General features: G+C 42.0%; 50 protein-coding genes and 2 tRNA genes (2 of these 52 only partly in view). 20 read left to right on the top strand and 32 right to left on the bottom strand.

Going from position 1 to position 57,671, the window contains the following annotated elements; all coding sequences use genetic code 11:
- Together ACQ96U_RS06935 and ACQ96U_RS06930 are read right to left on the bottom strand one after the other, a co-directional pair.
- Positions 1–1,609, bottom strand: the 5' portion of a protein-coding gene (locus tag ACQ96U_RS06935; RefSeq protein WP_431720513.1) for an alkaline phosphatase family protein. Its footprint begins 353 nt before the window's first position; the window shows 1,609 of its 1,962 coding nt (coding positions 1–1,609); it begins with the start codon at positions 1,607–1,609; the stop codon falls past the left edge of the window.
- 147 nt (positions 1,610–1,756) lie between these two features.
- The gene (locus ACQ96U_RS06930) at positions 1,757–2,368 is read right to left on the bottom strand and encodes a trimeric intracellular cation channel family protein (RefSeq protein WP_431720512.1); all 612 of its coding nucleotides are present in this window, start codon (positions 2,366–2,368) and stop codon (positions 1,757–1,759) included.
- A 200-nt stretch (positions 2,369–2,568) separates the two neighbouring features.
- On the opposite strand from ACQ96U_RS06930, the gene ACQ96U_RS06925 reads away from it, so the two are divergent.
- Positions 2,569–3,360 carry a substrate-binding periplasmic protein gene (locus ACQ96U_RS06925; protein ID WP_431720511.1) on the top strand — a complete coding sequence of 264 codons (792 nt, stop codon included), beginning with the start codon at positions 2,569–2,571 and terminating at the stop codon, positions 3,358–3,360.
- A 38-nt stretch (positions 3,361–3,398) separates the two neighbouring features.
- On the opposite strand, the gene ACQ96U_RS06920 is transcribed toward ACQ96U_RS06925, so the two are convergent.
- The 7 genes from ACQ96U_RS06920 to ACQ96U_RS06890 form a co-directional block, all read right to left on the bottom strand.
- Positions 3,399–3,472: transfer RNA gene (locus ACQ96U_RS06920), tRNA-Cys, on the bottom strand.
- 10 nt (positions 3,473–3,482) lie between these two features.
- Positions 3,483–3,558 (bottom strand) — tRNA-Gly (locus ACQ96U_RS06915).
- Positions 3,559–3,661: 103 nt separating this feature from the next.
- Positions 3,662–4,219, bottom strand: a complete 558-nt coding sequence (gene pgsA, locus ACQ96U_RS06910) for a CDP-diacylglycerol--glycerol-3-phosphate 3-phosphatidyltransferase (RefSeq protein ID WP_431720510.1) — start codon at positions 4,217–4,219, stop codon at positions 3,662–3,664.
- A gap of 61 nt (positions 4,220–4,280) precedes the next feature.
- A complete protein-coding gene (gene uvrC, locus ACQ96U_RS06905) occupies positions 4,281–6,131 on the bottom strand; it encodes an excinuclease ABC subunit UvrC (RefSeq protein WP_431720509.1) in 1,851 nt (616 codons plus the stop codon).
- 228 nt (positions 6,132–6,359) lie between these two features.
- Positions 6,360–7,010 (bottom strand): UvrY/SirA/GacA family response regulator transcription factor, encoded by a 651-nt coding sequence (gene uvrY, locus ACQ96U_RS06900; RefSeq protein ID WP_431720508.1) that lies wholly within the window; start codon positions 7,008–7,010, stop codon positions 6,360–6,362.
- A 519-nt stretch (positions 7,011–7,529) separates the two neighbouring features.
- Complete coding sequence (locus tag ACQ96U_RS06895) at positions 7,530–8,456, bottom strand: electron transfer flavoprotein subunit alpha/FixB family protein (protein WP_431720507.1); 927 nt, start codon at positions 8,454–8,456, stop codon at positions 7,530–7,532.
- Positions 8,456–9,205, bottom strand: coding sequence for an electron transfer flavoprotein subunit beta/FixA family protein (locus tag ACQ96U_RS06890; RefSeq protein WP_431720605.1), 750 nt, complete (start codon positions 9,203–9,205; stop codon positions 8,456–8,458). Before ACQ96U_RS06890 ends, ACQ96U_RS06895 begins: the two co-directional genes overlap by 1 nt.
- 543 nt (positions 9,206–9,748) lie before the next feature.
- Here ACQ96U_RS06890 and ACQ96U_RS06885 point away from each other — a divergent pair.
- Positions 9,749–11,401, top strand: coding sequence for an electron transfer flavoprotein-ubiquinone oxidoreductase (locus tag ACQ96U_RS06885; RefSeq protein WP_431720506.1), 1,653 nt, complete (start codon positions 9,749–9,751; stop codon positions 11,399–11,401).
- Between the two features lie 77 nt (positions 11,402–11,478).
- Here the strand turns inward: ACQ96U_RS06885 and ACQ96U_RS06880 are convergent, their stop codons facing one another.
- Positions 11,479–12,918, bottom strand: a complete 1,440-nt coding sequence (locus ACQ96U_RS06880; RefSeq protein WP_431720505.1) for an aldehyde dehydrogenase family protein — start codon at positions 12,916–12,918, stop codon at positions 11,479–11,481.
- A 331-nt stretch (positions 12,919–13,249) separates the two neighbouring features.
- Here ACQ96U_RS06880 and ACQ96U_RS06875 point away from each other — a divergent pair, with 331 nt between their 5' ends.
- Positions 13,250–13,705, top strand: a complete 456-nt coding sequence (locus ACQ96U_RS06875) for a cyclic nucleotide-binding domain-containing protein (RefSeq protein WP_431720504.1) — start codon at positions 13,250–13,252, stop codon at positions 13,703–13,705.
- Positions 13,706–13,734: 29 nt separating this feature from the next.
- Positions 13,735–14,385: an HD domain-containing protein gene (locus ACQ96U_RS06870; RefSeq protein ID WP_431720503.1), complete on the top strand. Its 651-nt coding sequence runs from the start codon at positions 13,735–13,737 to the stop codon at positions 14,383–14,385.
- Between the two features lie 39 nt (positions 14,386–14,424).
- Here ACQ96U_RS06870 and ACQ96U_RS06865 read toward each other — a convergent pair whose 3' ends face one another.
- Positions 14,425–15,780, bottom strand: a complete 1,356-nt coding sequence (locus tag ACQ96U_RS06865) for an adenylate/guanylate cyclase domain-containing protein (protein ID WP_431720502.1) — start codon at positions 15,778–15,780, stop codon at positions 14,425–14,427.
- Between the two features lie 176 nt (positions 15,781–15,956).
- Here ACQ96U_RS06865 and ACQ96U_RS06860 point away from each other — a divergent pair, with 176 nt between their 5' ends.
- The 4 genes from ACQ96U_RS06860 (at position 15,957) to ACQ96U_RS06845 (ending at position 20,562) form a co-directional block, all read left to right on the top strand.
- Positions 15,957–17,225, top strand: coding sequence for an adenylate/guanylate cyclase domain-containing protein (locus ACQ96U_RS06860; protein WP_431720501.1), 1,269 nt, complete (start codon positions 15,957–15,959; stop codon positions 17,223–17,225).
- A 178-nt stretch (positions 17,226–17,403) separates the two neighbouring features.
- A complete protein-coding gene (locus ACQ96U_RS06855; protein WP_431720500.1) occupies positions 17,404–18,618 on the top strand; it encodes a glycosyltransferase family protein in 1,215 nt (404 codons plus the stop codon).
- Positions 18,618–19,787 (top strand): glycosyltransferase family protein, encoded by a 1,170-nt coding sequence (locus ACQ96U_RS06850; protein ID WP_431720499.1) that lies wholly within the window; start codon positions 18,618–18,620, stop codon positions 19,785–19,787. The genes ACQ96U_RS06855 and ACQ96U_RS06850 overlap by 1 nt, the downstream gene beginning before the upstream one ends.
- Positions 19,771–20,562 (top strand): hypothetical protein, encoded by a 792-nt coding sequence (locus ACQ96U_RS06845; RefSeq protein ID WP_431720498.1) that lies wholly within the window; start codon positions 19,771–19,773, stop codon positions 20,560–20,562. Before ACQ96U_RS06850 ends, ACQ96U_RS06845 begins: the two co-directional genes overlap by 17 nt.
- Before the next feature lie 18 nt (positions 20,563–20,580).
- On the opposite strand, the gene ACQ96U_RS06840 is transcribed toward ACQ96U_RS06845, so the two are convergent.
- Genes ACQ96U_RS06840 through ACQ96U_RS06830 form a run of 3 tightly spaced genes read right to left on the bottom strand, consistent with a single transcriptional unit; the run spans position 20,581 to position 23,623 of the window.
- Positions 20,581–21,216, bottom strand: coding sequence for a histidine phosphatase family protein (locus ACQ96U_RS06840; protein ID WP_431720497.1), 636 nt, complete (start codon positions 21,214–21,216; stop codon positions 20,581–20,583).
- Positions 21,216–22,403 (bottom strand): glycosyltransferase family 4 protein, encoded by a 1,188-nt coding sequence (locus ACQ96U_RS06835; protein WP_431720496.1) that lies wholly within the window; start codon positions 22,401–22,403, stop codon positions 21,216–21,218. The genes ACQ96U_RS06840 and ACQ96U_RS06835 overlap by 1 nt, the downstream gene beginning before the upstream one ends.
- Positions 22,400–23,623: a glycosyltransferase family 4 protein gene (locus ACQ96U_RS06830; RefSeq protein ID WP_431720495.1), complete on the bottom strand. Its 1,224-nt coding sequence runs from the start codon at positions 23,621–23,623 to the stop codon at positions 22,400–22,402. Before ACQ96U_RS06830 ends, ACQ96U_RS06835 begins: the two co-directional genes overlap by 4 nt.
- A gap of 387 nt (positions 23,624–24,010) precedes the next feature.
- Between ACQ96U_RS06830 and ACQ96U_RS06825 the strand changes: the two genes are divergently transcribed.
- Positions 24,011–26,545: an ABC transporter transmembrane domain-containing protein gene (locus ACQ96U_RS06825; RefSeq protein ID WP_431720494.1), complete on the top strand. Its 2,535-nt coding sequence runs from the start codon at positions 24,011–24,013 to the stop codon at positions 26,543–26,545.
- A gap of 445 nt (positions 26,546–26,990) precedes the next feature.
- Positions 26,991–27,746, top strand: coding sequence for a substrate-binding periplasmic protein (locus tag ACQ96U_RS06820; protein ID WP_431720493.1), 756 nt, complete (start codon positions 26,991–26,993; stop codon positions 27,744–27,746).
- 87 nt (positions 27,747–27,833) lie between these two features.
- Here the strand turns inward: ACQ96U_RS06820 and ACQ96U_RS06815 are convergent, their stop codons facing one another.
- Entirely contained in the window at positions 27,834–28,661 is an 828-nt protein-coding gene (locus tag ACQ96U_RS06815; RefSeq protein WP_431720492.1) for an SDR family oxidoreductase, read from the bottom strand.
- Between the two features lie 197 nt (positions 28,662–28,858).
- Here ACQ96U_RS06815 and ACQ96U_RS06810 point away from each other — a divergent pair, with 197 nt between their 5' ends.
- Complete coding sequence (locus ACQ96U_RS06810) at positions 28,859–29,236, top strand: aegerolysin family protein (protein ID WP_431720491.1); 378 nt, start codon at positions 28,859–28,861, stop codon at positions 29,234–29,236.
- A gap of 104 nt (positions 29,237–29,340) precedes the next feature.
- Here the strand turns inward: ACQ96U_RS06810 and ACQ96U_RS06805 are convergent, their stop codons facing one another.
- From ACQ96U_RS06805 to ACQ96U_RS06795, 3 genes are all read right to left on the bottom strand, one after another.
- Positions 29,341–29,568, bottom strand: a complete 228-nt coding sequence (locus tag ACQ96U_RS06805; protein ID WP_431720490.1) for a hypothetical protein — start codon at positions 29,566–29,568, stop codon at positions 29,341–29,343.
- Between the two features lie 770 nt (positions 29,569–30,338).
- The gene (locus tag ACQ96U_RS06800) at positions 30,339–30,722 is read right to left on the bottom strand and encodes a hypothetical protein (protein WP_431720489.1); all 384 of its coding nucleotides are present in this window, start codon (positions 30,720–30,722) and stop codon (positions 30,339–30,341) included.
- A 478-nt stretch (positions 30,723–31,200) separates the two neighbouring features.
- Positions 31,201–31,536, bottom strand: a complete 336-nt coding sequence (locus ACQ96U_RS06795; RefSeq protein WP_431720488.1) for a hypothetical protein — start codon at positions 31,534–31,536, stop codon at positions 31,201–31,203.
- A 65-nt stretch (positions 31,537–31,601) separates the two neighbouring features.
- Here ACQ96U_RS06795 and ACQ96U_RS06790 point away from each other — a divergent pair, with 65 nt between their 5' ends.
- The 6 genes from ACQ96U_RS06790 (at position 31,602) to ACQ96U_RS06765 (ending at position 35,806) form a co-directional block, all read left to right on the top strand.
- Positions 31,602–31,964, top strand: a complete 363-nt coding sequence (locus ACQ96U_RS06790; RefSeq protein ID WP_431720487.1) for an ankyrin repeat domain-containing protein — start codon at positions 31,602–31,604, stop codon at positions 31,962–31,964.
- 189 nt (positions 31,965–32,153) lie between these two features.
- A complete protein-coding gene (locus ACQ96U_RS06785) occupies positions 32,154–32,396 on the top strand; it encodes a DUF4123 domain-containing protein (RefSeq protein WP_431720486.1) in 243 nt (80 codons plus the stop codon).
- Positions 32,397–32,505: 109 nt separating this feature from the next.
- A complete protein-coding gene (locus ACQ96U_RS06780; RefSeq protein WP_431720485.1) occupies positions 32,506–32,751 on the top strand; it encodes a transposase in 246 nt (81 codons plus the stop codon).
- A 55-nt stretch (positions 32,752–32,806) separates the two neighbouring features.
- Entirely contained in the window at positions 32,807–34,417 is a 1,611-nt protein-coding gene (locus tag ACQ96U_RS06775; protein ID WP_431720484.1) for a methyl-accepting chemotaxis protein, read from the top strand.
- Positions 34,414–35,205 (top strand): substrate-binding periplasmic protein, encoded by a 792-nt coding sequence (locus tag ACQ96U_RS06770; protein ID WP_431720483.1) that lies wholly within the window; start codon positions 34,414–34,416, stop codon positions 35,203–35,205. Before ACQ96U_RS06775 ends, ACQ96U_RS06770 begins: the two co-directional genes overlap by 4 nt.
- 151 nt (positions 35,206–35,356) lie before the next feature.
- The gene (locus tag ACQ96U_RS06765) at positions 35,357–35,806 is read left to right on the top strand and encodes a hypothetical protein (RefSeq protein WP_431720482.1); all 450 of its coding nucleotides are present in this window, start codon (positions 35,357–35,359) and stop codon (positions 35,804–35,806) included.
- Positions 35,807–35,960: 154 nt separating this feature from the next.
- Here ACQ96U_RS06765 and ACQ96U_RS06760 read toward each other — a convergent pair whose 3' ends face one another.
- The 3 genes from ACQ96U_RS06760 to ACQ96U_RS06750 form a co-directional block, all read right to left on the bottom strand.
- A complete protein-coding gene (locus ACQ96U_RS06760) occupies positions 35,961–36,380 on the bottom strand; it encodes a tail fiber domain-containing protein (RefSeq protein ID WP_431720481.1) in 420 nt (139 codons plus the stop codon).
- 35 nt (positions 36,381–36,415) lie between these two features.
- A complete protein-coding gene (locus ACQ96U_RS06755) occupies positions 36,416–36,856 on the bottom strand; it encodes a tail fiber domain-containing protein (RefSeq protein WP_431720480.1) in 441 nt (146 codons plus the stop codon).
- A 258-nt stretch (positions 36,857–37,114) separates the two neighbouring features.
- Positions 37,115–38,647, bottom strand: coding sequence for an alkaline phosphatase (locus tag ACQ96U_RS06750; RefSeq protein WP_431720479.1), 1,533 nt, complete (start codon positions 38,645–38,647; stop codon positions 37,115–37,117).
- Between the two features lie 342 nt (positions 38,648–38,989).
- Between ACQ96U_RS06750 and ACQ96U_RS06745 the strand changes: the two genes are divergently transcribed.
- Positions 38,990–40,105, top strand: coding sequence for an efflux RND transporter periplasmic adaptor subunit (locus tag ACQ96U_RS06745; protein ID WP_431720478.1), 1,116 nt, complete (start codon positions 38,990–38,992; stop codon positions 40,103–40,105).
- A gap of 7 nt (positions 40,106–40,112) precedes the next feature.
- Positions 40,113–43,214, top strand: a complete 3,102-nt coding sequence (locus ACQ96U_RS06740; RefSeq protein WP_431720477.1) for an efflux RND transporter permease subunit — start codon at positions 40,113–40,115, stop codon at positions 43,212–43,214.
- Between the two features lie 44 nt (positions 43,215–43,258).
- Here ACQ96U_RS06740 and ACQ96U_RS06735 read toward each other — a convergent pair whose 3' ends face one another.
- Genes ACQ96U_RS06735 through ACQ96U_RS06720 form a run of 4 tightly spaced genes read right to left on the bottom strand, consistent with a single transcriptional unit; the run spans position 43,259 to position 47,205 of the window.
- Positions 43,259–44,143 carry a mechanosensitive ion channel family protein gene (locus ACQ96U_RS06735; RefSeq protein WP_431720476.1) on the bottom strand — a complete coding sequence of 295 codons (885 nt, stop codon included), beginning with the start codon at positions 44,141–44,143 and terminating at the stop codon, positions 43,259–43,261.
- Positions 44,144–44,173: 30 nt separating this feature from the next.
- Entirely contained in the window at positions 44,174–45,505 is a 1,332-nt protein-coding gene (gene mgtE / locus ACQ96U_RS06730; protein ID WP_431720475.1) for a magnesium transporter, read from the bottom strand.
- The gene (locus ACQ96U_RS06725) at positions 45,492–46,349 is read right to left on the bottom strand and encodes a magnesium transporter MgtE N-terminal domain-containing protein (protein ID WP_431720474.1); all 858 of its coding nucleotides are present in this window, start codon (positions 46,347–46,349) and stop codon (positions 45,492–45,494) included. Before ACQ96U_RS06725 ends, mgtE begins: the two co-directional genes overlap by 14 nt.
- Positions 46,339–47,205, bottom strand: coding sequence for a mechanosensitive ion channel family protein (locus ACQ96U_RS06720; protein ID WP_431720473.1), 867 nt, complete (start codon positions 47,203–47,205; stop codon positions 46,339–46,341). The genes ACQ96U_RS06725 and ACQ96U_RS06720 overlap by 11 nt, the downstream gene beginning before the upstream one ends.
- 284 nt (positions 47,206–47,489) lie before the next feature.
- Here ACQ96U_RS06720 and ACQ96U_RS06715 point away from each other — a divergent pair, with 284 nt between their 5' ends.
- Entirely contained in the window at positions 47,490–47,780 is a 291-nt protein-coding gene (locus tag ACQ96U_RS06715; protein WP_431720472.1) for a hypothetical protein, read from the top strand.
- A 151-nt stretch (positions 47,781–47,931) separates the two neighbouring features.
- Here ACQ96U_RS06715 and katG read toward each other — a convergent pair whose 3' ends face one another.
- The 7 genes from katG to ACQ96U_RS06680 form a co-directional block, all read right to left on the bottom strand.
- The gene (gene katG, locus ACQ96U_RS06710) at positions 47,932–50,118 is read right to left on the bottom strand and encodes a catalase/peroxidase HPI (protein WP_431720471.1); all 2,187 of its coding nucleotides are present in this window, start codon (positions 50,116–50,118) and stop codon (positions 47,932–47,934) included.
- A 224-nt stretch (positions 50,119–50,342) separates the two neighbouring features.
- Positions 50,343–51,179: an HDOD domain-containing protein gene (locus tag ACQ96U_RS06705; protein WP_431720470.1), complete on the bottom strand. Its 837-nt coding sequence runs from the start codon at positions 51,177–51,179 to the stop codon at positions 50,343–50,345.
- 31 nt (positions 51,180–51,210) lie between these two features.
- The gene (locus ACQ96U_RS06700; RefSeq protein ID WP_431720469.1) at positions 51,211–53,094 is read right to left on the bottom strand and encodes a GspE/PulE family protein; all 1,884 of its coding nucleotides are present in this window, start codon (positions 53,092–53,094) and stop codon (positions 51,211–51,213) included.
- 26 nt (positions 53,095–53,120) lie between these two features.
- Positions 53,121–54,167: an alpha/beta hydrolase family protein gene (locus tag ACQ96U_RS06695; protein ID WP_431720468.1), complete on the bottom strand. Its 1,047-nt coding sequence runs from the start codon at positions 54,165–54,167 to the stop codon at positions 53,121–53,123.
- Between the two features lie 63 nt (positions 54,168–54,230).
- Positions 54,231–55,394: an ABC transporter permease gene (locus tag ACQ96U_RS06690; RefSeq protein ID WP_431720467.1), complete on the bottom strand. Its 1,164-nt coding sequence runs from the start codon at positions 55,392–55,394 to the stop codon at positions 54,231–54,233.
- Positions 55,391–56,389: an ABC transporter permease gene (locus ACQ96U_RS06685; protein WP_431720466.1), complete on the bottom strand. Its 999-nt coding sequence runs from the start codon at positions 56,387–56,389 to the stop codon at positions 55,391–55,393. The genes ACQ96U_RS06690 and ACQ96U_RS06685 overlap by 4 nt, the downstream gene beginning before the upstream one ends.
- Before the next feature lie 55 nt (positions 56,390–56,444).
- Positions 56,445–57,671, bottom strand: the 3' portion of a protein-coding gene (locus ACQ96U_RS06680; RefSeq protein ID WP_431720465.1) for an ABC transporter substrate-binding protein. It continues 657 nt past the right edge of the window; 1,227 of the gene's 1,884 nt are visible here — the last part of the coding sequence; the start codon falls outside the window, past its right edge; its stop codon occupies positions 56,445–56,447.

The raw sequence follows: 57,671 nt of genomic DNA, 5'->3' as shown, positions 1-57,671 counted from the left end.
CCTTAATGTGTGTTGTTGTGGGTTCATCTTCTCCAGAAGTGACTGGGTTGGGTTCATGGGCATAATGACACAGCGGGAAAGCATTTTTTGACCATTGAAACTGGACTGCATCATCCCATGGTCCAGCATATTTGCTCTCAGCGACAGTAACAACATTCCAAGGGGCTAAATTGCACGTTGTGCAGACCAGGGTTTGTTTTTCCAATTCTGGAAATAATAGGTAGAGGCAGGTACCCAGATTACCAAGTTGTATTGAATTTTCGACTTGATGTCCTATTGCTTGAGGTGGTTGCCATTGGCCATTTTGATACAGCTGCCATTGGACTTGATGTTGTGCATCTTTAAAAGCTATGGCAGCAAATTCTTGGTTATCAATCACTATGGATTGGGTCAGGCTTGTTAAACCTTCAACAAAGGTTGGATCAGTAGCCGTGCATTTTACTTCTTGCCAGCCAGTGTTTAACTGATAATTAAAGCGCATTAAATGATGGTCAGAAGTTTCTAAAAATAGACATAATTTGTGATGCATTGACAGTAGATTCGCTGAGGTAATTTGGGCTTCAGTGATAAAGCTGCCTTCACTCCAGCAGGTGCCATCATAAATATGACACATCACATTGTAGTTTTTAACTGAAACGCAAAATAATCGTCCTGCAAATGATGCTGCTGCCAGTGTTTTAATGTTGATTAAAGGTGTTTTTTGCTTTTTACCCCAGGAAAATTGTTTTCCCCATAAAAATTGAAACCAGTTTGCATGCTGATCATTTTTACCGAGGTGATTGAGATTAAAGTTTTTTTCGATTGTTTTTAACAAACTATAGTGATTATACCCTTCGTGTTGTTGACCAGATTTAATCATATCACCAAGCAGTACCGTATAGATTTGGTTGGGGCCATCGTAAGTATACTTCCGGTGTTGGTCATAATCTGCTTCAAAGTCGGCTTCATCAAAGGTGACAACAACCAGGGTTTTTTTCGGTAATAAACTATTGGGTCCAGGAAAGCGTAAGTCACTAAAAAAACCTTCCAGCCATGTTGCCAGTTGATTGACAAGTATAGGTGCTCGTTCATGTGGTTCTTCTTTCGTACCCAAGAGGTAGTGCCCATCACTCCACATATTAGGCGTAAACCAGGCATATTCTGGTAAGGTGTCATGACAAATGGCTTTCCAAAAATCCGTTTCATTACCAATTTTTTGCCAACGTTGTTTATTCTCAACGATCTGAGCAAAGGACGAAAAAGGGTTATGTTTTTCTAAATAAGGGTACTCATCTTTGGGTTGGAAGTTGGGATGCCAGGGATTGTTTTCGGGGTTATAACTTTCCATATAGGCACGCCAGTCTATTTGTTCCGAAGACGCCTCAATTAAATCAACAATGGTTTTTTGGGTTAGTAATTTGGGGGGAGGTTCATCATCGCTCATATTACAAAGTTCACCTGCAATGGAGGCGATGTAATTCGTTTGTGAGGGGTGCATAACACCATAGTATTGGGTTAACTCTATTCCTTGTCGTGCAAGTGACTGCATATAGGGATTCTGCAGAACATAGCTGCGATATTGGTTTTCAAACATGATGATCAAAATATGCTCAAAGGCTCTATCACTCATTTCCCTGCTTCCTTGTGGCAGAAGTCCAATCTTGATTTGATAAGCATAGTTGACGGTTTGAAAACCTGTCGGCAGGTATACGGCGCTTGTAATGTAAAGTGACTGTACTGGGGTTTATGGTACGTATAGTAAGTTAAGTGAAGCGGACTATTGCCGGCAGAGCCAGGCTGGGTAATGGATATGAAAGTAAATGCATGCAGCCCGAAATAAAAAAGTGATTGCAATACTGAGTGGTATCAGTGCCGTAAATTGTAAATTGAAATGATACAGCAAGGCTAACACCGTGGAGCCCACTAATAAGGGGGTGGCATAGAGTTCCTGGCTCATCAGTAAGGTAGGACGTCCTGTTAACACATCACGAAGAATTCCACCAAAAATTGCGGTAATGAGTCCCATAATAATAGCCACAATCTCGGGATAATTAGCTTGTAGCGTATTGTGTGTAGCTAAAATTGCAAATAATGAAGCACCTAATGCATCCAAATACAGTAATAAAGCCTGTTTATTTGAAATAATGTTGACGGTAAAAAAAGCAAGAATAGAGGCAAAAATAGCAACCCATAAAAAATTTAAATCTGCAATCCAAAAAATAGGATGGTTAGCCAACAGTAAATCACGAATGGTGCCGCCACCAATGGCAGTGACTACGCCTAATAAGACGACCGAAAAAATATCAAGTCCTTTGTTTTGTGAGGCGATGACACCTGTGATGGCAAAAACGCCACCACATACAAGCCCAATATAATAAAGCGTATCCATATTAACCTACATCAATAACATCATGAAGCTTGGAAAAGCTGTGTACTGCCCTACTCTTGTATCTATGATAATGCAAATTAAAGGCCCTTTGAGCTTATACCAAACCATGGTTAGCGTGAAGTGCTGTGAGCAAGACAATGAACCAATTGGTTTTATAACTAAAAAATACCGAATAGTGTGAATGTAAGGTTATGGGTGATATGAAGTCGATTATCTGTCAGTTGTTATTATTCATCTGCGGGTGTTGGGCGGGGATAAGTTCATCCTGGGCAGGCGATCAGAAGGTTGTTGAAATTGCCATTGGTGAGTTTCATCCCTGGTCTGTGAAAGGCTATAAGCATGGTGGTTTTATTAATCACATCATTACGGAGTCGTTTAATCATCAAGGATTTCAGGTGTTATTTATCTATCATAACTCTTGGGACAGAAATATCACTGATGCAGAAAAAGGCAAAGTCGATGCCAGTGCTTTTTGGGCTTGTGTCGATTACCGACGGTTAAAATTTCATTGCAGTGAACCGCTTTATACTGAGCGAGTATTATTGTTCCATCTGCGGGAAACATCCATCCCAAACTGGACCACATTACAGGATTTAAAGCCTTATAAAATTGGGATTACCCGTGGTTACTCTTACAATAAAGAACTATGGCAAGCGGTGGATAACAAAACGCTTGATATTATTGTTAATAAAAAAGATATTAATAATTTAAATATGCTGCTGCGGGGACGAATTGATATCTTTGTCACCCCTTATACTTCTGGGCATTTTTTATTAGTGGAGCATCTTGCTCCTGATGTCGCTAAGCGTATTACATATCACCCAAAACCATTGATACGTTACCCAGTTAGCTTACTCTTTCCCAAGGGTAAAGCGTCTTCAGAAAAACTATTAAAGACATTTAATAAAGGTCTGCATTGGCTAAAAAAAACGGGACGTTATCAACGTTATTACAAAGATTTTTTAGAGGGGAAGTATAAAGGTAGTGCTTAGCAACAAATCTAAAGATTGGGAAGTTGTTGCTAAGAAAATGGAGGCTGGGGTCGGAATCGAACCGGCGTACACGGAGTTGCAGTCCGCTGCATGACCACTCTGCCACCCAGCCTAATCTCAAATGGAGCGGGAAACGAGACTCGAACTCGCGACCCCAACCTTGGCAAGGTTGTGCTCTACCAACTGAGCTATTCCCGCCTGAGACACGCTGCGTATTTTAGGCATCTCAGCTTTTCTGTCAAGCAGTTATTAATAAAAACCGTCATTATAACTAAAAGAACGAGGTAAAGATGATTGCTCTTTACTCTTTTAAGGGGGCTAGATCTGCCCACGCTGTGCGTAAATAAACGACCATAGACCATAAGGTGAGTATTGCCGCGAGATAGAGGCAGCTTATTCCGATATAAAAAATAGTCGAGAGATACCCTGCAGGTGATGCCAATAATAAAAAGATGGCTAACATTTGTACGGCAGTTTTTAACTTGCCTATAAAACTAACCGCAACACTGGTTCTTTTGCCTATTTCGGCCATCCACTCTCTTAGTGCAGAAATGACAATCTCACGACCAATAATAATAATGGCAGGGATAGTCAGCCAAATGTGTGAGAACTCCTCGACCAATAACGCCAACGCGATAGCCACCATCAATTTGTCGGCAACAGGGTCTAGAAAGGCACCAAAAGGCGTAGCCTGGTTTAGTCGACGGGCTAAATAGCCATCAAACCAATCAGTAATACCGGCTAGGGCAAATATGCAGGCACTGGCCTGGTAACTCCACGGCTGAGGTAAATAATAAACAAGTACGATAACGGGAATCAGGACAATGCGGAGTAACGTTAAATAATTCGGAATGTTCATGCGACTTCTGGGCTATTCCTTGGTTGGCATTATTCTTTTATCGGCCGCTAGTGTAGAGGCTTCATTCGTGATGTAAAGTATCATATATCTGTTGTGCCAGCGATTTACTAATACCTTTCACTTTTTGCAGTTCAGTGACAGTGGCGCTGTTAATACCTTGTATACCACCAAAATATTTCAGTAATGCCTGGCGTCGCTTATGCCCAATACCGGGTACATGCTCAAGAATAGACTGCTGTCGGGCCTTACTGCGTTTATTTCGGTGACCCGCAATAGCAAAGCGATGCGCTTCATCCCTCACCTGTTGTATGAGCAGAAAACCACCATGATCAGGCGTAGGATCAACTTGTTTATACATCGTATGTAGGCTATTTGTGATCAGTAGTGTTTCTAGCCCAGGTTTTCTTGAAGGGCCTTTGGCGACCCCAATCAGTGTGATAGTTGATAATGAGTAATCTGCCAGCACCTGTTGTGCAATGCTGAGTTGACCTTTGCCTCCGTCAATAAGCAACACATCGGGAATACAGCCCTCTTCTGCGGTACGGGCAAAGCGCCGTTGAAGTGCCTGCTGCATGGCAGCGTAATCATCACCTGGGGTAATATTTTGGATGTTATAACGGCGGTAATCTTTTTTTATAGCGCCTTCTTGGCCAAAGACAACACAAGAAGCAACTGTCGCTTCACCCTGAGTATGGCTGATATCAAAGCACTCAATACGTTCTGGTAAAAAGGTCAACTGCAATAAGGTTTGTAATTGCTGAAAGCGCTGTTGCATATGCTGTTTATTGGCAAGACGACCTGCAAGCTGTTGCTTGGCATTTTTTTCTGCTAATTGTAACCAGCTTAAGCGTTCAGCCCTTACATTATGTTTCAAGGTTATCCGCTGTCCACAGCTCTGTTGTAAGGCAGTGATAAAAATATCGGGCTCGGGTATTGCCTGGCAGGTAATGATTTCTGTTGGAAAATCTCTCTGCTTGGCATTAGATATATAAAACTGTGCCAGAAATTCTTGTAACTGTTCTTCGTGAGTCAGCTCAAGGGCAATATCATGAAAAAAAGTACGTTGGCCTAGTAGACGCCCTCCTCTGATCATTAAAACCACAAAGCAGATTACACCTTGTTGTTCTATGAAGGCGATACAGTCATGATCACCTTGGCCTGAAGCCACAATGGCTTGTTGCTCCTGAATTTGACGTAAATGATTGACTCGGTCTCTGAGGATTGCGGCCTGCTCAAATTCCAATTGACTAGCGGCTTGTTCCATTTCCTCTATCAGGTCGTACATCAGTTGTTGGCTTTTGCCCTGCAAAAATAATCGAGATTGGGTAACATCTTTGGCATATTCTTCCTGACTCACGAGCTCCACACAAGGTGCTTTGCAACGCTTAATCTGGTACTGCAGACAAGGTCGACTCCGGTTGCTAAAAAAGCTATTTTCACACTGGCGAACTTGAAATATTTTTTGTAGCCAGTTCAGGCTTTCTTTTACTGAATAAGCAGAAGGAAAAGGTCCAAAGTATTCCCCAGGCGCTTTACGTCGGCCTCGGTGTAAACTAAGGCGTGGAAATGGGTCATTAGACAGGTAAATAAAGGGATAGGACTTATCGTCACGCAGTAAAATATTGTAGGGCGGTTTCAAGGCCTTAATTAGGTTCTGTTCAAGCAGAAGTGCTTCTGTTTCAGAGTTGGTGATGGTGGTTTCAACCCGAGCAATCTTTTTAACTAATGCATTGGTTTTAGGGGCCAGGGGCTGGCTGCTAAAATAGCTGGCTAATCGTTGACGCAAGCTTTTTGCTTTGCCTACATATAAGATTTTATCCTGCTGATCATACATTTGGTAAACCCCAGGCAGTTTGGGGGTGAGCTTGAGAAAATGTTTAGCATCAAATGTACTGGTAGCCGCTTGAGTCATGTTGGTCGCTAAAACGAGTCAGTTGGTAAGTTAATAGCCAATCACTAAAAATACGCCAGTGTATGTTTTATTCACTATTGTAACGTTTTCTTGAGGGGATAAACATTGGGGAAAAGAATGGCAGGTAGTTCATGCATAGTAAGATAAATAACAAACCATACAGGGTGCACTTCTGAAGTAAGTGCACCTTGACCATTAGGATACAACTATTGCTTAACAGACAGTAACCTAACGAATGGTTTCTGTATCTAACATACCATGCTTGACGGCTAATAATGTCAGCTCAACATCACTGGAAATATTCAGTTTGTCGAAGATTCGGTAGCGATAACTGTTGACGGTTTTTGGGCTGAGGCATAGCTTGTCAGAAATAGCCTGAACTTTGTGGCAGTTTACAATCATCATTGCAATTTGAATTTCCCGTTCAGACAGGCTATCAAAAGGAGACTGTTTACCTTCCTGATCAAACTGTTTTAGCGCCAGCTGCTGGGCGATATCAGGGCTAATATATCGCTTACCTTGATGGGCCATGCGAATAGCCGTGACCATTTCATCCAGTGCCGCGCCTTTAGTAACATATCCAGAAGCCCCAGCTTGTAATAAGCGTGATGGGAATGGCTCATCATCACAGACTGTGACCGCAATAATCTTAACATTGGGATTGGATCGTGTAATTTTTCGTGTTGCTTCCAGTCCACCAATGCCCGGCATTTTAACATCCATCAGCACAACATCAGGTACCAATCGACGAGCCATGTCAACAGCTTCTTCTCCAGATCGTGCTTCGCCGACAACTTCCAACTCATTGACATCTTGTAACATACGGGTGATGCCAGTGCGGACGAGGTCATGATCATCGGCAACAAGGATTTTAATCAAATGGAACACTCCTCGGCATAAATCTTACTAGATCAGCATTAGTGCCACTGAACAGGGTGAATCTGAATAAAATAGCAAAACCCTGTGGGTATGAACAGTGGCTCCAACCGATGAGCGAATCAGCTCGCTACAGTCAACTTCATAACAGTCTTAACACGATAAATGTCATCACTGCTATGAGTATATTCTGGACTTAATTGGTTATTTCGTCCAAGTTAATCCAGCCAGTTTATCCTTAATACTGATGCTTTCACAAGTCATGTTATTAAACTCAGCATGTAACATAAAAAGAATTTAAGTATTATTTTCTTACTAAGTTTTACCACACCTGTAGTCTATTGGTGCGGTTATCATGCTTATTTTGTATTCTGTGCTGCACTGACTGCAAACTGTGAGCACATTGGTTATCAGAAGATGCCTTTGTCATTTGAAGGTTTAGCTACCCGCATCTTCTGATATTAACCCACTATTAAAAAAAGTGGGTATGCCATAATAAGCCCTGCAGAGGGCATTGGCTTGTTACAATAGATTTTCCAGTTGAGGTACGACCTCAAAAAGATCTGCCACCAGGCCATAGTCTGCAACTTGGAAAATGGGGGCTTCTTCATCTTTGTTGATGGCAACAATTACCTTGCTGTCTTTCATACCTGCTAAGTGTTGAATAGCCCCTGAAATACCGACGGCGATATATAGGTTAGGCGCGACAATTTTACCCGTTTGCCCTACTTGCATATCATTGGGTACAAAGCCTGCGTCAACCGCTGCTCGGGATGCACCCACTGCGGCATTGAGCTTATCAGCTAAGGTGTAAAGCATTTCGAAATTTTCACCGTTCGCCATGCCGCGGCCACCCGAAATAACAACATCTGCTGCGGTCAGTTCAGGGCGGTCCGACTGTGCCAGTTCTTCCTTAATAAAGGTGACTGCTTCTGTGCTGAAGGCATCATCCAGAGTTTCAATCGGTGCGTTGCCATTAGTTTCTGCTGCGTCAAAGTTAGTCGCACGGATTGTCATGACTTTGATGGCTGCACTAGACTGGACTGTCGCAATGGCATTGCCTGCATAAATTGGTCTGGCAAAGGTATCTGGGCTATCAATTCGGATAACATCGGAGAGTTGATCGACATCCAGTAATGCAGCGACATGGGGCAGTGTATTTTTACCCTGAGTGCCTGCAGGTGCCAAAATATGGGTATAGTTCTTCCCTATTGTGGCAATCAGTTTACCGACGTTTTCAGCCAGTTGATGCTCATAGCCAGTATGATCTGCTAACAGGACTTTGCGAATTTTAGCCACTTGAGCTGCTTGCTCAGCCACTTTGCCACATGCGGCACCCGCCACCAGGATATCAACTTCATCACCCAGTGCGAGGGCTGCAGTAACGGTATTCAGTGTAGGCTTATGCAACTCCAGGTTATTATGCTCAGCAATAACTAAAATACTCATTAGATCACCTTCGCCTCATTTTTTAGCTTGTCCACTAACTCTTCCACACTGGCAACCTTGATACCTGCCTGGCGCTCAGCGGGAGGCTCGACGTTCACTGTTTTCAGGGTATTGGTGAGCGTTACCCCTAAATCTGCCGGTGTTTTTGTATCCAGAGGCTTACGCTTGGCTTTCATGATATTCGGCAGTGATGCATAACGGGGTTCGTTGAGACGCAGGTCTGCAGTGATGACCGCGGGCAAAGATAGTTTCAGTGTTTGCAAACCACCATCCACTTCACGCGTGACATTGATGTGGTCGCTTTCTACTTCAATAGCAGAGGCAAACGCACCTTGTGGGTAATCGGTTAATGCGGCAAGCATTTGGCCGGTTTGATTATTATCCGTATCAATGGCTTGTTTACCGAGGATAACAAGTTGTGGTTGCTCTTGATCCACAACCGCTTTTAGCAGCTTAGCCACACCCAGGGAGGAAGGCATCTCCTCAGTTTGAATGAGTAAACCGCGATCAGCACCCAGGGCAAGTGCGGTCCGAATTTGCTCTTGGGCTTCTTTAGGGCCAATAGAGACCACAACAATTTCACTGGCAACGCCCTTTTCTTTCAGGCGAACAGCTTCTTCTACAGCAATTTCGCAAAATGGGTTTATTGCCATTTTAACATTGTTCAGGTCGACATCAGAGTGGTCAGGTTTGACGCGGACCTTGACGTTATAGTCGATAACTCGCTTAACCGCTACAAGAACTTTCATAGCGTCCTCATTATGATGTTTATTAATGCCACCACCAGTATCCCTGGCGGAATTCATTCTTTTAAAATACGACAGTAGTACATGTAATCTGCTGTATCTTGAACGTTAACCTACAACAGGTCAAGTCAACACTAACATGGTTTTTATGTCATATTGGCCAGGCTATTTCTCATTATTACATTATCTTCTAATGTGGTGGTTTTCACCACCGAACGAATATCCAAGAGAAAATAGTCAATACACAGACAGATAGTACTGCTAAATAGGGTCGTATGCTGGTTGACATAAATTACGCGCTTATTAGACAAAAATCAAACAAGCGTTTAAAATGCGCAAAAAAGATATTTTTTCACATCATTGGATTGAACTGCTGTAGATGTTTGGGTAAGTGATGATTTTATGTCAGGTTATACGACACATAGCTCATTCAAAATAATGCAAAAAAGCAACAAATCAATAAACAAAACGTATTCTTCAACAACGTTTTAGTAAACATATAAATACAGCGAGTTACTTAAATCGCCTACCTAGAGGAGATAAGCCGTGCAACGAGAGTCGATGGAATTCGATGTTGTTATTGTAGGTGCTGGTCCAGCAGGATTATCTTCCGCCTGTCGACTAATGCAGTTAGCTCAGCAACAAGAGCGGGAAATCACGGTATGTGTAGTAGAAAAAGGCTCTGAAGTAGGGGCTCATATTCTATCTGGCGCAGTCATCGAAAGCACAGCACTGGATGAACTGTTTCCTGATTGGGCGCAACGTGGAGCCCCACTTAACACAAAAGTATTACGGGATGATATTTATGTTTTGCCCAACGAAGAAAAGGGAATAAAAATACCTAATTTTTTAGTACCACGCCCCATGCATAATGAAGGTAATTACATTGTCAGCCTGGGTAATCTTTGTCGTTGGTTAGCCGAGCAAGCAGAAAGTTTAGGTGTTGAAATATTCCCAGGCTTTGCAGCAGCAGAAGTACTTTATGATGAGCAAGGTCATGTCCAGGGGGTGATTACGGGTGATATGGGGGTTGGTAACGATGGTCAGCCTAAAGATAGTTATATGCCAGGGATGGAGCTGAAAGCAAAATATACACTGTTTGCGGAAGGCTGTCGGGGGCATTTAGGTAAAGCGCTGATTGCCAAATATAACCTTGATGCGGGTAAAACCCCACAACATTACGGTATTGGTATCAAAGAGTTATGGGATATTCCTGCAGAAAAACATGAGCCTGGGTTAGTGGTGCATACTACAGGTTGGCCACTTAAAGAGTCAGGTAGTTTGGGGGGGACCTTTTTATATCACCTTGAAAATAATCAAGTGGCGCTGGGGTTGATCACTGACCTTTGCTATCACAACCCCTATGTCAGCCCCTTTGATGAATTTCAGCGTCATAAATTACATCCAGTAATTCGCCATTATTTAGAAGGTGGTAAGCGTGTTTCTTATGGTGCTCGGGCGATAACCAAAGGTGGACCCCAGGCACTGCCCAAAATGGTATTTCCTGGTGGTGTGTTGATTGGCTGTGATGCGGGTACATTGAACTATGCCAAGATTAAAGGAACTCACACGGCAATGAAATCCGGCATGTTGGCGGCTGAGGCCGTATTTGCTGCAGTGGGTCAAGGTCGGCAAGGGGATACATTGGATGAGTATGAGCGTGCTTTTGAAGCATCATGGTTACATGATGAGTTACATGAGCAACGTAACTTCGGTCCGGCGATGCATAAATTTGGTAATATTGTGGGTGCTGCATTTGCTTTTTTTGATTTAAATATTATGCGTGGCAAATTGCCTTTTACATTGAAAGATGCCACACCCGATTATGCAACCCTAACTCCTGCTGCTGATGCAAAACCACTAAATTATCCTAAACCAGATAATACGCTGACCTTTGATAAGTTAAGTTCAGTTTATTTATCTTTTACCAACCATGAAGAAAATCAGCCATGCCATTTACAGTTAGCTGATATGTCCATTCCAATCAGTGATAACCTGCCTAAATATGCGGAGCCTGCGCAGCGTTATTGTCCTGCAGGTGTCTATGAGGTGATTGAGAATGAGCAAGGCCAGCCGGAATTTCAGATTAGTGCGCAAAACTGTGTGCACTGTAAAACCTGTGATATTAAAGATCCTGCACAAAATATTACATGGGTAACGCCTGAGGCTGGTGGTGGTCCTAATTATCCCAATATGTAATTGATTGCCTAAATATAAATACCGCTCCCTCTTAAACAGGCTGCTCTAGCCTGTTTAAGGGTACGCCCCCTTCCCACCTAATTAGCCACCTTGAGTATCCAATGACCACTGGTTTTACTGCCACTAGAAGCTTGTAAATAAAAAGACTTGGGTCGTGTCAGTTGATCAAAGCCGGTTCGTGATAAAGACGAGCCTATACCTGACTGTTTACAGCCTCGCCAACTGAGTGCTGGATCAATCAGGTCACAGCGGTTCATATAAACCGTCCCAGTGTTTAATCGCTCGCCAATCAGTTCAACGGATTCAATATCTTCGGTAAAAATACCTGCAGAGCAGCCAAACTGACAATCATTCATTAAGGCGATTGCTTCGGCATCATAGTTTACGGGAGTGATGGTGACCAGCGGGCCTTGGGTGGGCAGCTGCATAATGGCCATACTTTGTTTGACGTTAGTCAGTACTTGAGGGGCAACATAAGGTGAGTGAGGTGGTGCATTTTTGAAGAGGTTCGGGTCAATTAAGGGGGTTGCACCTTGCTTTAACGCCTGCTTGAGCTGGTTTCGAACATGATTTGCTGCGGCTTGATTGACCAGGGGTCCAAGGGTTGTTTCAGGTAAGTTGGGGCGCGCTAAAACCAGCTGTTTTACCCAGCGAGTGACTTTCTCTTGTACGGCGTTGTACAGAGTATGGTGAACATAAATACGTTCCACAGCACAATTCGATTGTCCTGCGTTATAAAATGCGCCATCCATGACCTGAGGTACGGTGTAATTCAAATCCGCATCATGGCGTATGTACGCAGGGTCTTTCCCACTGAGTTCGATGTAACAGGGTTTTGCTGAGGCTACCAGTTGTTGGCTGATGGCGGGATTAACACCATACTGGTCGGTATAACTGACATAGTCAATTTGGTTTGAGGCAATCAACTCACAGGTTTGGTCTGCTGTGATATGGAGGTATTCCAATACACCATCAGGCATTCCCTCCTCCTTAAATGCAGCAACTAAACGCTCAGCGCATAACGGTGACTGATGGGAGTGACGAAGTAGTACCGTGTTGCCTGCAAGTAATGCGGGAATAAGTGAGTTAGCTAAATTTAAATAAGGGTAATGGCAGCCACTGATAATGAAGACGGTACCCAGGGGGATACGCTTGATGTAGCGTATGAGTGTGGTATCACTTGAAATAGGCAGCGGTGCTAATGACTCCTCAGCAATCTGTAATAAATAGCTACATCGTTCTGTAAATGACCTTATTTCCTCGGCAGCATGAGTAATGGGACGGCCTATTTGCCAGCAAAGTTCTTCAGCTATTTCGAGTTGTTGACTTTGTAATCGTGCAAGTGCAGCTGCACACAGCTTAATTTTTTCGGGTAAAGATAAAGACCGCCACGCTTGTTGGGCTGTTTGAAGGCGATCCACAATCGCAGTTATTTGGCGTGGTTCTGCAAACGGGCGCTCGACATAAAGGCTGTTGTCGATGGGGCTATAAGTCTTTAAGAGGATATCCTGATCCATTCGGTATATTCCTTGTAATACCAGCCATCAATAAATCCTTTGCTGTGGCTATAAATACATAATCTATTGTCTATTAATAGTATCTCATCATACCTTTTTCCTACTTATAATCGCATATTATTTGTTATAGCTTGTTTTAAAGGCTGTTTGTTATATTAAATTTCTAATTGCATTGTTGTTCGTGCCTAAAATAGCATCAATAAAATTAGGTTATGTTGATAAGTGACGTATATCCTTATATACGTAGGGGGAGGTGCTTGCGAGGGTTGTAGATATTGAGTTATTGTTGCATTGAGCACTGACGAAAAAAATAACGATTGAGGGTTTGCACGTGGATATCAATGAGGAAGTTGAGCTGCTTAGTCACGTGCCAATGTTTGCCAAGCTGGATAAGAACAAGCTCAGGCTATTGGCATTCACCAGTGAAGCATTATGCTATCGGGATAAGGAAATTATTTTTCACCAGAGTGAGTCACCGGATGGCGCTTATGTGGTCATGTCTGGTGAGGTGGAAGTGGTTTCAAATACATCAGCTGGGGAAGTTGTTAATGCGGTCCGTGGCAAAAATGCTCTGATTGGTGAAATGGCAGTGATTACTAATCAGCCTCGCTCTGCTACGATTCGCGCAAAGGGCCCTGTGCAAATGCTGAAAATAAGCTCTGACTTGTTTTTAAAACTGTTGACTGAAAACCCAGATGTTGCACTGGATGTAATGCGTCAACTGAGTCGTAAGATTGCTGAAGCTCAGCAACAATATGAAATCCTACAGGTACAGCTACTACAATAGTAAGGTAGGCGATTCTTGAGGGAGTTTGCATGAATCGAGAGCGGTTTGTTGATTTATGGCGCCGAGTGGTGGACTCTGACTCTGATGAAGCAGAGGCGATATTCAATCGGCTCTATTCATACTATGACTCTATTGAGCGGCATTACCACTCAGCAGAGCATATTACTTTTTGTTTAGAACAGTTTGATAAGGTCAGGGATGAACTGAATGATCCTGATGCAGTAGAGCTTGCGTTATGGTTTCACGATGTGATCTATGAGTGTGGCGCGCAGGATAATGAGCTGCAAAGCTCTGAGTATTTTAGTGAGTGTAGCTGTAAGCGCTTGAGTGAGCTTTATAACGGTAAAGTTCGTCAGCTTATTATGGATACTACACATAAGGCTCCCCCAAAATCCCATGATGGCCGCTTTATTGTCGATATTGATTTATCCAGCATTGCCCTACCCTGGTCTGAGTTTCTCCACGATACCATGAATGTCCGTGCAGAAAGTCCTCTTTGTGACAACGAGTACTATCAACGCCAAATTGCCTTTTTTACTTCTTTACTCAAAAGACCCCGGTTTTTTTATTCGGATTATTTTGAAAAAAATTATGGCAAACAGGCAAAGCAAAACTTGGAACGCTTTATTCGTGAGGTGAAGCAGGGCAAGCTAAGACCCCAACAGCAAGCTGCGCCTTGAGGATATATTTTTAGAGGTACCCTTAAATCTATTATTTGCTTATGAGGTCTGTTTGCGCTTAACCGTATAAATTTCAGTGCTATGTGTTAACCCTCTGGCTTTGATCTTATCGACCCGTTGATATTCAAATGTTTCTTCACCTGCAGCCTGTCGAGTCGACTCAGTAATTAAAAGTCTGGTGCCATAGTCTTTGTTCAATGCTTCAAGCCGAGCCGCAAGGTTGACGGCTTCACCATGGACGGTATAGGTCAATCGCTCAGCCGTACCTACCAAGCCACCCACGACCCGTCCTGTATTAATACCAATACGGGTTCGTAACGTTGTTTCGCTAATGGTGAGCTTTTCAGGAATAGCAAGCGCAGTATTAATAGCATTGGCTGCATGATTATCTGCAGTAATAGGAATATTAAATGAAGCGAGAATGGCATCTCCTTGAAACTGGTTAATGGTGCCGCCATAGCGTTTTATAGGTTCAGCAATAATACTGAAGTAGTCATTTAACACTTGGATGAGTTGTTCTGGGGGCAGGTGTTCACTGAGGCTGGTAAACCCTTCAATATCAGTGAAGAGTAAGGTTGCCTCTTTGACTTCACCATTACCCGCTTGTAAGCGCTCTTCACTGGTTGAAATATTTTTTACAACTGTTTCTGGGACAAACCGAGATAAGTCTTCAACAGTACTGCTTTCAAAAACGGCTTCAATTAACAAATGACGGCCGCGCCCTATCGCTATTGCCAAAATTAATGTTACACAGCCAATGGTGATTATTTTATCTAGCTCAGCACCCACTAAAATTGTGTTAGAGGTTAGGTACTCGACATAATTACGGGTCATCAGATTCTGAGTCGGGTCATGGTATAGCGCATACAACATCAGCAAGAACCAGCCCACTGCCGCACAAAGGCCTGAGAACAGCACAAATCGTCGTTCAAAGCGTAAAGCGCGAATCGCAATAAAGATAAAAACATACAACATGGTGGGTGCTTTTAAATAAAAAGCAGCAGGTTGCATATACTGAATATGAAAACTCCAGATTAAGCTGTAGAGCAGCATAAAATCCATAAATATCGCCAGATAGGCATGCCAATTACGACTGGGTAGGCGATAAACTAATATTAAACGAATAGCTGAAAAAATTAAGTAGACGCCCAGTGCCCAGGGTACAGGCTCTGACTGAATAAGTTCCCATAATGAACAGCAGCCATTTTGCCACTCACTAAGGTTAAAAATACTGTGCTGACGGGTGAATGTTTTCGGCGAGCTGCTATAAAGCAGGATAAAGAGTAACACAATTACAATTTCTACCCAGGCAATAACACGCTCACTTTCGGCTTGCTGTTGTCTAACCGCGTACAGAATGCGTTTAGGAAGCTGGCGGATATGGGGTATATACAATGGCCATTCCTCAGGTTGAGCTGTGAGTGTGACCGTCACAGCCTTTTAGACAAGCATTAAGCGCTGCCTTTAGAAAAAAGTGTAGTCCCTGACTGGATTATGAGGCAGGTGGGGACTAAGACTTAATAGGGTTTAATGAAGAGACACATCATTCAACAAAAAATGAGTCAACGCCTGTGGCATCAAATAAACATGAAATATGGCAAGAGGTTTTGTGGGGTGGGTTTGAAGGCTGGTGTATCTCAGAAACGGTAAGCTGGCTGTTAACTTCAGGCCGTGCAGTGACAGACCCTGCCCTCTTCTTAAAGTGTTTAGCCGCCCATTTGTTAAGAGCGGGTGCTGATGTGGCACGTATCCGAATCACACTAAACACGATTGACCCAGAAATCACTGGCCGTGCTTATACCTGGTGGCGAGAACAAGATGAAATCGAGGTGTTTGCCCCTGCTCATGGGATAGACAGTACTCCATCTTATCGCGGTAGCCCTATTGAAGAAGTACGTGAACATGGCCGAATGGTGCACTACACCCTTACAGGGGATTTGCCTGAACATGCTCATACTGTATTACAAGAGCTTAAAGCACAGGGGGTGACTGACTATGTCGCTTTTCCATTGCAGTTTTCTGACCAGTCAGTGAATGCATTTATCATTGCCAGTGACAACCCTGAGGGGTTTTCAGCAGATGATTTAAAAAAATGGCGGGCTTTATTGTTATATCTACTTCCAGTACTCGAAGTCTTTTCTGCCCGTAGTATTATTCGGTCATTATTAAACACTTATGTTGGACCCAGAACAGGTCAGAAAATATTAAAAGGCCGGGTTAAGCGAGGTGATTCAGAACTGATTGAGTGTGCACTTTGGTACAGTGATTTACGCAATTTTACTGAGTTAACGGAATCTTTGTCGACAGAGCCTATGCTACAGCTGGTGAATACCTATTTTGAAGTGGTGACGAATGCGGTCACTCGACGTGGCGGAGAAGTTTTACGTTTTATTGGTGATGCCATGTTGATTGTATTTACCACGGAAACACTGGGGTCAGTCGCTAAAGCCTGTTCTGCTGTGTTACAGGCAGCGATTGATGCCAACAATCAGTTGCAACAGCTCAATAAAGACTTAGTGGCGCGTGGGCTACCTGTACTGGAGTTTGGTGTGGGACTTCATGTGGGTGAAGTGGTTTATGGTAATGTAGGGTCATTATCTCGCTTGGATTTCACCGTCATGGGGCCAGCGGTTAATCGGACAGCTCGGCTTGAAGAGCTGACGAAGTCTTTAGGCGTTGACCTGTTATTAACGGCAGAATTTGCCGCTAATGTGGTTGAGCCAACCGTTTTCCTTGGTAGTTATAGTGTTCGGGGTGTGGCTGAGCCGCTACAAATTCATACTCTCCAACAATTTCTTCAAGCTCAACCGTCTACCAATACGCCGGGTGTTGCATTATAGTTTGCCGTTTTTCTATAAGAGATGAGTAGCTTTATTGCACCGGACTGCGTTACAAAGGCATTATATAGCTCCAAGAAATCGTGAATATATACCCAATGCGAAGCTGAGAATAATTCGTGAAGGGTATACTGCGGATGATGTTTAAATGGCGGTATACGCTTAATCACTGAGAGGGTCCATGGCTCAGGTTAGACTGAACAATGCACGTCTGTTGATTTATAGTCATGACACATATGGCTTAGGCCACTTACGACGTTGTCGTACAATCGCTCATGCGTTGGTGAAGCGCTTTAAAGGCCTGTCAGTGTTGATTATTTCAGGCTCACCCATTATTGGCCGTTTTGAGTTTCGAGCCAGGGTTGACTATGTGCGTATCCCAGGAGTGATTAAACTTTATAATGGTGAATACACATCACTTGGATTGCATATTGATATACAGCAGACGCTGGATATTCGTAAAGCGATTATTCAACATACGGCACTGAGTTTTCAGCCAGATATATTTCTGGTTGATAAGGAACCCTTAGGGCTTAAAGGTGAGGTAGAGCCAACGTTGCGTGTACTTCGAGAAATAGGTGTTAAGACTGTTTTGGGATTGCGTGATGTGATGGATGATCCTCAGTGGTTAGCCGAAGAGTGGCAGCAAAAAGGCATTCCTCCTAAATTGTTGGATTTGTATGATGATATTTGGGTCTATGGCCCAGCTTCAACAGGGAGTCCGCTGGCCGGTATTCATTTTCCTGAGCCAGTGGAACCACACTTATATTTTACGGGGTATTTGGCGCGTCATGTCCCTAAAACCGCAGAGTTGGATTTTAGTACATTACCAGAACATTATTTGCTGGTGACACCTGGCGGCGGTGGTGATGGGGTTGAATTAGTCGACTGGGTATTACGGGCTTATGAGTCTTCAACCCGTCTGCCCTTTGCTGCAGTCATTATCCTTGGTCCGTTTATGGGAGCAGCAGAGCGTGAACAGTTTGAACAGCGGGCTGCAAGCTTACCTCAAGTCACGATTCATACGTTTGATCGACACATTGAAGCTCTCATGGCCAATGCCAAAGCGGTTGTGGCGATGGGAGGCTACAACACATTTTGTGAAATTTTATCGCTTCGAAAACCTTCTTTGCTGGTGCCACGTAAAAAACCCCGGTTAGAGCAGTTTATTCGAGCTAAACAAGCTGAAGCATTAGGACTAGTGTCTGTACTAGACCCTGATGAAGGTGGTTCAACAGAACGTATGGTTCAGGCTTTACAACAACTATCGGATCAGTCACCACTAGTGGACGATCAAATTAATGGATTACTGACTGGGCAGGATCGAATTGCTGAGCGATTTCTTAAACTGCTGGGTGAGCATAGATTGGATCATTCTACTGAGGCGGAGGAGTAATGCCTCACCATATTATGATGTATTGCCAGCATTTGCTGGGAGTTGGTCACTTATATCGGCTAGCACGTATTGCGGCTGCCTGTCTGCAGTCAGGGTTTAAGGTTACTGTTGTAGCGGGTGGTGAGAAGACAAGTCCATCGCTGTTTGCGGGGTGTGACTGGGTCCAGTTGCCCCCAGTAAAAGTACCTGATGCATCATTCAGTGAGCTGGTGACTGTTGAGGATCAGCCAGTTTCGGCAGGTTATTGGCAGCAGCGACAACAGGTACTGATGGACACAATCAAAAAAGCATCACCCGATGTTTTTTTAGTTGAAATGTACCCCTTTGGTCGTCGGGCATTCAGCCATGAGCTAACCCCTATTCTGGCGGAGTTAAAAGCACATAGTACCTGTAAAGTCATGTGTTCATTGCGGGATATTTTGGTGGATAAGTTTGTGCGTGAACCGCAACGACAAGACTGGGTTATTCATCAGTTAGAGCAGTACTTTGATGCCGTACTGGTCCATAGTGATGAGCACTTTATCCGTCTACAGGATACCTTTCCTGCAGCAGACCGTATCACTTCATTACTTCACTATACTGGCTATGTCGGACCTGAGATCGGTCATTTGACGAAGGCTGCACCTCAGCAGGAAGTTGTCATATCTGCAGGCAGTAGTGCTGTGGCTGAACAAATGATCATGGCGCTTTTAGCGGCTCGCCCCTACTCTACGATTGCACATTGGACATGGCGTTTCTTGCTGGGACCTCGAAGTAGTGACAGGCTTCGTCAAACGCTTGCTGAGGCCAGTAAGGATATAGCGCATGGCAGTATCGAAGTTGAAGGACTAAGGGATGATTTTGTATCCCTGTTAGCTGCAGCGGGGCTGTCTATTTCTCAGGCTGGCTATAATACCGTGATGGATGTGTTAGTCGCACAGTGCCCTGCATTACTGTTACCGTTTGCCAATGCAGAAGAAACTGAGCAGCTGTTTCGTGCACAACGTTTATTAGCTACCGGCTGTTGTTACTATGCGCAAGCTGAACAGCTTTCTCCTCAGGCACTGGCAGCGTGTATTGATAAGGCTGTCCGTTTAAACCCTAAGGTATCCCCTTCTCCCATTACCCTGGGTGGGCAATGGCAAACAGTGAATATGATCAAACGGTGGCTGAATGACGAGTCTGCTTGATGAAGCACCAGCACTTTGGCGGGCACTCACCATTGAGTTGGATAAATGGCAGCAGCAGTTTGGTGGGGTTCCGCTTTGGTGGCGGGATGACGATGCCCAAACCTATACACCCGCACTTGAGCAGTTACTTAAAATTAACCGCCAGCAGTACAGTAGCACATTGGCTTTAGCTGTTATTCCTGCAGGTGCAACCAATAGCCTGGCCCGGCGTGTACAGTCAGAACCGAGATGCTGGGTTTTACAGCACGGTTATCGTCATAAAAATTATGCTCCTGCAACCCGCAAAAAGTGTGAGCTTGATGAGGATCGGCCGTTAGCGGCAATCGCTAAGGAGTTGCAAAGTGGTGCTACCTATTTAGCAGGACTATTTGGTGATCAGTTTTTACCCGTCCTGGTGCCACCCTGGAATCGAATGCGCAGTGATTTGCTGGTTCACTTACCGGCTTGGGGTTACTGGGGGTGGTCTGGTCTGGGTCCGCAAAATACGGTACCTGGACTTAAAGTCGCTCATGTGCATATTGATATTATTAACTGGCGAACCCGCCAGTTTGCAGGCACTGGGCAGGTCCTGGGGCAATGGTTACGTGTTTTACAACAACAGCGAACTTCAACACTACCGGGTAAATCACCTACCCCTATTGGCCTAATGACGCATCATCTAGCACATGATGACAGATGCTGGCTGTTTTTGAATACATTCTTACCTTGGATTGAAGAACAGGTAACGGTCCACTGGCAGTTACCTATGGCTTTATTTTCGCCTGCTCGCCGTTAGGAGGGCCTCCCCGCAAAACTATTTTTTTTCGTTTGCAACACTCTTCTGGGAGTCTTGTGGTGGGTGAGAAAGAGGTATGTTTAAAGATTTTAGCTGCCAACCTTGAGTTGGACTCCAGGTGAAACCATGTACATGTTGCCAGTTTAATCGCGTGGGATATTTGTCCAGCATTAACCATCCTGTGGCCGCAGCGAGTAATGGGCGAATGACACCTTTATGGGTGACAATCACTTTTGGAATATGAGCTGATGGTTGAGCACTCTCCTGAGCTGCCCACTGTGTAATGCGTTGCAATACCTGATAAGGGCTCTCACCTTGAGCGGGGTGTAAATGGATGCCCCGTTGCTCTTGATACTGAAGTTCTTCTGGATGCTCTTGGCGTAAATGGGCTAAGGTTTGTCCTTCCCAGTGACCCCAGTCCATTTCCTGCCAAGGCGTTAGAATTTGATAGTTAATACCAAGTGCCTGGGCTGTTTGCTGGGCGCGCATGAGTGGGCTGCTATACCAGCATAACTGTTTCCAGGCTGGAGATAGTTCAAGATGTTGTAGCCGAGACACTTCCGAAGGTAGCAAGTGTGTGTCTTGACGTCCCTGGATGCGGCGTTGTTGATTCCACAGGGTTGTGCCATGACGTAAACAATAAATCGTGAGCATTAATCTGCATTTCCTATCAGAGGTGTTAACCACTGCTTGAGCTGTTGTGCTGCAGCGAAGAGACTATGATGTTGATGGCTCCACTGTTGAGCCTGCTGACTTAATTGTTGTCGTAGGCTAGGTTGAGTCAGTAGCTCATATAACCCCTGTGTAAAGTTATCGGGCTGTTGTTGAGGAATGATCAATCCACCACGTTGTGTGGGTGAGTCTGAAAACAGGCTGCAAACGCCAGGTGTTGCCCCCGTAATAACCGGTAAGCCATACATTTGTGCTTCTAAGATAGCCATACCCAATGCTTCATTAATGGCGGGCCACGCCATCAGATCACTCGTTTGTAGCCAAGGGGTAATTTGTGTTGTTTCAAGCTTACCCAACCAGTGTATACGAGCTCCTAACGCATTAGCCTCTTTCTTGAGCTGGCTGAAGGCTTGCCCTTCACCAATAATAATCCATTGCCAGGGTATGTTTTGTAATGACTGCAAACAGCTCAAGAGATAACGATAGGAGGCGAGTTTGTCACCAGGGCGAATCATCGCCACTGACAATAACCAAGGTTGGTCTTCGGGAATACCGTATTGTTGGGCAAGCTGTTGGCGAATAGTTGACTTGGGAAGGCCCGCTTGCTCAGGTAAAGCCATAAAAGGGGGAAGATAATGGCACACGTTAGTTGCATGACAGTAAGGCTGAATACCGGTTAGGTCTTTGGGATTGAGACTAATAACCGCATCTGCCTGGCGAAGCGCGGCAAGCGTTGCTCTATAGTTATATCGCCAAGGCCCATGACGCTGTTTTTCAGCGACAGAGGCTTCCGCAATGACATAGGGAATATTGAGCGCGTGACTGACACGAGGTCCTAACCAGTCCGGGGCTTTATGGTAAAGGTGATAGGTAAACCAGAGCTTTGGACGATGCGCTTTTGGCAGGCTTAGATAGTGTTTGATGAGTTTGTTGGCCTGCCATTTACCCAGACGTGCCAGACGTTTTTGATGTTGTCGTTCACCCTGCCGACTGAAGCTTCGTAGCTGGCTGACCAATACTGGTGCCCAACCACAAAGTTCCAGACATTGCCAGAAGTGCTGGGCAATCTTTTGATCCCCTGATGGTGTTGGGTAATTGGGGGCTTTAAGTGGCGCATAAAATGCAACAGTACTAAATTCAGCAGAATTATTTGCAGTGAATGGGGTCATTGCTTACAAGAGCCGGCAAAACAAGTAGCGAGTGTTGCAATCCCTTGTTGCAGGCTGAAGTGTGTTGTAACCCGCTTATATCCTGCTTCTGCCAGTGTTTGTCGCCATTCAGGTTGGGTGATTAACTGCTGCAATGCTTGGCTTGTGGCACTGACATCTTCTGGTGGAACTAAGAGTCCCGTTTGTTTATCGATGATGAGTTCTGGAATACCAGAAATTGCCGTGGCGATGCAGGCCACATGTTGACTTTGCGCTTCCATCAATACATTAGGCAAGCCATCACGGTCGCCATCTTCAGTGATGCGACTACCCAGAATAAAAATATCTGCTTGGCGGTATTGGCTTAGTACCATTTGTTGTGACTGTGCACCCTGCCAGGTAATTTTATTTGCAATGCCTAGTTGCTCTGCCTGATGTTGTAACTTGGATAACTCTGGTCCCTGACCCACATGTGTAAAGTGCCATGATAATGAAGATGGCAGTTTTGCCAGTGCTTCTAAAATTACATCATAGCCTTTTTTAGGTACGGCACGACCCACAGAGAGAATGTGTACTTGAGTAGAGGGTGGTGTTGTGCGTGGCTCGGGGGTGATGGGGAAACGGTTAAAGTCCAGGCCATGATAGACCAATATCACTTTATCAGGTTGTGAGGTCAGGCTCTGCAGGTATTGTTGGTTACTTTGGGTACAGGTTGTCAGCCAGGCCATGTCTTCCAGTTTATCCGCTAAATCCCAAGACGGTGTCGTCCAGATATCTTTGGCGTGTGCGGAAGCAGACCACGGGATACCTGTTAGGTGACTGGTATAACGTGTTACTGAGCCTGGTGTATGAATAAAATGGGCATACAGTTGTTGTGTTTCTGGGGGTAGCTCAGTGGCAAGCACCCAGGATTGCCCTAATCGGCGGATTCGATTGCGGGTTGGGTCTCGACGAAAATCCTGCCACCAGAGGCGAAGCGTCGACCAAAAATGTGGGCGCAACAGCTGTGTCCATAAGCTACGAATTACCCGCATAGGTTCATGATGCAGGTACTCCGGAAGGTATACAACAGGTGCTTTTATTTCACGGTGAATGGGGTGTACGGTGTGATCAGTGGGATGGCGTAATGAAATCAGGGTAATTGCAAATCCTTGCTGTTCCAAAGCATGGATTTCTTGTGCAATAAATGTTTCTGATAAACGTGGATACCCTTTCAAAACCAATGCAATTGATTTTGTCAAACGATTACCTCAATAACAGATGAATACAACATTTAATTCATTATCTGACTTGTGCTTATCAATAAGTACTTTGCTGAAGCAAACAGTATCAACGGTGTTGTTTACATAAACAAACAATAAGTAACACCATTGTGCAGCATGCTCTTATGGTCAAGGATTAAACTCATTAACAAGCACAAAGGCCAGGCATTATACCATGTATTTCGATGCTGATGTTTGTTTATAGACACCTTGTACTGGGTGGTTTATAAGTCAAGTGTTGGCCATTAGCTGTGGCGTAAGCATTTTTTAAATAAATTGAGCTAGCCTGCTATTGGTGTAGTTATACCCATCATGAAAGGTATAACATAACAAGATCTCTCTTTTTTTACCTTGAATGGGTATCGCATGGAGCCATCAATTTATCGTTACATTCTCAAGCACACCCTGAAGGATCAAGTTCTCATTCTGTTGTTAACGTTGGTTTCTTTTCCTATTGTCTATGCCTCCTTAGAGGTTCCAAAACATATTATAAATAGTGCCATTAATGGTAAAAATATCCCCGATTCTGTCATGGGGTATTCATTAGATCAGTTTGATTATTTGTTTTTTTTAAGTGGGATATTTTTGTTGTTGGTGGTGATCAATGGTGCCATCAAGTATGTATTGAATGTTTATCGAGGTGTGGTGGGTGAACGTATGCTGCGGGACCTGCGTCTTGAGCTTTTCAGTCGTATTTTACGTTTTCCTATTCCGCATTTTAAAAAAGTCTCACAAGGGGAAATTATTCCCATCGTCACCGCTGAGACGGAGCCGCTCGGAGGTTTTATTGGCGAGGCTTTTGCCCTGCCCGCCTTTCAAGGTGGCTTACTGATTACGTATCTGTTCTTTATTTTTAACCAGGATGCTCTGTTAGGGGTGGCGGCTGTTGCTTTGTATCCTTTTCAGATGTGGGTGATTCCCAAATTACAAGCCAAAGTCAATCAGTTGGGTAAGCAACGAGTGCTTGCGGCACGACGTTTAGGTGATCGGATTGGCGACAGTATTGCGGGCATTCAGGAGATCCATGCCTTTGGGGCTGCTGAGCGGGAACGAACCAATGTGCTTGAACGTGTGCAATTTATCTTTTTGATTCGTTTACGTATCTATAAGCTGAAGTTTTTTATTAAATTCCTTAATAACTTCCTGTCAAAAGTCACACCCTTTTTCTTTTACTCAGTGGGTGGTTACTACGTTATTAAGGGGGAATTATCGTTAGGGGCTTTAATTGCGGTGCTCTCTGCGTATCAAGACTTAGATGCTCCCTGGAAGGAATTGTTGAAGTTCTATCAAACGAAAGAAGATGTGCGGATAAAATATGAACAAATCATCGAGCAATTTCATCCTGAAGGCTTGTTACCAGAGGCATTACAAACAGGGAAAGCAGAGTCGCTACCGGTTGAGCAGCTCTCATTGACTGCACGTAATGTCAGTTATGCCGAGTACAGTAATGTCAATATTGTTAATAATCTCAGTGTTGAGCTTATACCCCAACAACATACAGCCATTGTTGGACCTGAAGGCAGTGGTAAAACAGAATTTGCTAAGCTGTTATCTCGGTTATTACAACCGAAAACCGGTCGTATTGAGCTGGCGGGTCAAAATATCCAACTGCTCAATGAGCGAACATTAAGTAAGCATGTGGCGTATGTTGGTGCCCATGCACATTTTTTTGCGGGTACGATTAGGGAAAATCTATATTACGGTATGGACCCTGAATCTGACTCTGAGAGCACAAGCTGTCAGCAGCAGGTCGATAATGATGTGATGGAGCTGCTTGCAGAAGTTCAGCTACAAGATGATGTTTATCACTATGGTTTGCAGAGTTATATTGACCCTGAGCGAGACCCTGATTTAGCGGCAGCGGTACTTGAACTACGCCATGCCCTACGTGTTTCTCTCCATGCTGCTGAGATGGATGATTTAGTTGAGTTTTTTGATTGGGATAAATACAACGAGAATCTGTCTGTAGCGGAAAACCTCTTATTTGGTTCATCACGTACCATTTCTTTGGATTTTAACAAACTGGCACGCCATCCTTTGATTCACCAGTCTTTAAAAGAAGTTGATTTAATGGGTGAAGCACTCCGTGTTGGCTATGAGCTGGCAAAAATCATGGTGGACTTGTTCGCCGATGTAGAGCCTGGTAGTGACTTGTTTGAACGTTTTAGCTTCATTAAATCAGAAGAATTACCTGAATATAAGCAGCTGCTCACCAAAACCAGTTTGGATTCATTGATGAAGTTGCCCTTAGCGCAACAGGAAATGTTATTAGTCTTATTATTCCAGCTAGTACCTGCACGTCACCGCTTGGGCTTACTGACTGAAAGTCGAAAAACCAAATTATTGTTGGTGCGTAAAAAGCTATTTCTTGCGCTGCAAAAAGAAGCCCATGATTTACAGCTTTATGATGCCAATGAATATAATGCTGCGCTCACGCTACAGGAAAATATTTTATTTGGCAAAATCGTCTATGGGCAAGCGCGGGCGCAAACAGAAATCAGTCAGCGTATTGATGAGTTGGTAAAGGAATATGAGCTGCGTACACAAATCATGTGTTACGGGCTGGATTTTTCAGTAGGTACTTCGGGCTCTCGGTTATCGGTGGCTACTCGACAAAAGCTGGCGCTTGTTCGTGCATTACTGAAAAAGCCAAATTTTCTTATTGTTAACCAAGCGACTAATGTGTTGGACCTTGGTGCTGAGCGGCATATCATTCACTGCGTTTTGAAACGTATGGTGGGTCAAGGGGTATGCTGGATATTGGGAAGAATAGAACAGACATCGGCCTTCGACTATGTGTTCGTTATGGAGAAAGGACACATTGTGGATCAAGGTGAATATACAAAGCTAAAAGAGAATAGTCAGGCTTTTCAAGCATTGTTAACGGGGGGGCTCGAATAACTAACGAACCTCGTTATGATAGGTAGGATTTATTTAGGTCAAATCAATGAGTTATCCACATAAATAGTGGATAACTCTGTTGATGAGTCTGTGAAACCCGTGAATGTTGGGTTATATGAAAACTGCCTATATTTTAACGAGTGATGCCTTACAGCTGCTCTGTATAATAAACAATCCATTAATACCTTTGGTCTAAAATAGTGGAGTAATTGTTCTTTTTCTGATTTTAAAACCTTTCGCAGATTAGGCTATAACTCATCTATAATCAGTATGTTATTGGGGGATATCTGCGGCTAAAATTAATATAATAAATGGCTGTAGGAATAAGGCTGTTAATTATTATTGTATCTGCATTGTTACTTTCCTGAATAATCAGACTATAAGGGGGTATATAAAAATTACTTGTGATGGGTATATATGCAGATGGTCAGTTTAGGGCAACAGCATGATTAACGGAAAAATTTTCCTTATATTACTATTATCATGTGATTTATGTTGCGGATGCCCGTTAAAAAAAATGCATTATATCACTGAAGAATATCCTCCTTATAATTATATTTCAGACAACAAACTAGTTGGTATAGGTGTTGATGTACTAATAGCGTCTTCAAAAATAGTTGATTGCCCTGTTCGTCGTAGTGATATAAGAGTGTTACCTTGGGCTAGAGCCTATAAAATGACCAAAGAAAAAAAAGATACAGTGTTGTTTACGATTGCGAAAAATAAAGAAAGGGAAGCACTCTTCTTATGGGTGGGACCTTTTATTGAGGCAAAGAATGTATTGATCGCGAAAAAAACATCCAATATTACTATCAATAATTATGATTTAAATAAGTGGATAATTGGTGCAATTCGTGATGATATTAGTTTTTTATTGGCGGTTAAGTCTGGTATTAGTGAGGATAGATTTAGGTTTACACGATTACCTGACAACTTGGCTCATATGTTGTCAAAAGACCGAATTGATATGTGGGCATACACGGATCATTCTGCTTGGTGGATTTTACGTAAGTATGGATATGATAGGGCTGATTTTGAGGTGGTAAAAGTATTGGGTGTATACGAAGATTTTTTTGCCTTTAATTTACAATCTAACCCTGCAGCAGCTGAACTATTGCAAACAGGGATTGATATGTTGAAAAATACACCTGGTAAAATTGGTAAGTCGATGATGGAAGATATTCTTCTTAAGTATTTGTAGAGTATTTTTTTAAAACGTCATAATCACATTGAGTGACGTTGATAATTGATTAACCATGAAAATGTACAGTTATGGACACACAAAGTTTTATCCTTTAATTAATAATCGATCGAGCGTTCGTGTGGTTAACAATCTTTTTAATAAGGCAAATAAATGAGTTGGCAAAGTTACTCGGTAGCGCGCTTTCGGTTTTTTGCTTTCTAACGCAAGTATAAGTTTTGCTGTCACTTCCTCTGGACCCAAAGTAAATGGCGTTGTCACTTCTGTCTTCTCCAATCGGTCAAGTTGAGCTTTATAACTTTCATAGTGTTTACTCGCCTGCCAATCAATATTTTGTTTAAACTTTGCTGCAGCATTGGCTCGAAACTGGGAAATAATTGGCCCCGGCTCAATCAGTGAAACTTTGATGGGTGAGTCTTTCAACTCAAGACGAAGCGTATCCGTTAACCCTTCGATTGCGAATTTTGAAGCGTTATAAGCACCGCGATACGGCATACAAACAACCCCCAAAACTGAACTGTTTTGAATAATTCTGCCATGGCCTTGTTGGCGCATTACCTTAAGTACTTTTCGTGTCAGGTGGTGCCAGCCAAAGACATTCGATTCAAACTGTTGGCGTAATACTTCTGTTGGTAAGTCTTCAATTGCACCTGGTTGGCCGTAAGCGCCATTGTTAAATAAAAAGTCTAGGGTACCACTGGTTCGTTGCAGAATTTCCTCAAGTGCTTGTTCGATCGAATGTTGCTCATCTAGATCGAGCCTAATACTCTCCAGTCCTTTGTCAATGAGTGCATCAACATCGACTTGCTTTCTTGCGGTTGCGAAAACACGATATCCACGTTCTTTCAACGTATGCGCTGCATGTAGACCAATTCCCGATGAACACCCTGTTATTAGAATGGATTTTTGAGGCATAGTCTTAACTACCTTTGGTTTTCATTAAGATACCAAGGGTAATAATACACAGCTTGTAGTACAACACTTTTGGTTCAGCACACCAATAGATGCAGACCATGCAGGAATAACTTGACAGTCTCATTTTTAAGAACTACATAAGCTAGTTGTAGTAACATTCTAAAAACAGCACTACTCAATCCAATAGGGACATTAAAATGGCTGCACGAAGCACTCTCGTTATCTTTCAAAACCTAACTGGAGAAACACTCTCACTGACTAATGCAAAGCTAGATCATGGAGTCTGGACTCAAAATATGTATCCCCCTGAAAAAGTTTCTCCTGATGACAAAGTTCAGTGGGCTTCTGAATCAGATGGATTTATGACAGGTACCGAAGGGTCAGTTACTTATCATTGTACTGATGGTAGTGTATACATCCATTGGGATAATCCTTACATCGGTGGTAATTCTTACTCAGACCAAGCACCTGATGGTTACGAAATAACACGAAGTGGCGGTTCGGGAGACAATGCAACGGTTACTTTTGTACTGCAAAAAAAGACTGACGTAAAAAAAACCATTGAACGAAGATAAAATTCTTTTGAGATAGATTGAAAATCTTGTTGTTTAAGCTCAGCAGGTTTAACCCTAGCAGACCAGCAGGGTTAAACCTCTTTCTCGATGAAGCAAATTTTGATTTATATATGATACACGCCATAAGCGACTACCCCTGCACTACCTAACCAAATAAATATTTTGAATTCAGCCCAATGATCTTCCCAATAAGTTCCGCGAAACATGCTAATTATATCGGGAGTAAACCAAAACTTTATGCATTCGATAAGTTCATCCTTGTCGCCGAATAGCAGTTTGTACATTGCCCATAATGTCAAAAAGAATGCTATTCCTGTGAAAATTTCGCGCATAACTTCACCTTCCTCTTTCCCGATTAAATGTTAATCATACTAGAATATACCATACCGACTTAATCTACCCATAAATGCAAGAACGAGTGTCAGTCCAACCATAATGGCTATTTTTTCGGTTGAGTAATCAATCAATAGGGTTGGCTAGGTAACAGTTCTTTCTCCAATTAAATTTCGCTTCACACTAAAGTGAGTTTAGTGAGTATTCACACCCCTAGAGCTACCCTCTCCTCTCTACAGGCAGACTTATTTCTCATCTAAATTTTTACAACATGAGCTATCCAACTGTTGCTTGCCATCAGAGTGCATTGAAATACAGATTATGCTCATTGAACACTATTTGACTGGTGAAGTTTTATGGAGATAGCAAGAAGGTTGTTTGCAGGGCTTGAATTGGTTTGTGGAGCAGGTATTAATTCAAATTCATGTACTGGATTGATTCGATGTGTTGAGGTAAGTAGTAGTATTAATCAATAGACTTGACCGCTTTACCTTGTTTTATAATTATCTAACATTTTTATGATATACATCATATGATGTATATGATTTTATGGCATAAAAAAACTGTGGTTAAATGATATAAAATGTGTGTTTTAATAATACGGTTATCGGTTGAATTAATATAATGCGGCTCTGTCGCATATTTTTACTGAATGATAACCTTCGCGGCTCCATTTAACGCCATGGTTGTTTTATAGTCTACACTGTGCCTTGGCGAATGCTTTAAAGGTCGTCACGAAAGATAAAAATTTGCGACAGATTCGGACAAGTTACTGGTTATGACTACCTGAAGGCGTAACAATATAAGCTATTTTGTTATAACCATTGCTAGCATTAGTGATTCTAAAATCAACTTTTTCGCCACTAGAGTAAGCTTTTAATAGCACAGATTGAAGGAAACTATCTTTATCAGTGAAGTAAAGATAATAATTTGCTCTAGTGTTTGATCCGATTTCAACATGTCCACCACTGACTGTACAAGTCTTCTTATCTAGTACTACATAGTGTTTTGTTTCGCTACTCGAACTACTACTATTGATGTAAAGGCCTCGTATTTTGGAGCTCACAACCGCTGGATTACTGTTATCCAAACAGCCTGCAAAAGCATTACCAGTTAAATACAGTAGCAATAATGTCAGTGTTGCCCTTTTCATAATTATGTATCCCTTAATAGTCTTAATTAAAATCACCCGGGATTGTGACTTTGTTATCGTTATTGGTCAAGCTGTACTTTATTAGTAAATTCATATTAATTTTGTTTAAGTTAATTTTATTTTAATAATTACATAGATAAATCAGCATGGCACGCTGTTAAATAGTTTTTATACCTGTAGAGATGTATTATTAATGGTCACGTTGAAAAGGCTATTTTTTTACTAAAACATTGTTATACAACATTTAGATAACTCACGTTGAACACGCCGTAAATACATCCCTGTAGGCTTGGTTGCCGCTTCCGTGCGGCAAACAGTTCAACATAAGCTATCTAACTGTTGTTTACCATCAGTGCTTATTGAAAGACAGCTTACGCTTATTGATCAACATTTGAGTGGTGACGTTATTGATATAGAAGAAGGTTTGTTTGCAGGAGACTTGCCCCCTTTACCCTCGATTATGCCATATATAGTGCACTTATTTACAACGGACTCGCTTTGAAAGCTGTTGTCCTTCTAATGTGTTTATAGTAAGAGTATTATTTGCTGTATTTAGCTCAAACTGTTTGAAAGATTCCCAGCTTTCACCTTCACCTGATATTGAAAAAGTTATATTTAGCTTTCTTTCGTTCTCGACGTTGACCCTTGTGACCTGACCCTGACTCTCCCAATAGCGTACAACTCTAGCTTCAATCTCCATCCTCATATCACTGAATGGCTGAATACATGCTTCATTACTAGTGTCCCATGTACCATGAAATAGTTTTGGGATTTCTTCAAGTTTTTTCTCAGCTATTGCTGAGTTACTAAACATAAAAAAGATCACTAGAAAATATTTCAGCATCCTAAACGTCCAAATTGATATGCACATAACGATTAATGAATCGTCATTATAACATAAGCCATTACCTTATTGCAGGCTTTATGAATAAGGGGACAAGTTGCTTTTTTAGAAATACTTCTGAGCGTTGCATAATGAGCATAATCTGTCTTTCAATGCACAGTTATATTGTTAGGTATTTAATGGAGCAAGGTGCAGATATTGATGCGCGGTCTTTTGATGGAGAAACACCGTTAATGACAGCAATAAAGCGAGGTCATATCAATATTGTAAAGGATCTTGTCGACGCTGGTGCAGACCTTAATGCTACTGATGGTAATGGATTAACTGCAAAAAACTGGGCGGAAGATTCAAATAATCAAAGTATTTTAAAGTTTTTAGACGAGGCTACAAAAAAATAGCTTAAATAATTTTTATGAATAAACTGTCGTAAAAAAGGTTATTTTTTATTCTTGCTAATGCCCTTATTGCACCACCCTCCCCCGAATACCCTATTGTGGTACTTATAAATAAGCAATGAATGTTAAGTCAGCTCCAGTCACTATACTGAAATTAAATATAACAATGAGTGCTGTAACCAGGGGCCGTTCATGAACATACCCTATGATGCTATTCGCCAGCTCCCACGCTCTGGTGAGTCTTGTTACTTGCTGCTAGATGGTGCCAGTGAACCAGGGTTGCTAAACCGTATTTATGAAAAAGAAAAAGCACCACAGGTGTTTCCTCTTTTTGAACAAACGCTTTTTGCTGAATTAAGTGATTTATCCCCTTTAGTGGTCAAGGTTGACCCCTTTGAACGTGTCTTAAAAATCAAAAAATGCACAGTGATCTAAGAAAAAGGCTACAAAATAACCAAGGAGTAGTTTAAAACTGATAGGAATGGGCTCTTCTTCTGTTTACTATTCGTTTACCCAAAAAACAGAGAACAAAAAAAGAGCCACAATGCATTATTCAACGGATTTGACAGATAAGCAATGGAAAGTCTTAACACCTTTACTCCCAAAAACGAAGTGGCAACCAGGCAGTAGAGGTCGTCCACCTGTAGATAGGCGAACAGTCATTGATGGCATACTTTATGTTGTTAAAACAGGCTGCCAATTGGGTATGTATTACCTGTTTGCTGAGCACTCAAAAAAAATACTACACATTAAAAGCAGATTATGTGTTTTTGAGGAATTATATCAATAAAACACTGATACACTTAGGGAAAAGCGTCTTGACAATATGCGGATGAGGTGCAGTCATGACCCTAAGTTTGGGTAAAAAAATTGGCTTATTAGTGGCTTTTTTATTGGTATTACTGGTCATTAAAGATATTGTAGCTGGTTATCAAGAAAGGAATAAACTTTTTACACAACGCCAGCATGAAGCATCAGCGTTAACAGAAGTTATTCACTCTGTTTTAGCATATTACCAGTCTCAACAAGGTAGCCTGGGCATGGAAAAAGCCCAGACAATGGCTTTGGAAACGATTAATGAAGTTCGTTTTAACGAAGGTAATTATTTTTGGATTAATGATTTAAATAATAAATTTTTGGCACACCCCATGTTGCCCGAAAAAGTAGGGAAAGACATGACCAATTTAAAAGGACCTGATGGTGTCTACCCTATTCGAGAGGCAACCAAAACAGCTAAAGCCGGTGGTGGCGCTTTCTTTTATCACTGGCAAAAGCCTGGCTTTGCTAAAGACAAAGTATTTCCCAAAATGTCTTATGCGCGATTATATAAACCTTGGGGGTGGGTTATTGGCACGGGCAGCTATGTTGATGATGTTGAAAGTGAGTTTTTTTCTTCAACATTGCAGCGACTTACAGTGAGTTTAGTACTCATTATTATTGGCGTGCTGGTCAGTTGGCGGTTAACCAAACACATAACCCATCGTATAAAAGCCGTTGAGCACGGTTTGGAACAGGCTGCTGAAGGAAAGTTACAGCAAAATCTACAAGCGGAGGGGCAGGATGAAGTAGCATGTATGACGCGTTCTTTCCAGGCGATGGTGGGTTCTGTTCGAAGTCTCGTTGATTCCTTAAAAAAAACCACATCCACTTTACAAGAGGAGGCTCAGGCAATTTTGCATACCGCTGAAAAGTCTGACAGCGCTTTTAACCAGCAAAACTCTGAGCTTGACCAGTTGGCTGCTGCAATGAATGAAATGGTAGCCTCTTCGCAAGAAGTTGCCCGTAATGCACACAGTACCTCAGAGTCATCAAACGAGGCACGTAAAGTGGCTGAAGAAGGTGGGCAGGCTGTACAAAGTAATATGACAGCCATTAGCACCCTTGCTACAGATGTGCAAAAAGCGGTAGAAGCGGTTGCGGAAGTGGATAATGATATGGCGAAAATAGAAGGATTTGTTGGGCAAATTCAAGACATTTCCGAACAAACCAATTTATTAGCACTCAATGCGGCTATTGAAGCTGCGCGTGCGGGTGAACAAGGTCGAGGGTTCGCCGTTGTTGCTGACGAAGTGCGCACTTTGGCGCAGCGTACTCAAACTTCAACAAAAGAAATACAAGATATGATTGCTAGCTTAAAAAGTAGCGTGACGGATGTTGTTAATTTAATGAGTGCTAATAAGACCAGTGCAGACCAAAGTGTAGAGCGTGCTGAGGTTGCGGCAAATACTTTAACCAGTATTATTGAGCGGATTCAGGAAATTGATGATATGAACACCCAAATTGCGGCTGCCTCTGAAGAGCAAACGGCGGTCTTTGATGAAATGAACCGAAGTATAAATAGTATTGCCAAATTAAGTAATGAAGTATCTGATAATGTTCAACAGTCGCTGAAGCAAAGCGATATGATGAAAGATATTTCAGAAAATTTTGCGAATATGTTGGTCCATTACCAGTGAAAGAAATTGGTCTAATTTTAATTATTCTGATAGCGGGTATTTTTTCTGAGTGGGTTTCTGCAGCAGCCCCTAAAAAACTGTGTGAGGCTCCACTTATTGTTGGCTGGGAGTATTGGGAGCCTTTTCAATTTCAGGATGAGCAAGGAAACTACACGGGGCTTGATTTAGACATTTTACAAGCTGTTTTTGCCTGGACACAGTGTGAGTTATCATTTGCAGAACGTCCATGGCAACGTTTACTCATCGATATACAAACAGGCTCGGTTGATATTTTACTGGGTGCTTCAAAAACGGCTGAACGTATGGAATTTAGTTATTTCTCACGGCCTTATCGTAAGGAAAAAATGGCGCTGTATATTCGTGCAGCGGACCAAAAAGACTATATATTTAAATCGTTGGGGGATATTGTTTACCTGCCTTTTACGTTGGGTGTTACCCGAGGATATTACTACGGAGAGGAATACGAACAGCTTTTAAAATCAAGATCTTTTCGAGAACAGTTGGTAACTGTTGCACGTGATAAACAACTTTATCCGCTGTTATTGCAAGGCCGTATCAATGGTTTTTTAGCAGAGACTTATTTTGTCGCATATAATTTTTTAAATAAAGATAATAGCAAACAAGTAATACGTTATCCCCTTCCCCTGTATGAAAGTGATATTCATGTAATGTTTTCACGTAAAACCATATCTGCTGATTTAGTCACGTTATTTAATCGTCATTTACAAGAGCTTTCCATAAAGGGCTATTTGCAAAAAATAAAATCAAAATATTGTGCTGACTGTTAATATACTCAAATGAAGAATGGAAATCTTTTTTTTCTGTGTTGTCTTTAGTCGCCTGCCTAAGCTTACTTTGCACCATTAACGTTGCCATAAACTGAACTTGATTGTATTTAATGAGTCCCAAGGTTAGCTACTATTAATAATGGGGAGCCATATGCGTTTACAGCGTAAAATAAATACGGGACTATTGTTTGGTTTGTTGGTGCAAAGTTTTTCGCTCTTTTCTAAAGAGAATCCTGTTAGCCAGCAACAACTTGATGCTCAACGGGGTGCTAATGCAGATAAAGTGGTCGAAGCGATTAATCAAAATACCCCTCAGTTATTAGTGACGTTGTTTCCTAGTGGTCATGCACCAACCCAGGAAAAATTAGTGCAATTTATAAATCAAGTCAGAAAACATGTAGGTCTGATAAAAATCGTTAGAGCGGGCAGAGAAAAGAATTTTAATAAAACCTCTTTTTTATACTCTATTGACAATGGTTTAATAACTCAAATTGGCCGACAGTACACTATTGTCAATAACAAAGGGCAAAAGACAACATTACAAATGTCATATCCAAAAGGAAGTGTGGATGTTGGTTTAATCGGGGTTGAGCCCTTTTAGCTATACCTCAACGATTATTTAATGAGATTTCTTTGTAGTTCATTGGTAGACATGAGAGTGCACTTCACCCTGTGAATCCTCCAGAGAAGGATTCACAGGATGTTAGAAGAGCGTTATGTAAATTTCAGACAGTCAATGTCGTAAAATAGAGGCATTAATAGTATAAGCCTAATTGTTGTTTAAGATGGATATTTTCCCTTTTTAGCTCTTTTACTGCTTCAATTAAGACTCCAACCAATCCAGCATAATTAACTTGCTTAAAGCCTGTTTTTTTATCAGCGCTAACCAGTTCAGGAAATACAGCTTCAACTTCTTGTGCGATGACGCCAATGTCTTGGCGGTTATTGTGTTTCCACTCAAAATACTTGCCGTTAAGTTGTATAACTTTATTCAATGCATCTTCAACAATTACTTCATTTTGTTTTAATCTGCGGTCACTAAACCTCATAAAGTTAGGTCTTGATAAACATTCTGTATATGCATCCCCCGTAAGATGTTTACACATTTCGTGAGAACCAGCTAATAATGGAGATGAGGACATTAATAAGACGGATGCTAAAATAAATTTTTTCACAGGTGTGTACCTAATATTCCTGAGGATTTAAATTATTAATAGTTCAGGCCAAGTTGCAGTTTTAAGGTGTCATTTTCTTTTTTAAGTTCTTTAACTGCTTCAATTAAGACGGCAACCAGACCATCGTAATTAACTTGTTTAAAGCCTGTTTTTTTATCGATGGAAACTAACTCAGGAAAAACTATTTCAACTTCTTGTGCGATAACACCAATGTCTTGGCGTTTGTCGTGTTTCCACTCAAAATGTTTACCATTCAGTTGAGATACCTTATTCAGCGCATTCTTAACAATCACTTCGTTTTGCTTGAGGTCTCTATCACTAAAGCGAGGCCGTGGTAATGTATCTAGATAGTCTGCGATACATTGCATTTGCGCTTCAATGTCGGCGATATTGTTACATTTATCATCTGCTGTATCTGCCCCATATGCGGGAAGTACAAATAATGAAAGCGCTAAAGTGCCAATTAATTTTTTCAACGTTGTTATCCTTATTTGATTTTGGTCAACATGCTCCTTTTATTATCCTGATCTGGATCAATGTCTGTATATTACTATTATGCAACGCGTTGTATGTATTTATATTACTATTGTTTCTTTAAGTAATATAATCTAACTGTCGTATAAATAATTTAAAGCTTGTACTTCAGTTTGATAATGCGTTCATTACATTATTTAAACTCTTAAGAATTATTAAATTTAGAAGCCAGGCAAATGCCTGGCTATGCAGTAACTGAATTAATGACGAGCTCGATTTAGCTGTGCGGCATGGAACATTACATGATAAATATAGTTTTGTTCATGCGTTCCATGAATCAGATGGGCCCAAGGTCCTCCTGCATAGATCGCTACATCTTCTCCACTATGGGTTTCTGCTGAGGTCGGAATGAGCGCTTGTTGCTGAAAGTGGCTATCTGTGGTGTCAACAGAGGTTAGGTCATCACGGCCATGGTTACTAACAGCACCAGGTCCATTCATATAACCTAAGGTGGTATAGGGTAAATCATCATCTGCTAACGTGTCTTTACTGCTTGGGCGGCCCTTACTGTTATTACCGTGGACTTTACCTAAAATAGGATTTCCCCGGGTTGGGTAGCCGGCCATGGTTAATACATGACTGTGGTCAGCCGTAACAATGACAAGAGTATCTTTCAAGTCAACCATTGATAGTGCAGCCTGAATACTATTCGCAAAGGCTTGAGTTTCATGGAGTGCACGATAGGCGTTGCCGGCATGATGTCCATGATCAATGCGTCCACTTTCAACCATAAGGAAAAAGCCTTGTGGTCGTTTGTCTAATATTTTTAATGCTTTTTGGGTCATCATTTTAAGGGTTGGCTCACCGCGTGGGTTACCGCTATTTTGATCCGTATGAAATGACATATGGCTGCGATTAAATAAGCCCAGCACATGCTGTTTATCATCATCTAATTGTGAAAGTTGGGCTTTATTCCAGACAAAAGCCCCTTTTCGTGGATAACGCTCCAGCCATTCAGTAATTAGGTTACGACCATCCTCACGGCGTCCTCGTTGGCTATGGTTGACCAAGTCACGCTCTGTTTCTGGAATAAAGTGTCGCCAACCACCACCAAACGCAACTTCTAGACCATCACCATAAGGAAACTCCAACAATTGTCGGGCAATATCTTTACACCCCTGTTGTCGTGCTTTTTTGGGCATTTCGTCATCACTTTCCCAGTCCCGCTCTGTGACATGGGCATATGTTGCGGCTGGAGTAGCATGTGTCAGTCGTGCTGTTGTAACGACACCCGTTGCCATACCGGCCTGCTCTGCTTGTTCAAGTAATGTTTTCAAACCATGAGCTTGAGCAGGACTGCAATCACCTCGGTCAGGAATCTGGTCAATGGATATATAACCCGCGCGCGTTTTTACCCCAGTCATCATCGCAGTCATGGTTCCTGCTGAATCAGGTGTTTGCTGATTAGTGTTGTAGGTTTTGGCAAGACCAACATAAGGCAGTTTTTCGAAGCTTAATTGATTTTCTTCACCAGGTTGACCTTTACTTTGTCCATCAAAAATACGGCCCGCAGTAACAGTGCTAACACCCATACCATCACCCACAAATAAAATAATGTTTTTGGCGCGATGGGTATTGGGTTTTAGCGCAATGGCTTGACGAAGGCTTTGTTGTCCTTGTTGATACCACATATCAGGTGATTCAGTAGGTTTGGCATGGACTGTGGTAATGAGGGTACTGAGTAACGTACTAATTAATGTTGTAGACCATATTGATGTTTGACTGTAAGACATTGTTTTTCCTTCTTGTTGGCAGAAAACGCAGCCAGCATAAGAAGTGAATGTAACAATTACGCGACAGTTAATTGACAGTATTAATTTGCTTTGGGTTGAGCATTTTATTACTGCTAATGTTAATAGAAATAGGTATACACACAGCCCTCCTCTTCACGCGCTAAAAAACCTTCGTTATGGGTATACTTTTAATATAACGATAATTTGTCTGATGTTTTATAACCATTTTGCATGTGCATTTTGAATGAAATTATTGGAGTTATCGTTTTCCTTCACTAGTTTATAAAAGTACTTGGTGAATTTTTTAGGATGTATTCATTCCTTGGCTAAGGGTTTCAATCAATGCGTTTAATCGCTTGGGTTAATACGATTTTGCTGAGCTGTCTGCCTTTATTTGTATTCGCTGCACCAAAGCTGATTCCTGTGCTGATAACTGATGTTCAACGAGAGCCTTTTTCAGAGCAGATTGAGGCGCTGGGTACCTTACGTGCGAATGAAGCAGTGACGCTTTCGTCAACTGTGACTGAAACCATTACCGCCATACATTTTACGGATGGTCAGCGGGTGAAAGCGGGTGAAATTTTAGTGGAAATGACCAGTTCTGAAGAACATGCTTTATTGGAAGAAGCGCGTTTTACCCTTGAAGAAGCCGAGCGACAATTCAAACGTGTGCAGGCATTAGTCAAGTCAAATCTAGTATCAAAATCGTTGTTGGATCAACGGCGGGTGGTGTATGAAACCGCTCAGGCTAAATTACAAGCAACCCAGTCTCGGCTGGCGGACCGACTCATCATTGCGCCCTTTGATGGCGTTGTAGGCTTACGAAATATCAGTGTTGGTTCGCTTGTTGAGCCTGGAGATCCTATCACTACGCTTGATGATGATCGTGTAATGAAGCTTGATATCGCTGTACCTGCCTTATTTTTAGATATTTTACAGCTGGGATTACAGGTACAGGCAAGATCAAGAAGCCTTCTAAAACAAACCTATGAAGGAAAAATTGTCAGTATTGATTCTCGTATAAATCCAGTGACACGTTCAATTATTATTCGTGCATTGATTCCTAACAATACACGACAGTTAAAACCTGGAATGCTAATGACGGTACGCTTAAATACACCCGTCCAGGCACGGTTAATGTTGCCTGAAGAGGCGTTGGTGCAAGAGGGATTTAATCGGTACACCTTTGTCGTTAAGACATCAGTCACTCCACCTGTGGTTGAGAAGCGTAAGCTGGTGACAGGCTCGCGTAAACCAGGGGCTATTGTTGTGAAGTCAGGTTTGGTACCAGGCGAGTGGGTTGTGACTCATGGGGTGATGCGTTTAAATGATGGTAGTGCTGTTGCCATTATAAAACAAACGTCAGGTAAGGAAGTGAAGGAGCATTCATCGTCGTTAGACGCTTCTGCTACTACCACATCAGCCCCCTCCTCTTCTTCATCGAGCTTAAGGGAGTAAAATATCGATGCTCCTTTCAGATATCAGTATAAAACGCCCTGTATTTGCGTCAGTGATTTCTTTATTGTTAATTGCTTTTGGCATTATTGCATTTGAACGTTTACCGCTACGCGAATATCCTGATATTGACCCACCCATTGTTTCTATTAGTACACGTTATCCTGGTGCCGCAGCCGATATTGTCGAAACTCGTATTACGCAATTAATTGAAGACCGAATTTCTGGTTTGGAAGGGATTAATTACATTGAGTCGAACAGCAGCGACGGGCAATCGCAAATTAATATTGAGTTTAATTTAAACAGGGATATTGATGCTGCGGCTAATGATGTCCGTGATCGGGTATCTCGTGTATTAGATGATTTGCCCCCAGAAGCAGAGCTACCTGATATAGAGAAAGTGGATTCAAATGAAGATGTTATCATGTGGCTTAACTTAACCAGCAATCGACTGTCTGTGCCTGCGTTAACGGATTATGCCGAGCGTTATTTAATTGATCGATTTTCGATTATAAAAGGTGTTGGTCGTGTACGGGTCGGGGGTGGACAAAGTTTTGCTATGCGTGTCTGGTTGGATAGGACTCAACTTGCTGCCCATGATCTTACTGTGAGTGATGTAGAGCAAGCACTACGTTCTGAAAATGTAGAATTACCAGCAGGTAACATTGAGTCTGTTAATCAAGAATTCACCATACGTTTAAAACGCGCTTTTCTGATTCCAGAAGATTTCAAACAGCTGGTTATTGCGCGGGGAACCGATGGCTACTTAGTGCGTTTAGGGGATGTTGCTACGGTTGAAAAAGGTACAGTTGATTATCGTACGTCCTTTCGTGGTAATGGCGAAAATATGGTGGGCATTGGTATCACTAAACAATCAACGGCAAATACGATAGATGTTGCTCGTGCTGTAATAGAAAAAGCAGAGCAATTAAATAAACGATTACCTGAAGGGATGTATATTCACAACAGTTATGATTCATCGGTTTTTATTGAAGCGGCCATTATTGAAGTCTACAAAACGCTGACCATTGCAATGGGACTCGTTGTATTTACCATGTATTTATTTTTAGGCAGCATGCGAGCAACACTTATTCCTGCCGTGACGGTTCCTATTTCATTAATCGCTACATTTATTGTGCTTATGTTAATGGGTTTTACTGTTAATTTACTGACATTACTGGCACTCGTCCTCGCAATTGGACTCGTGGTTGATGATGCGATTGTTGTGTTAGAGAATATTCACCGGCGAATGGATACCCATAATGAAACGGCTTTAGTGGCAGCCTTTAAAGGTACACGACAAGTAGGATTTGCTGTTATTGCAACAACGCTCGTATTATTAGCGGTATTTGCACCTATTTCTGTGTTACAAGGAGATATAGGAAGGTTATTTTCTGAGTTTGCATTAACCATCAGTGCTGCCGTGGTTTTTTCCAGCTTGGTGGCGCTAACCCTTTCTCCGGTATTAGCTTCTCGTATTTTAAAACCGATGAATAATGACCGTGGGTTAGTCCGTCATGTTGACCATTTATTCAGTCGAGTAAGGGGGCATTATCAGCAGTGGTTGGAAACCTGCATTAACAAACCTTACATTGTGATGATTCTTTTTTTAAGTATGGTAGGAGTATCATTTTTTTTAACAAAACATATTCCTGCGGAGTATGTGCCTAAAGAGGATCGAGGGGCTTTTTTTCTGTTAGTCAATGGGCCTGAAGGGGCCACCTATGCTTACATGAAAAAATATATGGATGAAATTGAACAACGATTGTTGCCTTTGGTTGAAAATGATGAAGTTCAGCGACTCTTAGTGCGTACCCCCAGAGGAAGTTTTAATTCTGGGTTTGTTATTATTGTGTTGAATGATTGGTCACAACGCCGTTCAGCGTGGCAGATCATGGCTGATGTTAGAAAAAAAACGGCCGATCTTGCTGGGGTGACGATTTATCCTATTATGCGTCAGGGGATTAGAAGTCGAACAGGTAAACCTGTTCAGTTTGTGATTGGTGGTGCTACTTATGATGAATTAGTTAAATGGCGGGATATTTTATTGGAAGAATTGGCTAAACAAAATCCTGGCTTTGTGGGTATTGATAGTGATTTTAAAGAAACCAGTCCTCAGGTGTTTGTGCGAATTGATTACCAGCGAGCAGCTGAATTAGGGGTTTCTATTCAAAATATTGGGCGAACATTGGAAACGATGCTGGCTTCGCGAAAAGTAACAAGCTACATCGAAGAGGGAGAAGAATATGATGTGCTGGTTGAGGGCAAACGTGACCAGCAAAATACACCTAATGACTTAACAAATATATATGTCAGATCTGAACGATCAGGTGAACTTATCCCTCTTTCAAATTTGGTGATACTAGAAGAATATGCTGGCTCTAAAACACTGAATCGTTTTAACCGAACCCGAGCCATTACGATTGATGCTAATTTAGAAGATCATTTGTTATTAGGCGATGCCCTCACCTACCTTGAGCGTTTAGTGCGTGAACACTTACCTGACAGTGTCGTCATCGATTATAAAGGGCAATCTCAGGATTACCAAAAATCGAGTGGCGCAAGCTATTTTACCTTTGGTCTGGGTATTTTAGTGATGTTTTTAGTTTTAGCTGCACAGTTTGAAAGCTATGTTGATCCCTTTATTATCACGCTGACAGTACCTTTAGCCATTGCGGGTGGTTTGTTTGGGTTATGGCTTACGGGTAATACGCTTAATCTTTATAGCCAGGTAGCACTTGTCATGTTAATAGGATTGGCCGCTAAAAATGGCATTCTTATGGTGGAATTTGCTAACCAGTTGCGAGATAAAGGTGCTGTTGTTAAAGAGGCTATCGTACAGGCTGCCCAGGTTCGGTTACGCCCTATTATTATGACCAGTATTACCACAACGGCAGGCTCCATTCCACTGATTATTTCTTCTGGCGCTGGTGCTGAAACACGACAAGTTATAGGCATTACCTTGTTTTTCGGTATCATGGTCGCAACTGTTTTTACACTCTTTGTTATTCCAGTAGCGTATAACTTACTTGCCAGATTTACAGGGTCACCAAAAGCTGTTGCTCATCGTTTAGAGAAAGAACTTAAAATGTCAGAAGATGATAATATTTGAAAGTTGAAATAGCTGGGATAAAAATCACCATTTTTAGAGGTGCCCTAATGAGTATATTCTGTCACTCTATTGTATTCTTGCGTTTTATGCGCTTTTTTGTCGACTTTCAAACGTTCTACTTCGGAATACCAGTAACGCATAAAGTCGGCTGTTAGTTTTTGTTCAATTGTGGTGGCCTCTTTGGTAGAGCAAAAAATGCTGATACTAAACTCATTTTTACCTAAAGTAGTTGTCGTGATTCGCACACTGGCTTCTGGTCCGGGAAGATCAACACCGAGTCGTTTCTCAAGCAGTTTTTCGTATTTTTTAGCGAGTTCTTCATGGGGTTCACAGTATATTTTGGCTTTTGCTAAAATAAAGTCTTTTGCCTGACAAACATTCACAAGATCAGAGTCACGGGTGATTGTAAAAGTATGTATTACATAGTGACGCATAAAATTGAGGTTATAAATGGGGGATAAAAACAGTTGATTGTTAGGAATGACTAATGTTTTTCCAGTATAAACATAACTCATTGATTCTAGATCAATCTCAAGTAACTTGGTCGTTAACCAGTCACTACTAACGACTTTACCACAGTGATCCCCAATTTTTATCCAATCTCCCACCGCAAAAGCACGTACACTGGTTTGATAAATTGCACCCATAAAACACTGAATAAATTCGCGCGTTGCGAAAATTAATGCCACTGTAAATGTGGCAATGGATAAGGCGACAAATTTTAATTCTGATAACCAGATGATGATGAGTCCTACTACAACGAGTGTGGTTAACGCATTTCTAATACCATTTATCCAGCGTCTTGGCAGTTCATCCTCACCTGAAGGTATTTTCCGAAGCTGTTTTACGGCTAACCAACGAATGCAAATCGCAATAATGATAAGCAAGGCTGAAACAATAAGTTTATTTTCAGTAATAAGTTCGTTCATAGTGTCATTATTAATAAGGCGGTTTATTGTCTAAAGCAATGCAGAGAGCAATGTAGCTATGCCTAGAAATGACATAAAACCTGCAATGTCAGTAATGGTTGTTAAAATAATTGATGAAGATTGTGCAGGGTCTTGTCCTAATTTTGTAAGAATAATTGGTACGACAGCACCTGACATGCCTGCCATGACCATTGAAATCACCATGGCAATGGCAATTACTAATGCGAGCCCCATACTACTGCTCCAAAAATATACGCCAATAGCTGTGGTTAATGCTATAACGATACCATTGACGATGCCAATGTTAATTTCTTTGAATAAAACCCTTAACCAGTTTCTAACGGTTATTTCCTTTAGGGCGAGACCTCTTATTGTCACCGCTTGGGCTTGAGCCCCCGCATTTCCTGATTGCCCTGCAACGACGGGTAGTAATACAGCTAATGCCGTGAATTTGGCAATAGTATCCTCAAAAATAGCAACAACAGAGGCGGCAACAAAAGCTGTGACGAGGTTAATTTCCATCCACGGTAATCTTTTTTTAATGGCAAATAAAGCTTTTGACAGTGCACGTTCTTCCCTGCTTACCCCAACCATTGCTTGTATATCCGTTAAGGAGTTGTCTTGTAAGGTTCGCAATAATGAAGGGTGTTGAATGGCACCTAATAGTTTACCGTTAATATCAACGACAGGTAGTGTTTCTAATTTAAATTGAGTGAGCTGTTCTGCCACATCATCAAGTGAATCAAAGGGTGAAATCAGTGCTCTAGGGGGCAATGCTAATTGCTGGAGGGGTTCACTGCCTTCACTTAAGGCTAATGCGGTAATATCCACGATACCTAACAGTTGTTGGTTATTATCAACCACAAAGACTTTTCTGATAGGTTTATGCTTTTGTTGGCGTAATAATTTAAGTGCATCATCCGCTGTACTTTCTGGATGCAAGCGGATAACACGAGGGTCCATCATTTGCCCTGCTGTTCTCTCAGGGTAGGCTAATAAGTTTTTTAAGTCGTTAACATAGTCTTCAGGTAAATTATCGAAACAGCGTTTCTTGTCTTCCGGTGATAGCCGGTTAAGCGTTTGTGCACAGTCAGGTGAATCCATCGATAACAGTAATTGTTTTTGAGCATTATCATTCAGTAAGGGCAGCAATTGATCTGCATAATGAGGCGGAAAAAAATTCCAAATGCGTAACAGTGTAGGAACAGGTTGCTCGCCTAATAATTGGGCTGTTTCTTCCGGTTCATAGGATTCTAAAACACTTGCAGCCTCTTTAGAGTAATCAAATAAAAACTGCTGGCTTAATCGAGTAATGGCAATATTATCAACTGTCATGTTTGCAGACTGGCTAGCGTCGACCATGTTGTTCTTCCCTGTTACTATTAAGGTTCCAGGCATCTCGTAATGCTTGCCATACCCCAATGACACTATCACTGATTAACAAACCTAAACTACTATCGACTTGCGTTGTTTTTATAGCTTTGTCAGGCATACTTTTTAATTGTTCTACAGCCTTATTTAAGGTGCTGTAATTGAGAACGCCAATAAACTCATTATTTCTATTGACGACGGGCATGACGATGGAATGGCTCCAATCAGGGTGTTGCTGTGCTTGAGTGAGTTGTAATCGAGACTGTAATGCTGCGGGCTTGGCATTCATATAGTCATTTAGTAATTTATTTTCTGGGTGTCCCATAATATCCGTGGCAGAAATAACGCCGACTAAGTAGCGTCTACGGTCAAGGATAAAGAGGCGGTGGGGTATGGCGCCTTGAAAAAACTTCAACTGTTGAAGCGCTTCTGCAAAGGTATGGGTGTTTCGTAAGGTCAGTACTTGAGGATCTATCCAAGCACCCACCACATTTGAAGGGTAAGCCAACAGTATTTGGATAGCCTGTGCTTTTAACGTTGGCATTTGGTGTAAAATAGCTTTCCTCTTGGTTTGTGGAATCCCTTTAAGAAGTGTTGCAGCATTAATGGATGATAGTTGTATAAGTAAATGGGTGGCGGCAAGTTGATCCAGGCACGCTAAACAGGCAATTCCTTTTGCGGTACTTAATTGTTCAAATACAGGTGCTGCTGTTGTTACAGGCGCTAAAGAAAGTAATTCTGCTACAGCCGTTTCAGGTAATGATTCTAAAATTTTGGCAGCAGCAGCGGGCGCTCGTTCAAGGTAGGTTAATGCTAATTGATGTTTACTTTGCATTGACCGTATCCTCGTTATCATTCTCCGTGTCTGGTTCTGTAACACTACATTTTAAGCATGGCTCTTCTGTAAAAAATTTTGCAGGAATATGTAATTCTCCTGCAATCGTTTCGAGAATGACGGCATGAGGAGTAATTTCCAGAATCTTACCTTCATGTTGTCCAATTTGAATGACTTCACCCGTTTGATACTGCCGATGCACATACCGGGCACTAATAAAATTACTGACGTGTTTAGGGGTTGCTAGGCCAAAACCTAGTGCAAAAGCACCTAATATCGCGGCCAGTGCGACTGTTGCTATATTGACTATAAATGAAACATCAATACCTACTTGGCTCGCGCCAATTAAAATTGCACTACCGGCCAGCATAATTTGGGCAATACGCCCTAGTATATCACTGTGTCTGAGATTGGCAGCTAGTGCTGCACTGGTGGCGAGGTCTTTCGCCATTTCACCAAAAATAAACCCGCCAATAATAATGATAATTCCTGCCAGTAATGTGGGTAGGTAAACTAAAAAACCATCAATCCATTTGGTAAAAATTGCAATACCCAAAATGTTAGTGGCTAACCCAATAAAAATAATAATGGTTATCCAATACACCAATAAGGGAAAAAAACGACTACTCACAGGTTGAAGCTGTTCGATATAACCGGCTCCAGATCGTGATAGGCGATGTAATAGTCGGTTAGTATTATCAATGAGCCGACTGCAAACATCCTTTAAAAATCGAGCAACAAACCAGCCAAATATAAGTAATAATAAAGCCGTAAAAAAACGTACAATTGATTGACTCACCTGGGTGAGAAATTCTGGTGTAATAAATAGGGAAGAAAACCAAGGTGAAGATTCCATTCTCAGTCCTTGCCAATGGTCATCAACAAAAAATTTAGGGCATCTCTAAAAAAGTGTATTTTTAGAGATGCCCTATATCAAGCTTTAATGTTATAGCATTGATCGTCAAGGTTAATCATAGAGCTTATTTTCTTGTTAAGTAAAGCAAAGTGAGGATAAAGACGTCGCGGGTTGGCTATGTTAGAAAATAAGTTATACACGCTATGTTTTAATTGGCTAGATATTCAGAGGAAATTTTAGGCTATGCTTGAAGTATATATTTGCTTCACAAGGAGAGTAATCAGATGTCCATCTACTATATTGCTTATGAATTACATGATGGTGAAATAGATGACTACTGTTCTATGGAAGAAGTTTTACAACAATTAGGTGCTGAAAAAATAATGCCATTTATGTGGCTTATCCAGTTACCCGGGTCCCAAACCAAGCTATTTGATATGATTAGAAAGTACTTGCCGAACCAAGAGCAGGATAAGTTAATCTTCATAAAACCTAAAGAAGTTTGCACAAGTAAAGCGCTTGATTCTATTCCAGGTAGTAGAGCGTTGTCTGCGATGATACCCGAGGCAACGTAACATGATGTGACATAGTGAACAGCAGCTATTTTCTAACACACCTTTTGTACAACGTCTGCATAATGCCCTTCGAACACGCTGTGAATCCTTCCCTGGAGGCTTGGTTGCCGCATCCTTGCGGCAACCAGTTATGGTGTTATCGCGTGACGCACTATTTCAGATCAAAACGATCTGCATTCATTACTTTGGTCCAGGCTTTTACAAAGTCTTGGACAAATTTTTCTTGTGCATCATCTTGCGCATACACTTCAGCATAGGAGCGGAGAATGGAGTTTGAACCAAACACTAAATCTACTCTGGTTGCCGTCCACTTGACTTTACCACTTTTACGATCGGTCACTTCATACAGATTTTTGCCTGCAGGCTTCCAGCTATAGTTCATATTGGTTAAGTTAACGAAGAAGTCGTTACTTAAAACACCTTCTCGATCAGTAAATACGCCGTGCTTGCTACCACCATAATTCGTACCCAGCACTCGCATCCCACCGATCAACACTGTCATCTCTGGTGCTGTTAGGCCCATCAGCTGAGTTCGATCAAGTAATAGTTTTTCTGCTGATACCGTATAGTCATGTTTTTGCCAATTACGGTAGCCATCGTGAATAGGTTCCAATATGGCAAATGACTCCGCATCGGTCATTTCTGCTGTGGCATCGCCACGACCTGGAGCAAAGGGGATGGTAATATTAAAACCTGCATCTTTGGCCGCTTTTTCAACCGCGGCGGTGCCTCCTAGAATAATCAGATCGGCTATGCTGACTTTTTTACTCAAGCCAGCTTGAATGCCATCCAGTGCAGTCAGTACTTTTTGTAAACGTTTAGGCTCGTTACCTTCCCAGTCTTTTAAGGGGGCCAGACGAATACGTGCTCCATTGGCACCACCACGGTAGTCTGAACAACGAAAAGTTCGTGCACTGTCCCAGGCTGTTGCCACAAGTGCTGATATGCTTAAGCCGCTTGCCAGAATTTTTGTTTTAAGGTCTGCAACTTCTGCATCAGTTAAGGTGTAATCAACCTTGGGTATAGGGTCTTGCCAAATAAGATCTTCTTTAGGTACATCGGGGCCAAGATAACGACTCTTAGGCCCAAGGTCTCGATGAGTCAGTTTGAACCATGCTCGTGCAAATACTTCAGAGAAGTATTCTGGGTCTTTATAAAAACGTTCAGATATTTTTCTATAGACGGGATCTTTAATCATTGCCATGTCGGCATCAGTCATGATGGGGTTATAGCGTATAGAGGGGTCTTCAACATCAACGGGTTTGTCCTCATCTTTAATGCTGATGGGTTCCCATTGCCAGGCGCCTGCAGGGCTTTTCTTTGATTCCCACTCGTGGTTAAAGAGCATGTGGAAGTAACCATTATCCCACTGGGTTGGATGTGTGGTCCATGCGCCTTCAATGCCACTGGTGACGGTATCACGACCAAAACCTTTACCGTTTTTATTGTGCCAGCCTAATCCCTGCTCATTGATATCTGCCCCTTCAGGGTCTGGACCTACTAGCTCTGCATTACCATTACCATGGCACTTGCCTACAGTATGGCCACCAGCTGTGAGCGCAACGGTTTCTTCGTCATCCATTGCCATTCGAGCAAACGTTGTTCGTACATCCTGAGCGGTTCTTAATGGGTCAGGCTGCCCATCAACGCCTTCTGGGTTTACATAAATTAATCCCATTTGTACGGCGGCTAACGGGTTTTCATCGTGTAATTTACGTTGGTCACTGTCGGCACGATCTGCGTTTTTATCAAGCCACTCTTTTTCTGAACCCCAGTCAATGTCTTTCTCTGGGTGCCAAATATCGGCACGGCCACCAGCAAAACCAAAAACTTTTAACCCCATGGACTCATAAGCCATGGTACCGGCAAGAATAATTAGATCTGCCCAGGATAATTTGTTGCCATATTTCTTTTTAATGGGCCACAGTAAACGACGGGCTTTGTCCAAGTTGACGTTATCCGGCCAACTGTTGATAGGGGCAAAACGTTGATTACCCGTGCCGCCACCACCTCGACCATCGGCAATACGGTAAGTACCCGCAGCGTGCCAGGCCATACGGATCATTAAACCACCATAATGTCCCCAGTCTGCAGGCCACCAATCCTGGCTGTCGGTCATGAGTGCATGTAAGTCTTGCTTTACTGACGTTAAATCCAGCTTTTTGAATTCTTCCGCATAGTTGAAGTCTTCGCCCAGAGGGTTGGTTTTCGTATCATGTTGATGAAGAATATCCAGGTTGAGCGCTTCAGGCCACCAATCCATGTTTGAAGACCCAACCGAGGTTTTTCCACCATGCATAACGGGGCATTTCCCCGCAGCGCTATTGTCATTTCCCATTTTTAGCTCCTCTCAGTATTGGTATATGGGGTGCCTTATGAATTGTTCAGTTTTCAATATAGAGTTCCCCTGGCAAACACAACAGTTGATTTAGTTTTTGATACTGATAGTTTTTTTTAATCGTTATAGTGGTAGTTGAACCTTTCACTTTAAAAGAATCCGCACTTCGTTTTGGGTATCACAACAACGGTTATTAAAGAGTGTCAGGGAATGGGTGTTACCAGCTAGCGAAATGCTTCAATAAAGTCTTCTAATTGAATTTCAAGTTCTGCTAAGTGAACATCCTTGATAGCCAAAGCACTTACTTCTGGAAGTACTCCAAGCGTCAGTGAGGGTTGAGGGTTAAGCCCAATACCTGCTTTGCTACAAGCATAATCAACGAGTCTAGTGATAATGAGCAAAGTATTTTTAGTGTCAAAATTATCTTGGTGATGGTCTCGACTTACTTGACAAAATGCAGAGGGTAACTCCCAAGATTCCATGACTTGTGAGCCATATTTTGTATGTAATGTGTTGATTAACTCGATAATCACAGATTCAGTTAATTGAATAGACTTATTTTCGTGTAAAATGTCATCTAGTACTTTAAGTATTACTAAGCTACCAAGGTCGTGCAGTAAACCTATTAGAAAAGCCTGATCTTTAATATTTTTATAACCTGACTTAATTGCGATCCAATGGCATCCTCCCGCTGAAGCAGAGGCATGTTGCCATAATTTCAGCATTATTTTATTTAAAACGGGATGCTGCGCTTTAAACATTTGCTTTTGCGATGTCACCATCACAATGTTCAATACTTGTCGTGTACCTAATCGGACTAGCGCTTGTTGTATGCTTTCGAGTTTTGATAGACCAGAAAACATGGCAGAGTTGGCTACTCGTAAAACTTCACTGGCAAGTGCTGGATCTTTTAGAATTAGCGTTTCTACCTGTGCCATACTACAGTTTGTTGCGATAGCATTTTGTAATTTGATGGCAACTTGGTTAAATACCGGTAATTTAAAATTTTGATCTCTAGCTCTTTTTTCTATTTCTTCAGGAATAGAATTGAACCCCACCATTTTGACAATATATCCTTATGATTAAAATAATTTATAAAAAGTAATTTTGTCCTAACCGTCTAATTTCCTGCAAAGGACGAGGCTTTTCTACTCGTGGTAACATCCTTTGAACTTCTGTGAGTGTAGTCAAGCCGAGAGCCGCTTTGTCAATACCATCTTCCTGTAAGGTAATGAGTCCTGAAGTTTCAATACTTATGCGTCTTATTTCGAAAGAGGGTCTATTGGATAGGATGGCATCTTTTACGCGTTCATTGAGTACCAGTAACTCATAAATGCCAATTCGACCTTGATAACCTGTATAAGAGCAATTTTCACAACCACTGCCTGTACGAAAGTTTTCATTCTGAATATCGTTGGTCTGGAGGTTGAATCGTAGAAGTTCTTGCAGCGTTGGTTGGTAAGGTTGAGCACAATCTAAACATACCCGCCTCAATAATCGTTGTGCTAAAACAGAAATAACAGTTGAGCTGATAAGGAAAGACTCAATATTCATGTTCATAAGCCTTAACAAGCCACCAATGGTATCTTCTGTATGAAAGGTCGTAAGCACTTTATGACCAGTTAATGCGGCTTGAATGGCTGCTTCTGCTGAATGATTATCTCTGATTTCACCCAATACGATGACATCAGGGTCTTGTCGAACCATATGCCTGAGGGTTTCTTCAAAGGTTACACCAATTTTTGCATTGAGTGAGCATTGTGTAATGCCGTCTATGATGTACTCTACGGGTTCTTCAGCCGTAATAATACTCACTTCATTATTATTTAAATAATCAATACAACTGTATAATGTGGTGGTCTTACCAGAGCCTGTTGGCCCCGTGATTAACACGACACCTGTCGGTATATTGAGTGCATCCTGTTTGAATCTATCTAAAATGGCAGGAGCCATAGTTGTTTCATCGATATTTAAGAAAAGCGCTTTTCGCTTGAGTAGCCTTAGACAAATCTTTTCGCCATGTATGGAAATGTAAAATGAGCAACGGATATCAAGAACAGCGCCACTCGAGGGATCAGTAAATTCAAATTTACCATCTTGATGGCGACGACGTTCTGAAATATCGGCTTGACTAAGGACTTTAAGCCGTCCTATCAAGCTGGGTCCAATTTTTTTATCATAAGACTTAAAGAAAAAAAGGACACCGTCTCGACGAAACCTGACTCTAATTTTATCCTGTAAGCTTTCAATATGGATATCACTGGCATCTTGTTGGATCGCTGAATAGAGAATTTCTTCTACTTGATTAATGGTTCGTTGTTCTTCAGATAAAAGCGTATTAACCGTATTTTTCTTTTTGTAATATTTGAATTTGTTAATGGCTTCTTTTAACGCATCTTGACAACAAATGACGGGTGTTATCTTACAGTGAAAATTATTGGTGGCTACTTGTAATATTATTTTGTCGCTTGGGTCTAAGCATGCGATAAATACAGTATCTTCTTTTGTTTCTATCGGTATAAACTTATATTCGTCACACAGGTTGGGCTGTATGTCATTAAGAAGGGATTTATCAATTTTATTAAAGTCTGGCTCACAGTATTGGAAACCAAGTTGAGAAGAAAGAATCTGAATGAGTTTTTTCTCTTTTATATAGCGTTGTTCTATCAGTATTTCACCAATTTTCTTATGAACCTTTGGGTCTCTTTGAATACGCAATGCATTTTCTAACTGTTCAGTTGTAATATAACCAAGTTCAACTAATAAATCTCCAATACGCACTTGGAGGTTAATCTTTTGCAATACACTATTGAGCTGCTCTTCCGTAAAGTACTCGAGGGACAGCATGGTATTAAGTAGTGTTTTATTTTTTGCAAGCTTATTCTTTACCCGTTTTGCATGTAGAAACTGTTTTTCACTGATGAGTCCAGCTTTAATCAAGTGATGGCTAATGGTGGTGCCAGTATCCAGATTCATTCCATTGACTCTTATTCACAAAAAATTTAGTTTTGGTTAGCAATGTTTACATGCTTTTTTAATTGAAGTTTTTCTTGAATAAAATTTGAAATTAATAAGTACAGTTCATTATGTATTTCTTTTCGTGATTTTTTCTTGCCATCCATACAGACAAACGCTGCCCCCTCCTCTGCTAATATTGCTGGCGCTTTAGGTCGGCATTGTTGCATAAAGCTGAAATGTGATGCGTCAGCTATTTCCTGATAGATAATATTTGCTGAAAAATCGCTGATGTAGGGCTTAAAATGTGTTGAAGGAGGCAGGTTTTTATCCTGTTCTGCGCCAATGATTAAGCTCGGTACTTTGATATTGGTCAGAGAGTGACTCGTCATTGACTCGACAAAACCTGGTGCGATACTGATTGTTGCATTAATACGTTGGTCTGTTAATGGCTGTGAAGTTTGTGTGTAATACTGTTTATTAAATGTGTTAAACGTGGGTTTGAAATAGTTGCACGCTTTATCCTGATGGTGACTACAAAAATCAACATACTTATGCATATCCAGTTGGGCACCGGCTAGCGCTAATGCAGTATAACCACCTAATGAATAGCCAATCACTGCGATTTTTTCTTTATTAATAAAATTTCCATAGGTTGTTGTTTTCAACATACTGTCGATGATGAATGATACATCCTTGGGTTGGTTCCACATTTTAATCACAGAGTCAGGTGTTGCATTACCACTGGTATAGTCTGGATGATTGGCTGAAACGACAATAGCGCCTTCTTTGGCTAACTTGCTGGCTAACCAGGATAAGTTGCGCCAGTTTCCTGAAGTGCCGTGAACCATGATATATAAAGGTAGTTTTTGGGAGGAAATGGGGGCGTTTTCGATAGCTTCAAATCCCCAAAATGCTGTATTTTGAGCATAGGTTTTAGGGGTACTGGCTTCATTTGTCGGATATAAAATGTAAGTTGAAATTGTGCGGCTTCTGTTGTTATCTGTAAACTGTTTACTTTCAATACCTATTTGGCTAAGTGCTACTGCATGAAAGCTTAATAATAGCGTTAAAAAAATACTTTTTTTAAGCATACTTATTCTTCTTTAAAAGTGGATGAATTGTAAACGACTCAGAATGATATGCTGGACTTCAACCTAGTTTTTGTAAGGGTCTGCTGCGTCACGCAAGCCATCACCAAAGAAGTTAAAGGCTAGAATTACAATAATGACGGGTAAAACAGGAATCAACAACCAAGGATAAATGGCGACAACATTAATATTTTGGGCTTCACTCAGCAGAACTCCCCAACTGGTAATAGGTGGACGTAAACCCAATCCTAAAAATGACAGTGCAGTTTCACCTAATATCATCGCTGGGATGGATAAGGTCGCTGAGGCGATTAAGTGACTGGAAAATGAAGGTAATAAGTGCCAACGAATAATACGGCTGGTGTTGGCACCCATCAGTTGAGCGGCCATCGTGTAGTCTTCTTCACGTAAAGATAAAAATTTTGAGCGTACCGCTCGGGCTAGTCCCGTCCAATCCATCAACGCTAAAATAATTGTGATACCAAAGAATACCCAAATGGGACTCCAGGTCACAGGGATAATAGCTGACAGTGACATCCAGAGTGGTAACTCTGGAAATGAGCGAATCATTTCGATAACCCGCTGCACCACATTGTCAATCCAACCGCCATAGTAGCCTGCCAAGCTACCAAAGAAGATACCTAATACGATACTGATTGTAATGCCCACTAGGCCTATGGTCGTTGATATTCGAGCACCATAAATGATCCTTGAAAGCATGTCTCGCCCCAGTCGATCAGTACCAAGTATGAATAAGGTACTGCCTGGAGCAGGACAGACGAAGTGGACATTACTGGTAAATAAGCCCCAGAACTCATACTCATCACTACGGCAGAAAAAACGCAGAGGATAAACCTGGGTTTTATCTTCATGGTATACACGCTGTAACACTTCCATATCCAGTGTGTTGTACCAGCGATAGACAAAGGGACCAATGAACTCTCCTTCATGAAACCAGTGCACAGGCTGGGGGGGGGAGTAGATATGATCAGTATTACGCGAATGCAAATTGTAGGGGGCTAAAAACTCACAAATTAAAATTGAAACGTAGAGTAATACGATAAAGACACCACTCCAATACGCTAACTTATGCTGTTTAAATTTCCACCAGATTAACTGCCATTGTGAAGCCAGTAAAAACTTTTCCTGGGCTTTGGCTACCTGCTCCAGGGCATTGGGATCATAAGTTTCAATAGAAATGTAATGAGGATTTGCCGGGTTACGATTCATCGTGTGGCCCCCTCCCCTAAGCGAATCCGAGGATCGAGCACGGCTAATAGTAAGTCAGAGATCAGCACACCAATCACTGTTAGCATTGCCAGGAACATCAGAAACGAGCCAGCTAAATACATATCCTGGCTTTGTAAAGCGCTTAATAGCATAGGACCGGTGGTCGGTAGCGATAAAACCAGGGCAACGACTTCGGCGCCAGAGATAATACTGGGTAACATATTACCGATATCGGCAATAAAAAAGTTTAATGATACGCGGAATGGGTATTTTAATAGTAATCGGGTTTCACCCAGGCCCTTGGCTCGTCCAGTAACCACATAAGGTTTATTTAACTCATCAAGTAAATTAGCGCGAATACGACGAATCATCCCTGCGGTGCCTGAGGTACCAATAACGATAACGGGAATCCACAAGTGTTCTAACACAGAGACAAACTTATCCCAGCTCCAAGGCTGATTAATGAACTTCGCATCCATTAAACCGCCGATGGATGTCCCGAAGTACACATTTGCAAGATAAAGTAATACCAGCGCTAATAGGAAATTAGGTGTTGCCAGGCCTATAAACCCAATCAAGGTCAGACCATAGTCACCCCAGCTGTATTGATGGGTTGCTGAGTATAAGCCGATAGGAAAGGCAATAATCCAGGTGAATATAATAGTGACGGTTGACACTAGAATGGTCAGGTACATTCGGTCACCCACAACTTCTGTTACGGGCATGTTGTACTCAAAGGAGTAACCGAGATCTCCCTGGAAGAAGCCGGTAATCCAAGTGAAGTATTGCTCGGGCATTGATTTATCAAGCCCATACTGCTGACGCAGAAAAGCAATTTTTTGTTTATCAACAGACTCACCCTGACTTTGTAGTTCAGCAATATAGCTTTCCAGGTAGTCACCTGGCGGTAGCTGTATGATGGTGAACACGACAATACTGATAATTACCAGGGTCGGAATCATCAATATCAGTCGGCGAATAACATATGCCCACACGGATTTGGCCTCTTTGTTAAATTAACCTACCGTTGCTTGATTATTTGATAAGTCATTAATTCTGCTCATCGTTAAACCAAAAAGTATCAGGACGAAAAACACCAAAGTAGGCGCCTGGATCCCAGCTATACCACGCTTCCTTTGGCACATTCATTAAACGATTACTGACCACCACGGGCTGTAACACAGCAGTGACGGTACCTATGGTGTAGACCTGATCAGCGTAAGTCTTCAAGATTTTTTTCCACAGTTCAGTACGTTGTTTTCGGCTGTCAGCGTTAATCCATTTTTTGTGTAATTCTGCGAGTTTTAGTAAATCTGGTAAGTCTGGGGGATCACCTTGTCCTGTTTCATAATACTTACCCCACTGGGACCATTGATACTGCTCTTGCATGCTTGGGCAGAGTTCTCGAGGACTCATCTGGGCGGTGGGTAAGGCATTATCCAGTCCTTCCCAAACAGACATTAACGCTTCACCCGAAAATATCCGATTACGAAATACTTCTCGTTGTGACGGACGAGAGTGTAATTTAATACCAATGGCCTGCCAGTGATCATTAATTAACTCAAGCACATCAGTCTGTTCCGTTGACTCTCCGGCTGTGTGTACCACTATTTCCATTGGGCGTCCGTCGGGTAGTAATCGTATGCCATTATCATTGCGTGCAGTAAGCCCCATATCATTTAACAATTGGTTAGCCAGTTTGGGGTCATACTGAGTCCAGGCTGAGCTTAGTTCGGGAGTGTATAAGGTGCTACTGGGTAAGATGGTATTACCACCTTCCAAGGCAAGGCCGTAATATACTACCTGGTTGATTTCATGACGGTTAATGGCGAGCGAAAGTGCGCGTCGAAAGCGAACATCTTGCATGACTTTCGCCCAGGCGGGGTCATTAGCATTCAGGTTTGGATAGATCGCGACTTGTGAGCCTCGGGCATTTTTCCAAAAGCGTACTTGATAGTTGCCCTGCTTTTCTCCGGCCTTTAAGAATGTGTAATTATCCAGACGTAGATAGCGGCCTTGTAAATCACTATCTCCGGCACGTGCTTTGGCAGGGATTAAGCCACTACTCGCAATATTTATAATGATCTTATCTATATAGGGTAATTGCTGGCCTTTCTCATCAATACGGTGGTAGTAAGGATTACGTTCAAAAATAAACCGGTCAGACGGTCCCTTGGTTTTTATCACCCAAGGCTGCAGTGAGGGTAACTTTGGATTTTCCTGTTTATAGAGATTGCTTCGCTTATGATGTAGTCCCTGCCAGTTCCGTTTGCCTGC

Origin of the sequence: Zooshikella sp. RANM57, from assembly GCF_050749885.1 — a bacterium.
Classification (GTDB): Bacteria; Pseudomonadota; Gammaproteobacteria; order Pseudomonadales; family Zooshikellaceae; genus Zooshikella.
Note: the sequence above shows the minus strand (reverse complement) of the source record. Positions and strands in the feature narration are given on the sequence as shown.

What these genes read in the sequence shown, in the direction of transcription:
- ACQ96U_RS06930 (WP_431720512.1), bottom strand. Translation starts at nt 2,368, where the DNA reads ATGGATACGCTTTATTATATTGGGCTTGTATGTGGTGGCGTTTTTGCC.
- ACQ96U_RS06925 (WP_431720511.1), top strand. Translation starts at nt 2,569, where the DNA reads ATGAAGTCGATTATCTGTCAGTTGTTATTATTCATCTGCGGGTGTTGG.
- pgsA (WP_431720510.1), bottom strand. Translation starts at nt 4,219, where the DNA reads ATGAACATTCCGAATTATTTAACGTTACTCCGCATTGTCCTGATTCCC.
- uvrC (WP_431720509.1), bottom strand. Translation starts at nt 6,131, where the DNA reads ATGACTCAAGCGGCTACCAGTACATTTGATGCTAAACATTTTCTCAAG.
- ACQ96U_RS06895 (WP_431720507.1), bottom strand. Translation starts at nt 8,456, where the DNA reads ATGAGTATTTTAGTTATTGCTGAGCATAATAACCTGGAGTTGCATAAG.
- ACQ96U_RS06890 (WP_431720605.1), bottom strand. Translation starts at nt 9,205, where the DNA reads ATGAAAGTTCTTGTAGCGGTTAAGCGAGTTATCGACTATAACGTCAAG.
- ACQ96U_RS06880 (WP_431720505.1), bottom strand. Translation starts at nt 12,918, where the DNA reads ATGGATCAGGATATCCTCTTAAAGACTTATAGCCCCATCGACAACAGC.
- ACQ96U_RS06870 (WP_431720503.1), top strand. Translation starts at nt 13,735, where the DNA reads ATGAATCGAGAGCGGTTTGTTGATTTATGGCGCCGAGTGGTGGACTCT.
- ACQ96U_RS06855 (WP_431720500.1), top strand. Translation starts at nt 17,404, where the DNA reads ATGGCTCAGGTTAGACTGAACAATGCACGTCTGTTGATTTATAGTCAT.
- ACQ96U_RS06850 (WP_431720499.1), top strand. Translation starts at nt 18,618, where the DNA reads ATGCCTCACCATATTATGATGTATTGCCAGCATTTGCTGGGAGTTGGT.
- ACQ96U_RS06845 (WP_431720498.1), top strand. Translation starts at nt 19,771, where the DNA reads ATGACGAGTCTGCTTGATGAAGCACCAGCACTTTGGCGGGCACTCACC.
- ACQ96U_RS06840 (WP_431720497.1), bottom strand. Translation starts at nt 21,216, where the DNA reads ATGCTCACGATTTATTGTTTACGTCATGGCACAACCCTGTGGAATCAA.
- ACQ96U_RS06835 (WP_431720496.1), bottom strand. Translation starts at nt 22,403, where the DNA reads ATGACCCCATTCACTGCAAATAATTCTGCTGAATTTAGTACTGTTGCA.
- ACQ96U_RS06825 (WP_431720494.1), top strand. Translation starts at nt 24,011, where the DNA reads ATGGAGCCATCAATTTATCGTTACATTCTCAAGCACACCCTGAAGGAT.
- ACQ96U_RS06820 (WP_431720493.1), top strand. Translation starts at nt 26,991, where the DNA reads ATGATTAACGGAAAAATTTTCCTTATATTACTATTATCATGTGATTTA.
- ACQ96U_RS06815 (WP_431720492.1), bottom strand. Translation starts at nt 28,661, where the DNA reads ATGCCTCAAAAATCCATTCTAATAACAGGGTGTTCATCGGGAATTGGT.
- ACQ96U_RS06810 (WP_431720491.1), top strand. Translation starts at nt 28,859, where the DNA reads ATGGCTGCACGAAGCACTCTCGTTATCTTTCAAAACCTAACTGGAGAA.
- ACQ96U_RS06805 (WP_431720490.1), bottom strand. Translation starts at nt 29,568, where the DNA reads ATGCGCGAAATTTTCACAGGAATAGCATTCTTTTTGACATTATGGGCA.
- ACQ96U_RS06800 (WP_431720489.1), bottom strand. Translation starts at nt 30,722, where the DNA reads ATGAAAAGGGCAACACTGACATTATTGCTACTGTATTTAACTGGTAAT.
- ACQ96U_RS06795 (WP_431720488.1), bottom strand. Translation starts at nt 31,536, where the DNA reads ATGTTTAGTAACTCAGCAATAGCTGAGAAAAAACTTGAAGAAATCCCA.
- ACQ96U_RS06790 (WP_431720487.1), top strand. Translation starts at nt 31,602, where the DNA reads ATGAATCGTCATTATAACATAAGCCATTACCTTATTGCAGGCTTTATG.
- ACQ96U_RS06785 (WP_431720486.1), top strand. Translation starts at nt 32,154, where the DNA reads ATGAACATACCCTATGATGCTATTCGCCAGCTCCCACGCTCTGGTGAG.
- ACQ96U_RS06780 (WP_431720485.1), top strand. Translation starts at nt 32,506, where the DNA reads ATGCATTATTCAACGGATTTGACAGATAAGCAATGGAAAGTCTTAACA.
- ACQ96U_RS06775 (WP_431720484.1), top strand. Translation starts at nt 32,807, where the DNA reads ATGACCCTAAGTTTGGGTAAAAAAATTGGCTTATTAGTGGCTTTTTTA.
- ACQ96U_RS06765 (WP_431720482.1), top strand. Translation starts at nt 35,357, where the DNA reads ATGCGTTTACAGCGTAAAATAAATACGGGACTATTGTTTGGTTTGTTG.
- ACQ96U_RS06750 (WP_431720479.1), bottom strand. Translation starts at nt 38,647, where the DNA reads ATGTCTTACAGTCAAACATCAATATGGTCTACAACATTAATTAGTACG.
- ACQ96U_RS06745 (WP_431720478.1), top strand. Translation starts at nt 38,990, where the DNA reads ATGCGTTTAATCGCTTGGGTTAATACGATTTTGCTGAGCTGTCTGCCT.
- ACQ96U_RS06740 (WP_431720477.1), top strand. Translation starts at nt 40,113, where the DNA reads ATGCTCCTTTCAGATATCAGTATAAAACGCCCTGTATTTGCGTCAGTG.
- ACQ96U_RS06735 (WP_431720476.1), bottom strand. Translation starts at nt 44,143, where the DNA reads ATGAACGAACTTATTACTGAAAATAAACTTATTGTTTCAGCCTTGCTT.
- mgtE (WP_431720475.1), bottom strand. Translation starts at nt 45,505, where the DNA reads ATGGTCGACGCTAGCCAGTCTGCAAACATGACAGTTGATAATATTGCC.
- ACQ96U_RS06725 (WP_431720474.1), bottom strand. Translation starts at nt 46,349, where the DNA reads ATGCAAAGTAAACATCAATTAGCATTAACCTACCTTGAACGAGCGCCC.
- ACQ96U_RS06720 (WP_431720473.1), bottom strand. Translation starts at nt 47,205, where the DNA reads ATGGAATCTTCACCTTGGTTTTCTTCCCTATTTATTACACCAGAATTT.
- ACQ96U_RS06715 (WP_431720472.1), top strand. Translation starts at nt 47,490, where the DNA reads ATGTCCATCTACTATATTGCTTATGAATTACATGATGGTGAAATAGAT.
- katG (WP_431720471.1), bottom strand. Translation starts at nt 50,118, where the DNA reads ATGGGAAATGACAATAGCGCTGCGGGGAAATGCCCCGTTATGCATGGT.
- ACQ96U_RS06705 (WP_431720470.1), bottom strand. Translation starts at nt 51,179, where the DNA reads ATGGTGGGGTTCAATTCTATTCCTGAAGAAATAGAAAAAAGAGCTAGA.
- ACQ96U_RS06700 (WP_431720469.1), bottom strand. Translation starts at nt 53,094, where the DNA reads ATGAATCTGGATACTGGCACCACCATTAGCCATCACTTGATTAAAGCT.
- ACQ96U_RS06695 (WP_431720468.1), bottom strand. Translation starts at nt 54,167, where the DNA reads ATGCTTAAAAAAAGTATTTTTTTAACGCTATTATTAAGCTTTCATGCA.
- ACQ96U_RS06690 (WP_431720467.1), bottom strand. Translation starts at nt 55,394, where the DNA reads ATGAATCGTAACCCGGCAAATCCTCATTACATTTCTATTGAAACTTAT.